The organism is Kitasatospora sp. NPDC101235 (genome assembly GCF_044767505.1).
In the GTDB taxonomy this organism is placed as follows: Bacteria; Actinomycetota; Actinomycetes; order Streptomycetales; family Streptomycetaceae; genus Kitasatospora.
On sequence record NZ_JBIWNZ010000013.1, the window covers coordinates 56,856 to 111,567 of the forward strand.

The following is a 54,712-nucleotide window of genomic DNA, read 5'->3' on the forward strand; positions in this document are numbered from 1 at the left end:
ACCCAGGAGATGCTGGACTTCTGCGCCGAGCACGACGTGGCCGCCGAGATCGAACTGATCCGCGCCGACCAGATCAACGACGCCTACGAGCGCGTCATCGCCGGCGACGTCCGCTACCGCTTCGTCATCGACACCGCCACCATCTGACACCGTACGGCCACGGTGGACCGCTCCGGTCGCGCCGTGGCCACGCGGTCGGTCACCCTTGTTCCGGGTCGTGGACACCCCGTGGAGGGCACTGTGCAATCGATTCTGGTGACCGGGGCCGCCGGCCGCGTGGGCGCGGTCGGACGGTCCGTAGTCGAGGACCTGCGGCGGCGAGGCCTCCCGGTCCGCGCCATGGTGCGCCGTGACGACGAGCGCGCCGAGGCGCTGCGCGCGACGGGTGCCGAGGTCGTCGTCGGGGACCTGACCGACGTCGAGGACGTGGCCGGGGCGCTGGCGGGCTGCCGGCGGGTGTACTTCGGCATGGGCGTCTCCGCCCAGTACCTGGAGGCCGCCCTCACGACGGCGATCGTGGCACGGGAGACGGGGCTGCTGGAGGTGTTCGTGAACATGTCGCAGCTGACCGTCTCCGAGCTGGGCCTGACCGGCTCGGGCGAGTCGCACCAGCACCGGCAGCAGTGGCTGGTCGAGCAGGCCCTCGCCTGGTCGGAGCTGCCCGTGGTCGAGATCAGGCCCACCGTGTTCCTGGAGAACCCGCTCTTCCGCATCGGGCTGTCCTCGATCGCGGTGGACGGCACCATCAGGCTGCCCCTCGGGCGGGCGCGGACCTCCCCCGTCGCCGCCGCGGACGTCGCCGCGGTCGTGGCGCAGGTCCTGGCCGAGCCGGGCCCGCACCTCGGCCGCATCTACGAGCTGACCGGCCCGCGCTCGCAGGACGGCGCCGCCATCGCCGCGGAGGTCTCCGCGGCCCTCGGCCGGCCGGTCGGCTACGCCGACGTGCCGTTGGAGGAGTGGATCGACCGTGACCTCAGGCCGCTGGAGCTGCCGGAACACGTCTTCCAGCACATCTCCACCATGGCCCGGCTCCACGCCGAGAACCGCTACGACCGCCAGGCCGACGGCGTCCGGCAGGTCACCGGGCGGCCCGCCACCGGAGTGGGCGAGTTCATCCGGCAGAATGCCGGCCGGTTCGCCGGCTGAAGGCGGGGCACACACGGGCCGGCCCGTCGTGATCCACCACGTGCGGCTGTACCCGCCGCCCCGGCACGGAGGTTCACCGTGAGCGTCCGGGCCGAGGCAGCACGGGTGGCCGGCGTGTGCGGTCAGCTGTGGTCGACGATGACGAAGATGCCCCAGCCGATCGCGGCGAGGACCACCGCGAAGCACACCGTGGCGACGGTGTGCCCGAGCGCCCCGGTGGTGCGGCGTGAGACCCCGGCCCTGCCGGCCCCGACCGGTGGGTAGAGGGCGCGCACACCGATGGCGAACAGCGCGGGCAGGCCCGCACCTGCGAGGAATCCCGTCGCGATGATCTTCCAGAGCGCGTCCGGGTCGATCCAGGGGTTCACCGGATCACCTCGTCGGCGGGAGGCTCCGGAACGAGCGAGCCGGTCCACGCGGCGTTGACGTTCTCCGGCGTGACGGCCGGGCGGCGGGATGCGACGAAGAAGGCGGTCGAGGCCAGCACCAGGACGGCGAAGACGACCACGACACCGGCGGTACCGCCGATCCCGTGGGCGGCCCAGTAGGCCAGCGCCCCGACCAGTGTCGCGGCCGGGAGGGTGAGCAGCCAGGCCGCCACCATGCGGTGGGCGATGTTCCACCGTACGACCGCACCCTTCTTGCCGACCCCCGATCCGAGGATCGACCCGGTGGCGACGTGGGTGGTGGAGAGCGAGTAGCCGAAGTCGGCGGAGCAGAGGATGACCGCGGCCGAGGCGGACTCGCTGGACATCCCCTGTGGCGGTTCGATCTCCACCAGTCCCTTGCCCAGCGCCCTGATGACCCGCCAGCCGCCGATGTAGGTGCCCAGGGCGATCGCCGTGGCGCAGGCGCTGATCACCCACGTCGGGGCCTTCGCCCCGGCGCTCAGCGTTCCGTTGGCGATCAGGGCCAGGGTGATGACGCCCATGGTCTTCTGCGCGTCGTTGGTGCCGTGGGCGAGCGAGACCATACAGGCCGAGCCGACCTGACCGCTCCGGAAGCCGCGCGTGCGCGAGCCTTCGGCGACGTCGCGGGTGAGGCGGTAGACGAGGTAGGTGCCGAGCGCGGCGACCGAGCCGGCGATGACCGGTGACAGGGCGGCCGGCACGATCACCTTGGCGACGAGGCCCTGCCACTTGACGGCGGAGGCGCCGGCCGCCGCCATGGTCGCCCCGACCACGCCGCCGATCAGCGCGTGCGAGGAACTCGAAGGGATCCCGACGTACCAGGTCGTCAGGTTCCACAGGATGCTGCCCGTCAGGCCCGCCATGACCACGGTCAGCGTCACGTCCCGGCTCTGCACCAGGCCGCCGGCGATCGTCGCGGCGACCGCGGTCGACAGGAACGCACCCACCAGGTTCAGCACTGCCGAGACGCCGACCGCGACACGCGGCGGGAGGGCACCGGTGACGATCGAGGTCGCCATGGCGTTGCCGGTGTCGTGGAACCCGTTGGTGAAGTCGAAGCCCAGCGCGGTGACCACCACCAGCACCAGAATCACGTCGTTGCCGGTCACGGGAACGAAGCTAGCCCGCCGACCGCCGTCCACCCGCTCCCCCACCACCCGGACCGGCCGGGAGCCGCAGGGCGTCATCCGACCGGACCAGCACGCCGTGGAGCCGGCGGGTCGCCCCCGTGTACGCCGAAGGGTGATCGCCGACTGTTACACAGCGGTGACGATCCGTCCACAACCCATCCACGGCACAAGGCGTCCCTACAGACGGCAGAGCCCGAACAGCGGCATCCACGCCTTCGGGCCGGACAACCACCTCCCCTCGAAAGGGGTGCACCGTGATCGTCTCCAAGCGGAACCACCTGCGCCTGGCCGCCGTGACCACCCTCAGCCTGCTCTCCCTCGGGCTGGCGGGCACCGCCATGGCGGCCGCCCCCGCCGCCCACCCCGCGTCCGCCGTGCGGCCGGCCATCACGCAGGCGGCCGCCGCGCACGCCGCCGTCACCGCCAAGCCGTCGGTCTCCTCCGTCCAGGCGTGGCAGCTGTTCCGTGTCACCGGCACGACCACCGGCCTCAAGGCGGGAAGCACGGTGACCCTGCAGCAGAAGCAGCACGGCAGGTGGGTCACGCTGCCCGCCTCCGTCCCCACGACCCGCAACGGCTCCTACTCGCTCGGCGTGAAGCTCGGCCTCAAGGGCCTGAACGAGCTGCGCATCATCAGCGGAGACACCGTCTCCCCCGTCTTCACCGTCACCGTGCGCTGACCCATGCCGCCTTCGCCCGTCGGTGGGCGGAGGACGTGAAGCAGGTTCGACGGGGAAGGGGGTGTCCGCCCGGCGCCCGGGCGGACACCCCCTTCCCCGGGGGTCGACGTCAGCCCGTCGCCGCACCGGAGGACCAGCAGGACCGGCTACTCGATCAATAATTAAGTGTCGCCGATCAGTTCGGGACTGCTACCGTCCCGGACGTGGCAAAGCTGAACCAGATCATCGCCGTTGAAAAGGGCGTCAAGTCCAAGTCCTTCCAGGAGCTGACGCAGGCCCACCAGGACCTGCAGAAGCCCGCGCTGCTGGCCGGGATCTCCCGTACCTACCAGCCCAAGGACGAGGAGGGCGAGCAGCTGCCGCCGGAGTCGACCCGTGTGCAGCTGAAGGCCGAGGACATCCTGCGGTCCACCGCGAACACCCTCACCCGGCTCTTCGACGTGACGGCCACCAAGGACTGGGCCAACATCAGCGCCCGCGCCGACGTGGTGGTGGACGGCCAGGTGCTCCTCGCCCAGGTGCCGGTGCCGTACCTGCTCTTCCTGGAGAAGCAGCTCACCGACCTGTTCACCTTCGTGAGGAAGCTCCCGGTGCTGGACGCCTCCGAGTCCTGGAACCTCGACCCGTCCACCGACTCCTGGAAGACCGAGCCGGTGCGCACCATCCGGACCAAGAAGGTGCCGCGCAACCACGTCAAGGCCGAGGCCACCGAGAAGCACCCGGCCCAGGTCGAGGTCTACTACGAGGACATCGCGGTCGGTTACTGGACCACGGTGAAGTTCTCCGGCGCGCTGCCGGCCCGCCGGGTGAACGAGCTCGCCGAGCGCGTGGAGAAGCTCCAGCAGGCAGTCAAGTTCGCCCGCGAGGAGGCCAACGCGGTCGAGGTCACCGACCAACGGGTCGGTGACGCCGTCTTCGGCTACCTGTTCCGGTAGCCGCGTGATCGCCCGCCCGGGGAGCCGGGCGGGTGCACCGAGCGCGCCAGGGACCTGTTCCGGGAAACCGGGCGGGTGCGCTGCGCGGTGCGAAAAGCTGACACTGATGTTGAAGCTGACCAGGGGTCACAGTGGAGGTTCGAGTCCTCCCCCCGGCACCACCGGCCGGGGTAGCCCAACCAGGCAGAGGCAGGCCCCCTGAATCTCAGACTCTCGCTCCAGTCTCAGCATTCGCCGCCGAACACCGGATCGACCGGGTGCGGACGAATGTCGACGAATGCAGGTTCAAGTCCTGTCTGTGCCGCTTCGTGGCACGGTAGTTCAAAGGCAGAACGCGCCGATTTCAATATGATCCGCAACCCTTAAACGTGCCGGTGTGCGCAATTGGGCGGCAAACAGGGGCCCGGGAGCAGGCTACGCTCCCGGGTCCTCTCGCGTTTCCGGTGCGGCCCTGCAACTGCTGCGCCGCTCCGGCACCGGCATCCGCTCCGGCACCGGTTCGGCCGCTACGGCTGCCCGGGTGGCGGTCCCACACACCGTGGAACCGTCATCCGGACTGTTCGGGCCGACCCCCATCAGGCGACTCCCGTTCCGGCATTCGGGTGAAATGGTGCGCAGTCGCCTGGCGCGAATGGAAGCCGGGTCCGACGCTGCCAGAATGCAATCTCCTTGAGGGCCACCTGCACAGGCGGTACCACCGGACAGCTGGAGCGGAACATGCGAATCATTCGACCACGCAGTAGCTCGGAAGGAGCGCCCGGCGCAGGTGCGGGACGTCTCCCGTGGACGCTCATGTATCACTCGGTGGCGTCAACGGTCGAGGATCCCTATCTGATTACCGTTGCCCCTGCACGGTTTCGCCGCCAGCTGCGCTGGTTGTCCGCTCGCGGGCTGCGCGGGGTGTCGGTGGGGGCCCTGATGCGTTCCCACCGGGACGGCACCGCTGCGGGCATGGTGGGGCTCAGCTTCGATGACGGATACCGCGACTTCGTGGAGGAGGCCATGCCCGCACTGACGGAGTACGGCTTCACCGCGACGGTCTACGTGGTGGCCGGCCGGCTGGGCGGATCCAACGACTGGGACGAACAGGGCCCGCGCAAGCCGCTGATGACGGCGGGCGAGGTCCGCGAAGCCGCTGACGCCGGGATGGAGATCGGCTCGCACGGGCTGACGCACCGGCGGCTGGCAGGCCTGGGCACGCAGGATCTGGCAGCCCAGGTCTCCGACAGCCGCCACGCGCTGGAGGACCTCACGGGCCGGGCGGTCGAGGGGTTCTGCTACCCCTACGGTTCGCTCGACGCCGCCGCGGTGGAGGCCGTGACGCAAGCCGGCTACGCGTACGCGTGCGCGGTCAGCCGCAGTGCTCACAGCGGGGTGTACGCGCTTCCCCGCTGCTACGTCGGTGACCGGGACGGGCCGCTGCACCTGACTGCGAAGCTGGTCCGCGACCGCTGGCGGCGCTGACGGCCGTTCAGCGGGGTGCGGCGGCGGGTTCCACGTGCAGCCAGGACGCGTGCCAGAGCAGCGCGCACCCGCGGTCGCAGCCGGTGGCGAGCGGTTCGCCGCCGCAGCGCAGGCCGTGGAGGATGAACCAGCGTCCTCCGGTGGGGTGTTGCCACCATGCGAGGGACCGGTGGCGCAGTTCGGTGGCACCGTGACGGGTGCCGGCGTGGCGCTCCATCCCCGCCTGGAAGGGGACGCCGTGCAGGCGGCCGTCGGGGCCGAGGGTCGCGTGGATCTCCGCGAGGCTGCGCACGGTTGCCCACAGGGTGACGGGCCGGGCGGCGGGCACCGGCTAGGGGGCGGGCTCCAGCCATTCGTCGCGGAACAGCAGTGCGCAGTCCAGTCCGCAGCCCTGGGTCCCGTCGGCGCCGTGGCAGGTGGCGCCGGCCAGGGCGACGGTGCCCGACAGGCGCCGCACACGGTAGTGGTCGTCGATCATGCGGCGCACGACGCGTTCGACCTGGTAGACGCCGCCGCAGTACGACCATTGGCTGCCGGTGAACCACAAACCGCGGTGGCGGTCCTTGGCGTCGAGGGTGGTGCGCACCGTGGCCTCGTCCTTCACCCGGACCCAGTCCCCCTCGGCGAAGCGGGAGGGCCGGCCGGGCGCCGGAACGTCGGCGCGGCGCTCACGCAGGCCTTCGCGGGCGATCCGGGCGCGGCGCACGACACCGAGCGGGGGAAGGTCGCGCAGGGGCAGGCTCTTGTACTGGCACCGGTTCGCGGCGCTTCCGCAGCGCAGCTCCGTAGTACGGGTGAACCGTGATTCCTCGACGGCCATGAATGAAATCCCATCAGGTCGGAGATATCGGCACAGGCTAACGCAACCTGACTTTTTCGCGCTGGCCCCCGGACCCTTCCGACGCCATGTCGAGAGAAATAACACTAAACACACTAAGGAACTTCCGGGGTGAAAAATCACCGCTCCCAGAGAATCCTGGTTCATGTGCGTGTAGTCTTTCCCACCGTTGTCGCGGTGGAGTGGCACGAGTGGCGAGGCGACTGCTTGCAGAGCCGTTCAGACGGGTTCGATTCCTGTCTCCACCTTTTCTCCTGTCCTTCGACGTGACAGACACAGGCAGACAGAAGCGGCCTGGAGCGCTCCCGGGTAGCCGTCGGGCCCGGCCGGGTCATCGCCAGTCGGGTCGTCAGGTTTCCCCTGCCGCATCGCGCGTTCGACTGTCGGGCACAGCCGCGACCACGTGCGGCGGAAATGCAGGTGTCGGTATCCGCTCTCCGGCACGGTCAGGTCGTGAGGATCCGGATCAGTCGGGCCGATTCCGCCCGGACGCGGCTGGGTGCGGTTGGTGCGGCCAGGGTGACGAGGGCGGGGAGGGTGGTGCGGATGCCTTCGGCTGCCGCGCACTCGGCGGCGAGTGCGAGGGCGTCCGCCAGTCCGCGCCTGCCGGGCTCGACGGTGAGGCCGGTGATCACGGCGGCGAGCACCGTCCATACCGCCCGGCCCGCGCCGCTGCGCGCGGCGTCGGCAAGGACGGGCAGGACCCGGTTCGGCTTGGCCGCGGACAGTCGCCAGAGCGCCGCGATCCATTCGCCGAGCGCCTCCGGCCGGAGCCGGCCGCGTGCGGTCAGCACCAGCAGCGCGTCCAGCGCGGCGGTGCGGTTCTCCGTGCGGGCGGCGGTCAGCCCGTACGCGAGCAGGAGGTGGCTCACCGGGCCGAACTCTCCCGGGAGTTCCGCGATCCGGGGCAGCAGGGGATTGGTTCCCCGGGAGCCGGAGGTCGTGTCCGCTTGGAGCACCACGGAGGGGAGGCCGTGTGCGGCGACGGTCTCGGGGTGCCAGGGCGCCAGCCAGGGCAACTGGACGAGTTCGGTCGGCGGCGTCGGCGGCGAGCCCGTGAACCGGCCGGTCTCGGTGGGGTCGGGGAGGGTGTGGAGCAGTCCGGTGACGCCCTCGGGTACGGGCGCGGCGGTGACGGCGAGCGGTGCGATGCGCGGGAGTGTGGGCGGGGCCCAGCCGTAGGTGCCGACCCGCTCGGGCAGGTCCGGGGTCTGGATGTGGAACCGGCCGGGTGCGGGTGGCGCCGTGTCGGGAGGCAGGGCGCAGCCGAGTCCGGCAGCGGCGGCGCGGACGGTCGGCAGCGCGTTCGGGGGTGTCCGGAGCAGCGACTGGGCCAGGTCCGCGGGCCAGGGGCCGGCGCCGGCGGTGCGGTACGCCGCGAGCCGCTCGGTGAGCACGGCCGGGTCGATCGTGCCGTCGTCGGCGGTGGGGGTGGCGAGCAGGAGCGGCACCGGCGCGTCGGTGATCCGGGAAGCCGCCTCGTGGACGCGCAGCGCGGGGATCACGGCGGGGGTGCGCATGTGGGCGGGGAGGTCGAGCAGCTCAGCCGCGTGCATGCCTGACTCGTGCGGTCGGCCGGTCAGGGCGTCGAGCAGGCAGCCGAGCGCTCCCCCGGCGCTGCGGGCTTCCCAGAACAGGACCGGGTGCTCGCCACGGCGTGCGGCGAGCGGGGCGAGAGCGATCCGCAGGGCGACCGCGTCGCGGTGGTGTTCCGCGACGAGGGCCGCGAACACCACCTCGAACTCACCGGGGTCGGGCACGCGGTCGGCCAGCACGGCCCCCAACCGCTCCGCGAGGTCGAGCGGGCCGGCGGGTGCGGCCGGGAGTGCGGCCTTCCCCACGTGCGCGGCGGCGATGGGTGCGTCGTGCTGCCGCTCGGCGGCCGGGGCCGGGATGGCGAGCAAGCGGTGGGCGTCGGGCTGGAGAGCGGGACCGAGGGCGGTGGCGGCGGCGCGCACGGCCTCGGCGGTGGCGGGGGTGGTGTGGGGCAGGTAGCGGGCGACGAGGCCCAGGGCGCGTTCCTGGACCGCGGGGGCCGGGTGGGTGAAGGCCGCAGCGACGGCCGGCAGCAGGCTGTCGGCTGCGGCCGGGGCGCGGCGCAGCGCGGCCTCGGCCCGGCTCAGCTGGGCTGTGGCGAGTGCCTTCTCCGGGCGCGCCAGCACCGCGGCCGTGAGGTCGGTGAACAACTCGGCGGGCAGCCGCGCGTCCACGGTTCGCAGCGCCGTCTGGGCGGCCTTGGCCACGCTCGGCGCGCCGTCGGCGGCCAGCCTGACGTGGTCGCGGGCGCGGGCGAGGACCTCCTCGGCGTCGGGTGCCAGCGCCGCGTACAGGTGGAGGAATCCGCGCAGGTTGCCGGGTCGGTCGCCGCGCAGGAGACGGCCGAGGCAGAGGTCGATCAGTTCGGCGCGGTCGAGCGGGCCCTCGGTCGCCAGGGCGGTGAGGACCGTGGGCCACGCGTTGTCCGGCCCGGACCGGGCGGCGTACGGGTCGGCGGACTTCAGCCGCTCCCCCGCTACGCCGAGTCGCTCACCGAGGACGGCGCCGGGGCACTGCCCGGCCCGCTCGGCACCACGGCCGCGAGGTGCGCCCGGTGATGGGGAGTTCGTCGGCCATCACAGCCAGCCCCCCGTCACCGTGACAGCAGGGTGTGAACCTGACGGGGCTTGACCTCGCGCTCGTCGAACGCGACCACAGCACCCGACTCGCGAGTCACGGCGGCGAACGCCGCCTGGAACGCCTGCGGGGACTCGAACTCGCCGGTGGTGACGACGGCGTCGCCCTCGGGAGTGACCCAGACCTCGGCACGCAGAAATCCCGACTGCGAGGTCAGCACCTCGCGGACCTGGCGGCAGCGGCCGATGAACTCCTCGACGTACTCGGGCTTCGGGTAGTGGAACGCGACGAAACCGAACGACATGACGGTACCCCCTGCGCGTTGTACGATTGCGTATAACGAGAGGCTAGACCCGTTGTACGGCTACGTACAACGGGTGTGATTGTGAGGCGAGTCACACCATGGGCGCGTTGCGCACACCGCGCGAGAAGTGGGTCGAGGAGGGTCTGCGGGCGCTGGCCTCAGGCGGCGTGGACGCCGTACGCGTCGAGGCCCTGGCCAAATCCCTGGGCGTGACCAAAGGCGGCTTCTACGGCTACTTCGCCGACCGCGACGCACTGCTGACGGAAATGCTGGACACCTGGGAGCGAGAGGCCACCGACGACGTCCTCGACCGGATCGAGCACGAGGGCGGAGACACCAGGGACAAGGCCCGCCTGGCCGGGAAGCTCACCTTCTCCGACCGCCTGCGCCCCATCGACCTGGCCATCCGCGACTGGGCCCGCCGCGACCAGGCCGTCGCCGAACGCCTGCGCCGCGTGGACAACACCCGCATGGACCTGCTGCGCACGGCCATCGGCACCATCTGCGCCGACCCCGACGAGATCGAGGCCCGCAGCCTGCTGGCCTTCTGCGTGGCCATCGGCAACCACTTCCTCGCCGCCGACCACCCCGGCCGCACCCGCGCCGAGGTCCTCGACCGCGCCGGCGACCTCATCCTCGCCCGCCCGCCCCGCAACCCCGCCCAGTGACCCCTCCCATCGGCCGGCCGCGATCCTGCGGACCCTCGAACGGGGGGCCACGTCGGGCCGTCGCCGGTCGACCGCGGTCGCCCCGGCTCCGAACACCACCTGATGGTCGACCGGCGCGGAACCCCACTGGCCGTGTCCGTGACAGCCGGAAACCGGGGAGGCGGGGAGGACGGAGCCGATGTCACCGCCCTGATGGACGCGCCGGGCTGAGCGGCCCCGGCCTCGTCACCGGCGCCCTCCGGGAGCTGCCGGCCCGGTAGCGCACCGGCCCGGCCGCTCCGCCGTCGGCGATCGGTGCCGCCGGCGGAACCGCACGGTAGATTCGCTCCCCCGCCACCGACCGAGGGAGTGCCCGTGCCCGACCGGCCCAGCCTGCTGTACGTGACCGACCTGGCCTACCCGGCGCGCGGACGGCGCTACGGCGACGAGGACGTCCTCCTCACCTCCCGGCTGCGGGAGTGGTTCGACCTGGCGCTGTGCCACCCGCTCGACGCCCGGGCCCTGATGGGGCGCTTCGACGCGGTCGTGGTGCGCAACAGCGGGCCGGTGCTGCACTACCGCGAGGAGTACGCCCGCTTCCGCGCCCGGGCGCTCGCCGACGGCGTGCGGGTCTACAACCCGCTGACCGGACGGGGCGACATGGCCGGGAAGCGGTACCTGCTGGAGCTGACCGAGGCGGGCCACCCGGTCATCCCCACCATCGACCGGCCGCAGGACCTCGACCGGCTGCCCGCCGCCGACCGCTACGCGGTCAAGCCCGTGGAGGGCGCCGACAGCATAGGCCTGCGCTTCCTCACCCTTGACGAGCTGGGCGGTCTCGAATGGGGCGAGGTGCTCGTCCAGCCGCGGATCGACTTCCGGTACGAGGTCTCGTTCTACTTCGTGGACGACGCCTTCCAGTACGCCCTCCACGCGCCCGACCCGGCCCGGCGCTGGGAGCTGGTGCCGTACGAGCCGAGCGCGGCCGACCTGGAGTTCGCGCGGGGCTTCGTCGACTGGAACACGCTCGACCACGGCATCCAGCGGGTGGACGCCTGCCGGGCGCCGGACGGGCGCCTGCTCCTGGTCGAGCTGGAGGACCTCAACCCCTATCTGTCCCTCGACCTCGTCGCCGACGAGGTCCGGGACGGCTTCGTCAAGGCCCTGTCGAATTCGCTGCGCCGCTTCCTGGGCTGACCCCACAGGTGCGCCACCGCCCCTGGAAGCTTCTCCCGGGGCGGCGGCGCACGCGGCGTCAGCAGATCCGCGGCAGCTGCTCGCCCATCGGCAGGTCGACCACCCGGGTGCCGCCGAAGCCGGTGCGGGCGACGACCATCCCCGGGTGCTCCTCGACGCACTCGCCGATCACCACCGCCTCCGCGCCGAGCGGGTGAGCGCGCATCGCGGCGAGCACCGCGTCCGCCGAAGCCCGCGGGACGAAGGCGACGAGCCTGCCCTCGTTGGCGATGTACATCGGGTCCAGGCCCAGCACCGCGCAGGCGTTGGCCACCGGCTCCGGCACGGGGACGGCGCGTTCGCTGAGCACGACGCCCACCCCGGCCGCGGCCGCGATCTCGTTGAGCGCCGCCGCCAGGCCGCCCCGGGTGGGGTCGCGCAGCACGTGCAGGTCGGCAGTGGCCGCGAGCATGGCCTCGACCAGGCCGCCGAGGGCCGCGCTGTCGCTGCACACCTCGACGCCGAACTCCAGGCCCTCCCGGACGCTCATGATCGCCACGCCGTGCAGGCCGATCGGTCCGCTGACGATCACCACGTCGCCGGGGCGGGCGCGCTGCGGCCGGATGTCGACCCCGGCCGGGACGAGCCCGATGCCGGCGGTGTTCAGGTAGACGCCGTCCCCGTGCCCGGCCTCGACCACCTTGGTGTCCCCGGTCGCGATCTCGACCCCGGCGGTGCGGGCGGCGGCGCCGAGCGCCCGGGCGACCCGGTCCACCACGGCCATCTCCACCCCCTCCTCCAGGATGAAGCCGCAGGACAGGTAGGCCGCCCGGGCCCCGCTCATGGCGAGGTCGTTGACCGTGCCGTTGACCGCGAGGTCGCCGATGCAGCCCCCGGGGAAGAACAGCGGCCTCACCACGTAGGAGTCGGTGGAGAAGGCGAGCCGGGCGCCGCCCAGCTCCAGCACCGCGGAGTCGCCGAGCCCGGCGAGCACCGGGCCGCCGAAGGCCGGCGCGAAGAGGTTCTGCACCAGTTCGGCGGACATCGCCCCGCCGCCGCCGTGGCCCATCACCACCCGGGGGTGGTCGCGCAACGGCAGCGGGCAGCTCCAGCCGGAGAAGTCGGGCCGCTCGGTGAGCAGTTCGGTGTCAGCCAACGCGACTCGCCTCCTGGGGAACGGCGGAGTTGCCCGGCACGCCCAGCCGCCGGTACAGGTAGTACGCCGCACAGGCCCCCTCGCTGGACACCATCGTGGCGCCGAGCGGCGTGCGCGGTGTGCAGACCGTGCCGAAGGCCTCGCACTGGTGGGGCTTCAGCAACCCCTGGAGCACCTCGCCGCTGCGGCACTCGGCGGGTTCGCGGGTGGTGATCCCCGCGACGTCGAAGCGGTGCTCGGCGTCGTGGTCCCGGTAGCGCGGCGAGAGCCGCCAGCCGCTGCGCGGGATCACGCCGATGCCCCGCCAGGGGCGGTCGGCCACCTCGAAGACGTCCTCCAGCATGGCCCGGGCCGCCGGGTTGCCCTCGGGGCGGACGGCCCGCGGGTAGGCGTTGTCGACGGTGTGCTCCCCGCGCTCCAGTTGCCGTACGGTGCGCCGGATGCCCTCCAGGATGTCCAGGGGTTCGAAGCCGGTGACGACGATCGGCACCCGGTGGCGCTCCGCCAGCGCCGGGTACTCGGCGGTGCCCATCACGCTGCACACGTGCCCGGCGGCGAGGAAGCCCTGGACCCGGCAGTCCGGTGAGTCCATGATCGCCTCGATCGCGGGCGGCACCCGGACGTGCGAGACCAGCATGCTGAAGTTGCGCAGCCCCTGCTTCCTGGCCAGGTGGACGGCCATGGCGTTCGGCGGGGCGGTGGTCTCGAAGCCGATGCCGAAGAAGACCACCTCCCGGTCCGGGTTCTCCCGGGCGATCCGCAGGGCGTCGAGCGGCGAGTACACCACCCGGACGTCGCCGCCCTCGCCGCGGACCCGGAACAGGTCGCGGTCGGTGCCGGGCACCCGCAGCATGTCCCCGAAGGAGCAGAAGACCACCCCCGGCCGGGCGGCGATCGCCAGTGCCCGGTCGATCACCTCCAGCGGGGTGACACACACCGGGCAACCCGGCCCGTGGATCAACTCGACGCCTTCCGGCAGGAGTTGGTCGATGGCGTGCCGGATGATGCTGTGCGTCTGGCCGCCGCAGACCTCCATCAGCGCCCACGGCCGGGTGACCGTGGTCCTGATGTCGGCGAGCAGCCCGGCCGCCAGCTCGGGGTTGCGGAACTCCTCCAGGTACTTCACCGTCCGGCCTCCTCGGTCTCGCCCACTGCCCCCGCCGCCTCCGCCGCCTCCCACGGGTCGCCGAACTCCTCCTGCAACAGCCCGAGTTCCTCGAAGAGGGCGAGGGTGCGGCGGGCCGACTCCTCGTCCAGGCGCTGCAGCGCGAAGCCCACGTGGACGATCGCGTACTCCCCCACCGCCAGGTCGGGCAGGTACTCCAGGCACACGTCCTTGACCACGCCGCCGAAGTCCATCACCGCCATCCTGGTCCCGTCCCGCTCCCCGATCTCCGTCACCCTGCCGGGCACCGCCAGGCACATCCGCTCTCACTCCTCCCGGGTGGCCGACGACCGGGCGGCCACCATCAGCTGGCCGAGCGCCAGCCCTCCGTCGTTGGGCGGCACCCGGCGGTGCCGCAGCACGGTGAAGCCGTCCTCCCCGAGGCCGCTCGCGCAGGCCGAGGAGAGCAGCACATTGGCGAAGACTCCGCCGCTGAGCGCCACGGTGGTGGTGCCGTACCGTTCCCGGACGGCCGCGCAGATCCGCCGGACCAGGTCGGCCACCGCACCGTGGAAGCGGGCGGCGACCAGCCCGGCGGGGGCGCCCGCGGTCACGTCGGCCACCACGGCGGCCAGCACCGGCCCGGGGTCGGCGATCCAGCCGTCCGCCCGCGCCGACAGGCCGAACCCGTAGCCGTCCGCCCGGCCGAACCCGCAGGCCGCCGCCTCCAGTTCGATCGCGGCCTGGGCCTCGTACCCGGCCCGGTGGCAGACCCCGGCGAGCGAGGACACGGCATCGAACAGCCGCCCCATGCCGGAGGTCGGCACACAGTTCAGCCTACGTTCCAACTGCCGGTCCAGTAGCCGCAGTTCCTCCGCGTCGGAAGCCAGGACCGATGGCAGTCCGGGCAGCCAGGCAAGCCCGGCCGCGCGCAGGTGGGCGAGCGCCGTCCGGTACGGGCGCTCGACGGCCGCGTCCCCGCCCGGCAGCGGCACGTACCGGAGGTGGGCCAGGCGGCGGAACCCGTCGTAGTCGGCCAGCAGCACCTCGCCGCCCCAGATCGCGCCGTCCTCGCCGTAGCCGGTGCCGTCGAAGGCCACGCCGAGCACCGGCCGGCCTCCGTCCAGCCCGTGTTCGGCCATCACCGCGGCGATGTGGGCGTGGTGGTGCTGCACCCGGCGCACCGGACGGCCCGCGGCGGTCCGCTCGGCGTGCCGGGCCGAGCGGTAGCCGGGGTGCCGGTCGGTGACCAGCAGTTCGGGCCGCACCCCGCTGACCGTGCCGAGCTGCTCCACCGCCCGGTCGAAGGCCCGCAGCGTGGCCAGGTCGTCCATGTCGCCGATGTGGCCGGACAGCCAGGCGTAGCCGTCCCGGGCCAGCGCGAAGGTGTTCTTCAGGTCGCCGCCGACCGCCAGCGCCGGGCGGACGGGCACCGGCAGCGGAATCGGCAGCGGCGCGTACCCGCGCGAGCGGCGCAGCGGCAGCTGTTCGCCGTCCACCACCCGCACCACCGAGTCCTCGCACGGGACGTGGATCGGCCGGTCGTGGGTGAGCCAGCCGTCGACCAGCGGGGCGAGGCGGTCCAGCGCCTCCCGGTCCTCGGTGACGATGGGCTCGCCGGAGAGGTTGGCGCTGGTCATCACCAGCAGGTCCGGCCCGGGGGCGGCGAGCAGCAGGTGGTGCAGCGGCGTGTACGGGAGCATCACCCCGAGGTCGGGGCTGCCCGGGGCCACCGCCTCGGGCATCGGGAGGCCCGTGCGGCGGAGCAGGACGATCGGCCGTACCGGCCCGGTGAGCAGTTCCCGCTCGACCGGGTCGACCGGCAGCAGGCCCTCGACGGTGGCGAGGTCGCGGGCCATCACGGCGAAGGGCTTGTCGCCGCGCCGCTTGCGCCGGCGCAGCAGGGCGACGGCCGAGGCGTCGCGCGCGTCGCAGGCGAGGTGGTAGCCGCCGATGCCCTTGACGGCGAGGACCGCGCCGTCGGCCAGCAGGCGCCGGGCCTCCGTCAGGGCCTGCTCCCCGCCGAGTTCGGGGCGCCCGGGCACGGTCAGCGCCAGCCTGGGCCCGCAGGCGTGGCAGGCGACGGGCTGGGCGTGGAACCGGCGGTCGGCGGGGTCCGTGTACTCCCGGGCGCAGTCCGGGCACATCGGGAAGCCGGCCATGGTGGTGTTGGCCCGGTCGTACGGCAGGCCGGTGACGATGGTGTGCCGGGGGCCGCAGTTGGTGCAGCTGATGAAGGGGTGCCGGTGGCGGCGGTCGGCCGGGTCGGCGAGTTCGGCCAGGCAGTCGGCGCAGACCGCGGTGTCGGGCGGGATCAGGGTGGTGCGGGGGCCGCCGGGGCGGGACGGGAGGATGCGGAAGCCGGGGGCGCCGGTGGCGGCGAGCGGCGCGTGCTCCACCGAGTCCACCTGGGCGAGCGGCGGCGCGTCGCCGGCCACCCGTCGGCAGAAGGCGTCCAGGGCGTCCCGGCTGCCCTCGACCTCGACCAGGACGCCCTCGCCGGTGTTGGTGACGGTGCCGGCCAGCCCGAGTTCACCGGCCAGCGTGTGGACGAACGGCCGGAAGCCGACCCCCTGCACCAGGCCGCGGACGGCGACCTGCCGCCGCTCGCGGTCGAGCCCCGGGTGACCGGCCGTCACGCGCTCTCCCCCACGGCGGAGTGCTCGTGCTCGTGCTCGTGGTCGTGGTCGTCCCCGTGGTCGTGGTCGTGGTCGTCCCCGTGGTCGTGGTCGTGCTCGTGCGGCACCGCCGCTGCCATCACCGGCCGATGGGGCTCCGCCCCGTCCAGCACGGCCAGCGCCCGGTCCAGCAGCGCCCCGACGCCCTCGCCCGTCCGGGCCGAGGTGTTCAGCACCTCCACCCCGGGGTTGACCCGCTGGACGTTGGCCAGGAACGCCGCCTCGTCGAACTCGGCCGCCGCGGCGAGGTCCGCCTTGGTCACCAGCACCAGGTTGGCCAGCCCGAAGGCCGTCGGGTACTTGAGCGGCTTGTCCTCGCCCTCGGTCACCGAGGCCAGCACCACCCGGAGCGTCTCGCCGAGGTCGTAGGAGGCCGGGCAGACCAGGTTGCCGACGTTCTCCACGAACAGCAGCCTGCAATCCGCCGGCAGCCACCCGTTCAGGTGCCCGGCGAGCATCCGCGCCTCCAGGTGGCAGAGCCCGTCGGTGAGCACCTGCTTCACCGGAGCGCCCGAGCGGGCCAGCCGGCGCGCGTCGTTCTCGGTGGCGAGGTCGGCGGTCAGCGCGGCGACCGCCACCCCGCGCCGCCGGGCCAGCCCCAACTCGGCTTCCAGCAGTGCGGTCTTTCCGCTGCCGGGGCTGGACAGCAGGTTCACCGCGACCGTCCCCCGCTCGGCCAGCGCCACCCGCAGCCGGCGGGCGCTGTCGTCGTTGCGGGCGAGGACCGCCTGACGGAGGTCGACCGTGCGGCACATCGGCATCAGCCTTTCTGTTCGGCCCGGACGTCCGGGCGCTCGGCCCACTCGACGTCGAGGATCTGAAGCTCACGCCCGGACAGCAGCTCCACGCCGCCACCTCCGGAGCAGCTCGGGCAGCCGAGGTCCGGCGGCATGCCGACCGCCCACTCGACCGCGCAAGGGGCGCAGCGGGCCCGGGCCGCGACGGACTCGGTGTCCAGCACCGCGCCCGCCACCAGCGTTCCGGCGCAGGCCAGTTCGAAGCAGAAGTCGAGGGCCTCGGGCACCACGCCGGCCAACTCGCCCACCCGCAGGCGGACCCGCGCCACCCCGGGGGCCCGGTGTTCGCGCGCGGCCGCGTCCACCTGCTCGACGACGGCTTCGGCGATCGACATCTCGTGCATGGGTCCCTTCCGGGCGCGGGCGGCAACGCGCCCCATTACAGGGCGGGGTGGCGGCGTCGGCCCGAAGCCGCGCCGCCACCGCCTGCGGGGCTGCACCGTTCGCAGCAATCCGCGCCTCACATCCGGGAGATGTGCAGGTACCGCTTGATGTCCGGCAGGCTCTGCCAGACCAGTGCGCCGATCCCTGCCAACAGGGCGACGCAGAACAGTTTCCTCAGCATGGTGTTGTCTCCTTCTCCGGCTGCGCGGCCTCGTCCACGGCGCGCAGGACCACTCGGACCGCCTCCTCCACGGCGGCGGCCACAGGCTCGCTCAGCCCGATGCCCTCCTCCAGCGAGGCCGGCTCGCAGCCGACCACCAGCACCCGGCCGGGCGGCTCTCCGCCGGTGCCGGCGGCGAGCGTGGCGAGCAGCGCCAGTACGGCGTCCGGCCCCATCCGGTGGCCGTCCAGGACCGGCACCTCCAGCGGCTGTCCGACGTCCGCCTCGATCAGGTAGACGGTGCCGGGTGCCCCGCCCCGGCAGGTGGCGTCCACCAGGACGGCGGTGCGGTAGCCGTCGAGCAGCCGGTACGCGAGGTCCACGCCGCGCACGCCGACGTCGACCACCTCGACGCCCGCCGGCAGCGGGTGGGCGGACAGCCTCCGGACGGTCTCGACCCCGAAGCCGTCGTCGCCGAGGAAGATGTTGCCCACCCCGGCAACCAGCACCGTCCGGTCCGTCATGACTCCTCCAGCGGCGTGACCTCGTCGGGCTGGAAGTACCGGAAGCGCCCCTGGGCCCGCCACAGGTCGGCGCCCGGGTCGTCCTCCACCGTGACGGCCAGGTGCACCGAACCGTCGAGGTCGTGCAGCACCGCCTCCACGACGCCGGTCCGCCCGTCCAGGAAGAGGTCCTGGGCGTCGGTGCGTCGCTGTCCGGGCCGCAGGACCACCCGGCTGCCGGCGCCGACCTCGCAGCCGTCGATCAGCACCCGGTCCCGCTCGGGGTCGACCTCCGGGTCGTCGCCCGGGTCCCACCAGGGCTGTTCCGGCCGGTCCGCGCCGCCCTCGGTGACCGCGCGCAGCCCGCGGATCGCCCCGTGCAGCCGCTCCAGCACCTCGGGCGGCATGGACTCGGCCAGGTCGATCACCGCGCCGGCCCGCTCGTCGGTGCCGCGGGCCTCCCGCTTCTCCTCCTCGGTCAGGGCCGCCGTCCGCAGCGCCAGGATCTCGTCGATCTCGGTGGCGTCGTACAGGGTGCCGAGGCTCTCCGGGGCGATCCGCGGGTGGTCCTCCAGGATGATCGGCGAGGACAGCACCACCCCGCGATCGCCGTCCGGACCGACCAGCACCGGCCAGGTGCGCTCGTTGCGGCACCGCTCGGCGGCGGGGCGGGCCCACTCGGGCGGGTCGGTGACGGACAGGAAGCGGCCGTGCTCCAGCCCGAGCAGCAGGTGGGCGGAGACCAGCGAGCGCGGCAGTGCCTGCTCGCGGGTGGCCTGCCGGGGCGGCGTCCAGGGGGAGGTGTTCTCCACCTCCACGATCAGCCGCTGCGCCCGGTACGGGCCCGGCACTTCCTCGGCCCGCAGCCAGACCAGGCCGTCGACCTGTTCGCGCCGCCGCACCAGCCGGCCGACGACGGTGCCGTCCTCGTGCACCAGCCCGGTCTCGCCGACGCCCGGCAACCGGAACGGCCGCTGCACCCCATCGCCTTCCAACTCCTCTACCGGAAGCAGGAGTTCGATCCGCTCCTCGACACCCTCGTCCCATTCGACGAGATCCCGGTCGGCGAGCTTCAGCCGCTCCACGGACGCGAAGCCGGCGGCGGTGGCCCGTTCGACGGTGCGCCGCTGGACCCGCAGGAAGCGCAGCTCGACCGCCAGCAGGTCCCCGCCGCGCGCCTCCATCAGGCACTCGGTGCGCTGGTGGGAGTGCTCGCCGCCCTCCACGGTGTAGTCGGGCGGCACCAGGACGCCGAACTGCCAGCGCAGCCGGTTCTTGGCCGCCGAGGCGCGGTACGGGTAGAGCACGTAGCCCTCCAGCAGCACCGCGTCGGCGATCTGCCGGGCGGCCGCGAAGCCGCGCTCGATCCGCTCCGGGAAGCCGCTCACCGGACCGTCTCCTCGATCGCCGCGGCCGCGAGCAGCTCGCGCACCGTCGCCTCCCAGGAGGGCAGGGCCCGCCGGGAACGGTAGGCGAGCAGCTCGTCCATGACCTCGTCCGGCAGCCGCAGCCAGCCGCTGCCGGGGAAGTGCCGGTCCATCGCCTCCCGCCAGACCCGCACCGGCATCCGCACCCGGGCCTCCCGGTCCCAGGGCACCGGGCTGACCTGGAAGCCGCCGGGGCCGGCGAAGGCGGTGCCGGAGAAGAGCAGCAGCAGCGGTACCTCGCCGCCGTCCAGCGCCCGGAAGTAACGGGCCGAGGCGACCTCCTGGTCGTAGGTGCACGGCACCACGAGGTCGATGTCGGTCGCCCCGGTGAAGCCGGGCACCAGCAGCGGCACGGTGGCGAACTGGATCGGGTTGAGCGTGGTCGCCCAGCGCTCCCGCCCGCCGAACAGGTCGGCCAGCCGCTCGCCCTCGCCGTCGCCGTACGGCCGGCGGCCCGGTTCGATGCGCAGCTGGCACTGGAGGGCCAGGGCGTGCACCCGGGTGTCGGCCGGGGCCGTGATCCGCAGCCGGAACACCAGGGTCGGCCCGGCCGCGTACGGGTCGGACCGCACGCCGGTGCAGGCGAAGCCGAGCGCCGTCACGCCGTCACCTCCGCGGGCAGCGGGCGGGTCCGGGTGGCCAGCCGCGCGAAGAACGCGTCGAGTTCGGCCCGTGCCTCGGCACCGCCGTCGAAGCCGTGCCAGCACCGCCGCAGTCGGCCGACCAGCTCGTAGCAGACGTCGATCGGCACCAGGAAGCACGTCACCCGCTCCTCGGTGCGGCGCAGCAGCAGTGCCTCCACGTCCGGCTCCAGGGCGTCGGCCAGCCGGCTGCCGCCGAGGGCGCGCTGCCAGGCCTGCTCGTCCAGCTCGCTCTCGGTGGCTCCGGCCGGGCCGGGGTAGAAGGCGAGCAGCTGGTCCAGCGCGGTGTTGCGGAACAGGAAGGCGGTGCCGACCGGGATGCCCAGCGCCGACCAGGCCCGCTGGTCCAACTCGCCCTCAGGGTCGGCGAGGTAGCGGTCCGGCACGGTGCGGTAGCGGCCGCCGGCCGCGGCCGGCTGCTGGAACAGCAGGCCGCAGGCGGTGCAGGTGCAGGCCAGGGCGCGCTCCTCGACGTCCACCAGGTGGCGGTGGCCGGCGGGCAGGTCCCGGCCGCAGAACGCGCACTGCTCGGGGCGCGGCGCCGCCGGTTCGCGCAGCCGGTGCAGCAGGGCCGTCCCGTCGCGGGAGATCCGGCGGGTGTTCATCGCGCCTCCGCGGCCGGCTGCGGGCGGGTGCCGATCTGGAGCAGTTGCAGGGCCCGTTCCATTTCCACGGCCGTCACCTCGGGCGCGTGGCAGGAGAGGGCGGCCGACACCTCCTGCTCGCCGCAGCCGCAGCCGGTGGCCGTCCGGCGCAGCCGCAGGGTGCCGGTGGCCGGGTCGAAGCCGACCACCTCGACCCGCTCGGGCAGGGCGGCCAGCGCCCGGTCGATCCGGGCGGGGAGGTCCTCGGGGTGCAGGTCGTGCAGGAGCAGCAGCCCGGCGACGGCCGGGTCGTCCAGCATCCGCTCCAGAGCGGGCGGGGGCAGTGCCGGGACCAGCCGGGCCAGGCCCTGCCCGTAGAACTCCATGAGTTCGCGGGCCAGTTGCTCGCCCGCCTGCTCGGCGCCGCTGCCGGCCAGGGCGTCCAGCGCCTGCTGGATCCGCAGCCCGGTCTGCTCGGCCGTCATGCGGTGAGCCCGCTCAGGCCGGTGGGGACGTGCATGGTCTGTACGGTGCGTCCGCCGCCGACGTACATGTGCACGCCGCAGGGCAGGCAGGGGTCGAAGCTGCGCACCGTGCGCATGATGTCGATGCCCTTGAAGGTCTCCGGGGGGTTCTCCTCGAAGATCGGGGTGTTCTGCACGGCGTCCTCGTACGGGCCGGGCGTGCCGTAGCTGTCCCGGACGCTGGCGTTCCACGGCGTCGGCGGGTACGGGTGGTAGTTGGCGATCTTCCCGTCGCGGATCACCATGTGGTGCGAGAGCACGCCGCGCACGGCCTCGGTGAAGCCGCAGCCGATCGACTCGTCCGGCACCTCGAAGCGCTCCCAGGTCTGGCTGCGCCCGGCGCGGACCTCGTCGAGCGCCTTCTCGGCGAAGTGCAGGGCGGCGGCGGCCGCGTAGGCCTGGAAGTAGGTGCGCGCGCGGTTGCGTTCGATGGCGTTGCTCCACTGCGGGATCTTCCACTCGAAGGTGACCTCGGGCTTGGTCATCGAGCGGGGCAGGTTGATCTGCACGCTGTGGCCGGTGGCCTTGACGTAGCCGATGTCGACCAGCCCGGACAGGGCGGTGGACCACAGGCGGGCGATCGGGCCGCCGCCGGTGTCGAGGGCGAGGTGCTCGGTGCCGTCGAACCAGCGCGGGGACATCACCCAGCTGTACTTGTCGTCGAAGTTGCGCTTCTGCGGGGCGGGGATGGTGTGCTGGTTCCACGGGTGCCGGGGGTCGATCGGGTTGCCCAGCGGGTCGTGGGTGACGAACAGTTCCTTGCCCTGCCAGTCCTCGTAGTAGGAGCTGCCGAGCAGGATGCGGATGCCGAGGTTGATCTGCGTCAGGTCGTTGGTGACGAGCTTTCCGTCCACCACGATGCCGGGGGTGACGAACATCCGTCGGCCCCAGTCCGTCATGTTGCGGTAGGTGAAGTCGCAGTGGTCGGGGTCGTTGAGGCTGCCCCAGCAGCCGAGCAGGACCCGTCGCCGGCCGACCTCCTCGTAGCCGGGCAGGGCCTGGTAGAAGAAGTCGAAGAGGTCGTCGTGCAGCGGCACGACCTTCTTCATGAACTCGACGTAGCGCATCAGCCGGGTCAGGTAGTCGGTGAACAGCTGCACCGTCGCGACCGTGCCGACACCGCCCGGGTAGAGCGTGGAGGGGTGCACGTGGCGGCCCTCCATCAGGCAGAACATCTCCCGGGTGTACCGGCTGACCTGGAGCGCCTCGCGGTAGAACTCGCCCTCGATCGGGTTGAGCGAGCGCATGATGTCGGCGATCGTCCTGTACCCGTGGTCGCCGGCGTGCGGGGCCTCGGTGCGCTCGGCCTGCTCCAGGACGCCGGGGTTGGTCTCCCGGACCATCTTCTCGCAGTAGTCGACCCCGACCAGGTTCTCCTGGAAGATGTTGTGGTCGAACATGTACTCGGCGGCCTCGCCGAGGTTGATGATCCACTCGCCCAGGTGCGGGGGCTTCACCCCGTACGCCATGTTCTGCGTGTAGACCGAACAGGTGGCGTGGTTGTCGCCGCAGATCCCGCAGATCCGGCTGGTGATGAAGTGGGCGTCGCGCGGGTCCTTGCCGCGCATGAAGACGCTGTAGCCACGGAAGACCGAGGAGGTGCTGTAGCACTCCGCGACCCTCTTCTGCTTGAAGTCGATCTTCGTGTGGATGCCCAGGCTGCCCACGATCCGGGTGATCGGGTCCCAGGACATCTCGGTCAGGCCGCTGCCGTCGCCGGCCGCCCTGGTGGTCGGTGTTGCCATCGTGTCTGTCGTGTCCTTGTCTCGGCGAGCGGGGTCGGTGCGCGGGGGCCGTGAGAACGGGTCCGCGAGCGGGCGGGGCCGGCGGCGGCCGCACACCGGGCGGTGTGCGGCCCTCCGACGTCACCAGGGCGGGCGGTAGCCCGTGGTCAGGTGGCGGCCGGTGTGACGCCACTTCGGTTCCTTGTCCAGGGTCTTCAGCGTGATCCCGCGCAGCCGGCGGATCAGCGAGCCGTACGCGCCGCTGGCGTTGGCGGAGACGCGCGAGCCGGGCGGCGGGTCCATGAAGGGCATGAACTTGTCCGGGAAGCCCGGCATGGTGCAGGCGATGCAGATGCCGCCGACGTTCGGGCAGCCGCCGATGCCGTTGGTCCAGCCGCGCTTGGCGACGTTGCACTTCACGACCGGGCCCCAGCAGCCGAGCCGCACCAGGCACTCGGGCGTGCCGTAGTCGGTGGCGAACTGCCCCTGCTCGTAGTAGCCGCCGCGGTCGCACCCCTCGTGCACGGTGGCGCCGAACAGCCAGGCGGGCCGCAGCTTGTCGTCCAGCGGGATCATCGGCGCCGAGCCGGCCAGCTGGTACAGCAGGTAGGTGAGCGTCTCGGCGAAGTTGTCGGGCTGGATCGGGCAGCCCGGCACGCAGACGATCGGCAGCCCGGCCTTGGACTTCCAGTCCCAGCCCAGGTAGTCCGGCACCCCCATCGCGCCGGTCGGATTGCCGGCCATCGCGTGGATGCCGCCGTACGTGGCGCAGGTGCCGATCGCCACCACGGCGGTCGCCTTGGGGGCGAGCCGGTCCAGCCACTCACTGGTGGTGACGGGCTGGCCGGTGGCGGGGTCGTCGCCGAAGCCGCACCAGTAGCCCTCCTCCTTGATCTTCTCGTTGGGGATCGACCCCTCGACGACCAGCACGAACGGCTCGATCTCGCCGCGGTCGGCCTTGAAGAACCACTCGACGAAGTTGTCCGCGCCCTGGGCCGGGCCGCACTCGAAGTCGATCAGCGGCCAGTGCACCGCGACCTTCGGCAGGCCGGGCAGGGCGCCGGTGACGATCTCCTCGATGCTCGGCTGCATCGCGGCGGTCAGCGAGACGGAGTCGCCGTCGCAGCTGAGGCCGGCGTTGATCCAGAGAATGTGCACCACGTCGGTGTCGGTTGTTTCGGCTGTTGCAGCTGTTGCAGCACCCATGAGGATGCCTCCTCGGGGATGGGAGCCGGACGGAATGGCTCGAAAGCCAGTCATAGCAACGGTCCGGGCGGGGCGCCGGTCCGCGCGGCGGGATCCGGCCCCCGGGGAGGCAAGCCCGGCAGGGCCGTTCGGGTCACGCTCGGGCCGCGGGGCCCGTCAGCACCGGGCGCTTGTGGACGAACGCGGAACGCAGCGCGTGGTACGGCGATTCGGGTGTGAAGAACTGCCGGTGCATCACCGCGAGCTCCTCCTCCCGGTACGCGTCGAGCGGCTTCGTCCGCTCGTCGGCCTCGCGCACCGCCTTCTTCGCCGCGATCCGCTGCTGGGTGGCGGGCGAGGCGGCGAGCAGCCCGGCCAGGCGGGCCGTGGACGGCCCGAACTCCTCCGGCCCGCAGGCGAGCACCCGGTCGACCAGGCCGATCCGCTCGGCGGTGGCGGCGGAGACCGGCACCGCCTGACGGGTCAGCCGCTCGGCCGCCGCCGCGCCGACCTTGCGCGGGAGGGTGTACGTCCAGTACTCCGACCCGTACAGCCCCATCAGCCGGTAGTGCGGGTTGAGGACGGAGCCGCCGCGGCACCACACCTCGTCCGCGGCCAGCGCCAGCATCACCCCGCCGGCCGCCGCGTTGCCCCCGACGGCGGCGACCACCAGCCGGTCGGTGGTGGTGAGCACCGCGTCGACCAGCTCGTCCATCGCGGTGATGTTGTCCCAGGACTCGACGGCCGGGTCCGCCGCGGCCTCGATCACGTTGAGGTGGATGCCGTTGGAGAAGAAGTCCCGGCCACCGCCGAGCACCAGCACCGAGGTGGGGCGGGCGACCGCGAAGCGGTAGGCCGCCAGCAGCCGGCGGCAGTGGCCGGTGGACATGGCGCCGCCCGGGAAGGAGAAGTGCAGGAAGCCCACCGGGCCGTCCTCGCGGTAGCGGATGTCCGACCAGACCGGGCCGTCCCCCTCCCTCGGCATCAGCGGCGCCGCCACCTCCGGCAGGGCCGGCAGCAGGCCCCCGAGCGCCGTCGCCGCCGGGAGCTTGACGCCCGCGGGGCCGCCGGGGGTACGGCGGCGGAGTTCGGGGATCCACACCGCACCGTCCGAGGTGGCCCGGCACACGGCACCCGCCCGGGTGGCGAGCAGCTCGCCGGGGCGGCCGCGCAGCACCGGCTCGCGGTGCCCGCCGTGCAGGTACCAGGAGCCGCCGCACAGCTCGTCGAGCACCCCGGGCCGGGAGTCCGCCGCGCGGAGCCTGCGCAGCACCGCCTCGGTGGGGTCGGCCGCCCAGTCGATCCGGCGCTCCTCCTGGCGCAGGACGGGCCGGGTGCGCACGGTGGCGCGCCAGTCGGGCCCGGACCGCGGCTGCGGCTGCGGCTGCGGCTGCGGTGCGTACGTGCCCGAGGCGAAACGCTCCACGGCGAGCAGCGCGGCCGCCGACGCCGCGTCGCCGACCTCGTTGCGGTACAGGTCGCTCTTGCCGTACTCCGGCAGCCGGCAGGGCGCCCAGGCCCAGACCGGCCCGGCGTCCATTTCCGCCTCGGCCTGGAGCACCGTGACGCCCCACTCGGTGCAGCCCTCCTGGATCGCCCGGTCGAGGGAGGACGGGCCGCGGTCGCCCGGCGGGCCGGGGTGGACGATCAGGCAGGTGAGCCGCGACCAGACCTCCCGCGGGATCGCCGTGCGCAGTATCGGCGCGAGCACCAGGTCGGGCCGCAGGCGGCGCACGGCATCGAGCAACTCCTCGTCGTCACCGGCCAGTTGGAGGTCCACGGTGTGGCGCCGGTCGCGCAGTTCAGCGTGCAGCCGCTGGCTGAGACTGTTGTACGCGCTGGCGAGGAGAAGAATCCGCATGTCCGCCTCCGACGGGGTGATGCTCCGGGAACCCGGCGATCATCACCTCCGCCCTCACGGCCTCCCGCCCCGTCCGGCATGTCGCGCCGCGCGTTCACCCGAGCAGCCGGGGCCGGGATGCGGACCCGAGCGGACGCAGCCATGGGTAGTATGTAAGACATGCTTCCGACCAGTGGCCCTTACGAAATCTGCCCCGGCGTGCCCACCGTCGAGGTCTTCCGCCGTCTGCGCACCGACGCCGGCCTCTCCGACAAGGCCCCCGAGGCGGTCGCACTCGCCCTCCCCAACACCTGGTACGGCGTGGTCCTCCACCATGAGGGCGAGCCCATCGGCATGGGCCGGATCATCGGCGACGGCGGCACCGCGTTCCAGATCACCGACATCTGCGTCCACCCCGCGCACCAGGGCCACGGCCTCGGCAAGCGCATCATGGCCGCCCTCACCGAGGAGCTGGAGCGCCGGGCGCCCGCCACCGCGTACGTCTCGCTGATCGCGGACGGCCCCGCGCGGTTCCTCTACGAGAAGTTCGGCTTCGCGGACACCGCCACCCACGACTCGATCGGCATGTACCGCCTGATGGGCGGCCGGTGACGGCCCCACGGCTCGGCGGGCACTGCTCCGGCGCCCACGTCGCCCCGACCGCCGCCGGCCACGTCGTCGCCTACCGGCTGTGGCCCGTCCCGCCGGCCTGACCGGTACCGGGGGCTTCCACCGGCGGCGTCCGGACCGCGAGCAGGGCGGTGTCGTCCGTCAGCCGGCCACCGGTGTGCCGGACGACCTCGGCGGCCACCTCGTCGACCAGGCGCCCGGGGTCGACGGCCCCGGGGAGACCGGCCAGCCGCTCCAGGTGGGCGTCCAGGGGGAAGAAGGCACCCGCCCGGTCGCGGGCCTCGGTCACCCCGTCCGAGACGATCAGGACCGTCTCGCCCTCGCCCAGGCGCAGCCGCCGGACCTCCGGCAGCCCGCCGGCCAGCTGGGCCAGCCCGATCGGGGCCCCGTTGCCCGGCGGCAGCCGGCGCACGCCCGCGGGGCCGAGGACGTGGGGACTGTCGTGGCCGAAGTTGACCACCTCCACCTCCCCCGGCGCGTCGGCGGGGAACCAGACGACCACCGCCGTGGCGAACCGCTCCTCCCGTTCCCCCAGCTGCTCCGCCAGGAGGTTCTGCCGGTGCAGCCGCTCCTCCAGCCAGGACGCGACGGTGGCCAGGTCTCCCTCGTGGAAGGCGGCCTCCCGGAAGCAGCTCACCAGGGCCGCCGCCGTGGCGACCGCCGGCAGCCCCTTGCCCTGGACGTCGCCGAGGATGACCCGCGCCCCGAACGGGGTGGCCAGCACGTCGTAGAAGTCGCCGCCCACCCGGGCCTCGACGTCCGCGGCCAGGTAGCGCGCCGCCGAGTCCACCCCGCCCCACCCCGGCGGCACCGGGCGCAGCACCACCTGCCGGGTGGTCTCGGCGGCGCCCTGGAGGTGGCGGACGTAGGAGGCGGCCCGGGCACGGAAGATGCTGATCGGCACCGAGAGGACGGCCCCGGCGATCACCAGCAGGAAGTCCTCCGTCCCCTGGGACTTGCCCCAGATGCTGTCCAGGGCGGGGTAGGCGGCGATGGCGGTGAGGGAGAACAGCACGGTGACCGTCGGCCCGCAGAGCCCGGCGGCGACCACCGGGACCATGGCCAGCCAGCTGACGGACGCGAACGAGACGGGCGTGGCCGCGTCCACACCCACCACCAGCGCGAGCACCGCCAGGGGCACCAGCCAGGATCGGTGGCCGTACCGGATCAGCATCGGCAGCCGCTGCCCCGGCTCCTCCACGGAACGCGCCCGCAAGCCGTCCCTCCCCTTCTCGCGACGTCCCCGGCGTTCCGGGTCCTCCGCATGGGGCGAGGCCGCCGGGCGGAGGTTGCGCCCAAGGTAAGACGCCCGGTCCCGGCGAGGGCGGCGCAGCGGCGTGGTGGCCCCGGCGGTCGCACGTTCGGCCCAGTCGGACCGCCGCTCCCGGCGCTACGGCCCGGCCCGGCGCGGGCCCACCGCATGCGGCTTTCCGGGTGAGGGCGCAGGGTGGTGTCGTACGGACCTGCCCGGACCGGTCGGCGCACCCGGCGACCCGGCCGCCGACCGAAGGAGGCGCCATGCGCACCCGGAAGACCCCTCGTCGGACCCTGGCACTGGCCGCGGCCCTCGCCGCCCTGCCCGCGACCGTGCTCACCGCCCCGGCCCAGGCGGCGGCCGGCACCCCGCCGGTCGACTTCGTGGAACTGCCCGCCTCCCCTCTGCCGCCCGGCCACGCGACGCGGGCGATCACCGTCACGTACCTCAACAGCTCCTCGGCGGACCGGACGGTGGCCCCGCAGATCCTCATCGAGTCCCCCGAGAACGGCCCCTTCCTCGATCCGGCGAGCGTCCGGCTCGACGTGCTCTCCCCGGACGGCCGCTGGTGCACCGTGCCGCTCGCCAGCCAGACCGGCACGCTGTACACCCAGCTCATCCCGGCCAAGCTCGTCCTGCACGGCAACCACACGCTCACCGAGCACTACCGGGTCACGGTCGTCGGGTCGGCCCCGCTGCAGGGGACGGTCGAGCCCCGGGTGGCGCTCTACTGAGCCGGCCCGCTACGGGAGCTGCACCGGAGTGAAGGTTCCGGCCGGGGTGTCGGCCAGGGCGCCGTCCATGGCGTCACGCCAGATCGGGCCGGCCAGGGTGCCGCCGAAGGCCTGGTCGACCACCCGGCCGCCGATCCGCTGGCCGTCCAGCGGCTTGGGGTTGTCGGTGTCGCTGACCACGGTCGCGCCCGCCATCTCCGGGGTGTAGCCGACGAACCAGACCTGACGGCTGTCGTTGGTGGTGCCGGTCTTGCCCGCGCTGTCCCGGCCGGTGAGGCCGGCCGTCCGGCCGGTGCCGTCCTCCACGACGCCCTTGAGCATCGCGCTGACCGTGTCGGCGGTGGTGGACGACATCGCCGCCGAGCAGTTCGCCTGCGGCACCGCGAGCTGCCCGCCGTCGGGGCCGGTCACCGAGGCGATGGCGGTCGGTGCGCAGTAGGTGCCGTGGGCGGCGAAGGCCGCGTAGACGGCCGCCATCCCCAGCGGGGTCAGGTCGTTGCTGCCGAGCGTCATCGAGGGCACCACCTGGAGCTTCTCTCCGCCCGCCTGCTGGGTGATGCCGAGCTTGTCGGTCATCCGCGCCACGTTGCACAGGCCGGTGTCGGCCTCCAGCTTCGCGAAGTAGGTGTTGACGGACTGCGCCATGGCCGTCTTCATGTCGAACCCGCCGGTGAGGCTCTGGCTGTCGTTGTGCACCTGCCCGGCGGAGGGGAACCGGCCGCCCGAGCAGTCCGTCATGGCCGGCCACGGGATGCTGTAGTCGGTGGTGTAGCTCTGGTCGGCCGGGATGCCGCTCTCCAGGGCCGCCGCCGCGACGACCGGCTTGAAGGTCGAACCGGTCGGGAACCCGAGGCCGCCGCCCATGGCCTTGCCGACGTTGTAGTTGATCTGGGTCTGGTGCTGCTTGGCGTCGACGCCGTACGGGCGGCTCTGGCCCATCGCCAGGATCTTCCCGGTGCCCGGCTGGACGATGCTCATCGCGGTCGCCGCCTGGTCGCCGGCGTCGACGTGGCCGGTGACCGAGGCCTGGAGCGCCGCCTGGGCCTTGGGGTCGAGCGTGGTGTGGATCTGCAGCCCGCCGCGCTTCCAGACCGCCTGGCGCTCGGCCGCCGACTTCCCGAAGGCCGGGTCGGTGAGCACCACGGTGCGCACGTAGTCGCAGAAGAACCCCTCGCCCTGCTTGGCCAGGATGCAGCCCTGCTGCGGCGCCCGGACGTTCAGCCCGAGCGGGGAGGCGATGGCCTGCCGGGCCTCCTCCTGGGTGATGTGACCGTACTCGGCCATCTTGCGCAGCACGGTGTCCCGCCGGTCCTTCGCCGCCGTCGGGTTGACCGTCGGGTCGTAGCCGGTCGGCGACTGCACCAGGCCCGCCAGCAGCGCGGCCTGCGGCAGGGTGAGGTCCGCGGCGTGCACGCCGAAGTAGCGCCGGGAGGCCGCCTCGATGCCGTAGGCCTGCTCGCCGAAGAAGGTGATGTTCAGGTAGTTGGTGAGGATCTGGTCCTTGCTCAGGGTCTCCTCGACCTTGATCGCGTACTTCAGCTCCTGGATCTTGCGGCCGACGGTCTGCCGCTGCGCCTCCGCGACCTTCTGCGGGTCGTTGCCCGCCTCCTCGACGAAGACGTTCTTCACGTACTGCTGGGTCAGGGTGGACGCGCCCTGGGCGGTGGTGCCCGAGGAGGCGTTCTTGTCCAGGGCACGCAGCACGCCCTTGAGGTCGATCGCGCCGTGCTCGTAGAAGCGGTTGTCCTCGATGTCCACCAGTGCGGTCTTCACCAGCGGGGAGATCCGGTCCGCCGGGACCACCGTGCGGTCGCGCTCGTACACGGTGGCGATCGTGCCGCCCTGCGCGTCGAGGATGGTCGAGGCCTGGGACAGCGGCGGAGTCCTGAAGTCGTCGGGCAGGTTCTGGAAGTCGTCCGCCGCCGACTGCGCGCCGAGCCCGACCGCCGCCACCGCGGGCAGCACCATCCCCGCCGCCACCACCCCGGCGATCACGCTCACCGCGACCAGCCGCGTCCCGTGCCCCAGCTTCCGCATGCCCGCCACCACCCGCTGTTCCGCCATGACGGGTGACCGTACGCGGCACAGATGAGGAACTCCTTGGAAGCCGCTCCGTCACGGCGCCGGCGGGACGGACGACGCGGTCGGGACCATCGGTTCCCTCCGGTGGCGGGCGGCGGGGTCAGGTGCGCTTGAAGAACTCCACCTCCGCGAGCGCGATGGCCCGGCCGGGGCCGGTTCCGGCGGCCTCCCGGACGGTGAGCCTCACCTGCGTCACGTCGCTGATCCCGGTCGGCACGGTCTGCGGGCCCGGCTGGTCGTTGAGCGAGATCTGCTGGGTGTGGACCTCGCCGTCCTTGGCCGTGACCTCCAGGGAGAGGACGGTGGGACGCCCCTGCTGCCGGAAGTGCTCCGGGTCCACCGAGTCGCCGGTGTGGATGATCAGGTCCACCAGCCGGAACGGGGTGCGGAAGGAGAAGGTGACGGAGTCCCCGATCGCGGGTGCTCCCCAGTAGGTGTTGCTGAGGCCGTCGTCGGCCGCGGTGGCCGGATGGCCCTCGACGGCGGCGCTCGCCGAGGTGGCGGCGGGGGTGATCGGCGCGGTGCTGCGGAGCTTGTCCAGCACGCCCTGGAAGCCGTCCTTGCCGGCCGGGTAGAGCAGGATCCCGGCGACGATCACCGCGATGAGGACGAGCAGCGCGATGGTGCGGCGCAGCGCGTTGCCCGAGCCGCCGATCCGCACCCGGCGCCGGAACGGCCAGCGGGTGCGCCACCAGGGCAGCTCGGGAGCGGCCGCGGTGGCCGTCAGTGGCGCGGCGCAGCGGCGGCAGAACTTCCGCTCGGGCAGGTTGGGCGTGCCGCACCGGGGGCAGGGCGGGCCGTCCTGGGTCTCGGCGGCCTCCGTCGGCCGGCTGACGGGGCGGGGTGCGACGGGCTTGGCGGGCCGGACGGCCACCGGGTCGGCCTGCGGGGCGGGGACGGGAGCAGGGGCCTGCGCGGGAGCGGGCCGTACGGGGGCGGTGCTCGGGCGCGAGGGCTCGGCGGCGGGCGGGGCCGCGGGCTCGGTCGCCGGGGGCTCGGCTGCCGGGGGCTCGACAGCCGGGACGGGCTGCTGCTCCGGCTTGGCGGCCTCCGTGGTCTCCGCCCTGGCCCGCGCGGTGCGCCGCGATGCGCTCCGCCGGGTGGATTCGACGGGTGCGGGTGCGGACTCTGACGCCGGCTCGGGCGCCGGCTTGGGCACAGGCGTCGGTTCGGGCTCGGCGGGCGCCGGCCGGGGCGCGGCCGGCGCGGGCGCGGGCACCGCCGCGGGCGCGGCCGGCGTCGCCGTCGGCGCGGCAGCGGTGCCGTGCGACCAGCCGAGGTAGGCGCCGCAGTTGCCGCAGAAGTCGTCCCCCTCCCCGTTGGCCGTTCCGCATTCGGGGCACACCGGCATCCGTCAGTCCTCCACTCGCCCGGGTGGGCCGGGCAGGATCTCCACCCGGCAGGTCAGATGGACCGGACAGCCCGCCCTGACGACGGACCGCACCTGGTCCTCGTCCGGTTCCGGACCGCTCAGCGGCCAGACCCGGACCAGCACCTCGCCGCTCGGTGCGGGCGGCAGCTCGGCGTCCGGGTCGGTGGACCAGGAGACGCCGCCGCCGTCCACGATCTCGGCTCCGGCGCCGAGCACCAGCCGCAGCCGTTCGGTGAGGCCGCGCCGGGTGCCGCGCCAGCGGTGCAGCTCCACCGCGCGCTCGACCACCGCGCGGCGCACCTCCACCGGCCAGGCCGGGTCGACCTCCACCGCGACCCAGGAGGCCAGCCAGTCGAGGAAGTCGGCCGGCGCGAGGCCGGGCCGGAAGTAGGCGGGCAGGTTGTCCAGGGTCGCGAAGACCGGGGCGAGGACGGTGTCCAGGCCGGCCGTGAACCGCTGGGCGAGGTCGTCGTCGGCGAAGAGCGCGGGCAGCAGTTCGCCGATCGGGTGCGGGCTGGGCAGTCCCGGGACCGCGGCCCGGGTCATGACGGCCCGTCCTCGGTGACCGCGGTGACCACGACCTGGTGCTGGTGGGAGAAGACCAGGGCGTCCGGCGGGACCTCGACCCGCTCGGCGGGTGCACCCCGGCGTCCGGTGATCGGGTCGGCCGGGAACAGCCGCAGCTCCTCGACCCCCGCGACGGCGGCCACCCGCTGGAGCACCGCGAACACCTCCCCGTACTGCACCGCCCGGCCGAACGGCCAGCCCTCGCCGGCGGCGCCGCCGCGCAGCGGGTTGAGGTACCGGTACAGCGCGGCGAGCACCTCCTCGCGGACCCGGTCGGGGTCGGCGGAGCGGGTGGTGAGCCGGGCCACCACCGTCACGCCCTGGTAGGCGGGCGGCTGCACGACCAGCCGGGTGCCGATCAGCCGCCGCTCGTCGAGGGCCGTCGCCACGGCGGCCAACACCTGCTCGTCGGGGATCAGCTGCTCGAAGCGCAGCCGGTCGCCCTCGTCCGCGACGGCGTCGGGGACGACCAGCACCCGCACCGCCCCGGCCTCCCCGCCGGCGGCGGGCACGCAGCTGATCCGGGCGGCGGACGGAGCGGCCTGCCGGGCGATCAGCTCGAAGTCCCCGGCGGTGACGGCACGTTCCTGCAGGCGCAGCTGGTGCGGGGCGCGGGCCTTGGCGTTCTCCACCGTCTCGCCGTCGACCCCGCCCCGGGCCGCCTCCCGGTTGTCGACCCGGGCGATGTACGGGACGGAGCTGCGCAGCACCGTGATGGTGCCGCGGGCGACGTTTCCCGCGATCCCGCCGCCGGTGCGGTAGCGCGGGACGCGCAGCCGGGCGCCCTTGGGCGGCACCGCCCCGAAGGCGCGCAGGCTGCCGTCGGGTTCCCGGACCGCGGGAGGGAAGAGGAACTCGCCGGTGGTCGCGTCCAGCACCACGTGCCGGTCGGCGGGCGAGGATTCGCCGAAGTGCTCGACGACCGTCCACCGTTCCCAGCCGTCGCCGGCCGCGACCTCGACCACCGGGGGCTCGCCGTCGAGCAGCACCGGCGGCCGGGCGAGCCGGAAGCGCTGGCCCGCGACGCCCTCCGAGGCGCCGAGCGGCGCGTCGGTGACGGTCCGGGCGTGGACGGCGGTCGCGGTGCCACCGACCGTGAACACCTCGGCCCGCCGGACGGTGGGCGACTCGGAGTAGAAGGGCTGGCCCGGCTGCGGCTCGGTGACCCGGCAACGCAGCCAGCCGGCCCGCCGGCCGGCGACCACCGAGGCGGTGTGCCCGGCGGGCACGAAGACGACCACCTCGCCGGGCCGGTTGAGGCCGCCGGTGGTGTCGCTGCCGGTCTCGCAGGCGATCCAGCGCGCGCCGTCCCACACCTCCCAGGCCAGCGGCGGTTGCCGCGGGTCGACACCGACGCCCTCCACCCGGCTGTCCAGCCGGACGATCAGGATGCAGCGCGGCACCACGGCCGGCAGGGCGAAGAGCATGGCGTCCCCGGCCGCCGGGCGCGGCTGGAAGCACGGCACGTCCGCGCCGTCGGCCAGCCTGGCCGTGCCGTCGGACTGCTCGCCGGAAGCGGAGACGGTGACCAGCCGCTCCAGCGAGCTGGGGACGATCGGCAGGTCCTCGGCGGTGGAGAAGACCACCGCGTCGTCGGTCTCGGTGCGCAGCGTGGAGACCTCGGTGCCGGCCCGCAGCAGGACCGTCTCGGGCTGCGGGGCGGAGAGCCAGAAGTCGACCTCGGCCCGGGCCGCGGCGGGCGGGAAGAGCCGGATGCCGAGCAGGTCGAGGAAGGCGGCGTAGTTCTTCTCCGGCACCCGGTTCAGCCGGTAGAGCAGCTGGTCCACGAGGTAGGCGAAGGTCTCGATCAGGGTGACGCCCGGGTCGGAGACGTTGTGGTCGGTCCACTCCGGGGCGCGCTGCTGGACGTACCGCTTGGCCTCGTCGACGAGCTGCTGGAAGCGGCGGTCGTCCAGGTTCGGGGAGGGCAGTGCCATCAGCGCGCACCCCCGTCCGCCGTGTCGAGGGAGTCCGCGCCCGGGTGCTCCGGGATGGTGTAGAAGGGGAAGACCAGGTTGCGGCGGTCGTTGGTGGCGCGCACGGTGTAGTGGACGTCGATGTAGAGCGTGCCCTCCTCGACGCTGTCGAAGGCGATCACCACGTCGTCGACCTCGATCCGCGGCTCCCAGCGCTCCAGCGCGATGCGCACCTCGCGGGCGATCCGCCCGGCGGTGGTGCTGTCGCCCGGGGCGAAGACGTACTCGTGGATGCCGCAGCCGAATTCGGGGCGCATGGGCCGCTCGCCGGGGGCGGTGCCGAGGATCAGCCGGATCGCCTCCGCGAGCTCCCGGTCCCGGTCCACCATGCCGATGCCGCCGGTGGCGTTCACCCGCAGCGGGAAGGCCCAGCCGCGGCCGATGAAGCTGCTCGTCATATGCCGCCCCCGATCAGGACGTTGAACGCACCCGTGGTGATGGTCGCGCCGCAGGTCGTCTTGTCGCCCATGCGGGCCGCGGGCAGGCCGCCGATCAGCACCACTCCCCCGGTGACCGCGCCCGGGGAGGGCATGACGAGGTTGCCGGGGCCCAGAGCCAGGTGCGGGGGGACGACGCAGGCGTGCACGGTGCCGACGACGGCGGCGGGGCGGCCGCCTATCAGCACGGTCGCCACCTTGAGGGCGCCCGGCGGCGGGGTCGTGAGGGCGCCGCCGTGGTCGGTGAGGTCGCCGGTCCGGGCTGCGGGGGGCATGTACGGTCTCCGTTTCCGATAATGGTGTCTGCTGGTAGGCGTGATGTGACGTTCCGTCAGTTGATCCGGACGAAGGCCCCCTTGAGCACCGCCTCGGCGCCGCCGTCCACGGTGACGGAGGTCGTCCCCCGGACGGTGACGGATCCGCCGCGCACGTCCACCGTTCCGGTGCCCGCGTCCAGGGTGATGCCGGAGGAGGAGAGCCGCACCGTGCTGCCGGCCGCGCCGCCGAGGCCGTGGACGGTCAGCACGATCTCGCCGCGCTGCTGGTCCAGGCTGACCTCCAGCTTCCCGTCCCCGCTCGCCAGCCGGACGCCGGACTTTCCGCCGGGCACGTCCAGCAGCTCCATCCGGTGGCCCGAACGGGACACCACGGAGCGGCGGTTGACCTTGCCGGCGGCCGCGTCGACCAGCGGCACGTCGTGCGGGGAGGGCCGGTCCACGCCGTTGTAGAGCCCGCCCAGCACGTACGGGCTGTCCAGGTCGCCCTGCTCGAAGCCGACCAGCACCTCGTCGTTGACCTCGGGGCTGACCACGCCGCCGCCCCCGGCGCCGCCCCACTGCACGGTGCGCACCCAGTCCGAGACGTAGGCGTCGTCCAGCCAGGGGAACTTCAGCTTCACCCAGCCGCGTTGCCCGCCGCCCGGCTCCCGGACGTCGGTGACCACGGCGACGGCCAGGCCCGGCATCCGCGGCCCGCGCGGCGGCGCGTTGCCGCCGCTGGTCAGACCGGCCAGCGAGCGGTCGGGGGCCGCGCTGACCACCACGGTGGTGCGGTAGCCGCGGAACGGTTCGAGCAGGTGGCGCACCCCGGTGGCGGTGTAGCGGCCGGAGAAGGCGGCGCCGACGTTGCCCAGGGCGACCGCGGTGCCCGCCCGCAGCCGCGGGTTGCCCTCGGCGACCACCTCCAGCTCGCCGAAGCCGGCCGCCACCGAGGCGGCCAGCGACCGGGCCACCGAGGCGGTCTCCGCCTGGGTGCGGTACGGGGTGTCGGCGACGGTCAGCCGGGCCTGGCCGGGGAAGGCGGAGCTCACCGCCGAGGGGCTCATCCCCGGCTGCACGGTCCGGGAGGTCACCGCGGGCTCGGTGGCGACCAGGGCGCTCTTGGTGGTGACGTTCCAGCCGCGCGCCTCGACCGTGTCCGCTCCTGCGGCGCCGGTCAGCACGCCGCGCAGCTCCAGCAGGTTGCGGCCGTACTCCAGCACCAGCGGGTTCTGCGGCGCAGGGGTGGAGGGGGCCGGTGCGCCGGAGGCGGGCTCGGGCCGGACGAACTCCAGCTTCCCGTCGTCGTCCACCCGTACCTGGGCGCCGCTCTCCTGGGCCAGGAACTGGAGGAACTCCCAGTCCGGGACGTTCGCCTGGGAGAGCTGCTGGTGGACGACCGGGAACGAGTCGACCTTCCCGCAGGTCAGGCCCGCCCCCGCGGCGACCTCGCGGACGATGTCGGCGGTCGTCATGTTCCGGAACGCCTTCACCCGGCGCCCGCGCATCAGCCGGTGGGTGACCGCGGAGGCCCGCACCACGGTGTACGAGCCCGTGGTGTCCACCTCCAGCTCCAGCGCGGTCACCTCGCCGGTGAACAGCCGTGCCCGGGTGTTCCCCTGGACGGTGACCACCGACACCCGCAGCGGGGTGCCGATGGTGATCCCGGTGGCGGCGAGGAAGGTGTGGTTGGCGTCCCGGAAGGACAGCACCGCGGTGTCGGGCAGGCCGACGCTCTCCTCGATGTCGCAGGAGACCAGCTGGGTCGCCCAGATCGGCGGCAGCGGGCCCGGCGCCTCGACGACGGGATCCGCGGCGAAGGACCGGCCGCCGCGGGCCTCGGGAGTGGTCATGGCCGTCCGCCCTGGGTGAGTTCGTCGATCCCCGGCACGATCAGCTCCGCGCCGGGGACCAGCGCCAGCGGATCGTCGATGTCGTTGGCCTCCGCGATGGTGCGCCAGGCGGTGGCGTCCCCGTACGCGCGCCAGGCGAGCAGCGGCAGGCTGTCGCCGGCGATCACCCGGTGGGTGCTGCGGGCCTCCGGCGAGCCGGAGGTCGGGTTCTGGCCGGCCGGGTCGACGCTGGCCTCGTCGATGCTGAGCGAGCAGACCGCCCGCAGCGGCTTCCCGTCGACGTCGAAGAGCGAGTAGGTGACCGACAGGCCGGTCAGCACCCCGTTGAACGACGTGGTCTTCAGGGTGCCCCAGTCCAGCCGGATCCACGGGCTGGCCGGCGTCTTGCGCGCCAGGCTGGTCGGGGTGGGCACGCAGGCCGTCATCAGCTGCTCCACCGCCCGCTCCACCGAGTTGTCGTGGGTCGCGGTGGAGTCCAGGAACACGTCGAGGGAGAGCGAGCGCGGGCCGCTGCCGACGAACTCGGGCAGCGCGGACTCGCCCGCCATCCGGGACGGGGTGCGCCGCCACTCGGTGGTCTTGCGCAGCACCAGGGTCGCCGGGTTGAACTGGAGCCGGAGCTGCGCGAGCGTGCCGCCGGGCTGGGCGCCGACCGTGGACGGTGGCTCCATGATGGTCAGTTGGGCCCGGGTGACGCTCGCGGGGACCGCTGGGGACATCCTGGTGCTCCTTCCGTGGGCCGGGCGGCGGGGGGCTGGGGGTGCGGGGTGGGGTCAGGACGGGCGCAGGCCGGCGTGGGCGATCTCCAGGGTCTCCATCGCGGCCTGGGAGTTGGCCGGGTCGAACGACGGGCCCTCCCAGCGCACCGGGACGATCCCGAGCACCTGCCAGCCGACGATCCGGCTCAGGTCCGGCCGCAGCGCCACGATCTCGCCGTCCTTCGGCTCGACCTTCCGGACGATCTCGGCCAGCCAGCGGGCGATCTTGGTGGTGTCCGCGGTGACCGCGCGGGTCAGCGTGATGTTCGACCAGGTGATGCGGCCCGGCAACTGCCAGGCGAAGCCGTTGTTGCCGCCCTCCGCGTACTGCTCGATCTCGACCTGGGCGCCGAGCCCCGAGCAGGTGGTGAACTCGCCCAGGTCGTTGCCGCCGATGGTCAGGCTGAAGAACACACTGGACGCGAAGATGTTGTCGGTCATCGGTTCCGCTCCCTGCTTCCGGTCACGTCGCTGCGGCCCCCTGCCGGCCGTCCGCCTGGTCCACGCTCTGGTTCGCGTTCTGATCCGCGTTCCGGTCCATGCTCAGCGGCGCATGTCGTACGGTTTGCCGCTGCGCTCCCGGCCCCTGCGCAGTTCGGTGCGCAGCAGCCGGCCGACCGGTTCGACCAGCCGCCGGGCCAGTTCGTCGAGGTCTGCGGGGTCCGCGGGCGGCTCGGCGGGTGGTCCGCCGGGGGCCTTCCCAGGGGGTTCCACGGCACGCTGCACCGTGGTGGGGGTGCGTGCGGGCACGGCGGTCAGCGGAATCCCGGTCAGGCCGTTCTGCTCGGCCACCCTCTGCAGCACGCGTGCCGTACCGGGCGCGGACGGCGAGGTCGGTGCCAGTGGTGTGGGCGGTGCGGACCGTACGGCGGGCGCGTTCGTGGCGTGCCCGGTCGGCAGGGGCCATGGCACGACGGGCGCGGACGCGGTGGCGGGCTGCGGGCCCGCCGACCAGCCCGTGCCCGACGCAGACGCGAGGACGGGCGGCTGGGCCGGGGCCGGCTGCGGAGGCCGGGACGTGGCCGGAAGGCGCTGGATCGGCGGGGCCGTCACCGGCCTGAGCCGGACGACCGGCGGGTGCGGGGCGCTCGCCGCACCGGACGGCGAACCGGGGGCGCCGGGGCTCGGGCGCCCTGCGGACGTCCTCGGCGTGGCGGCGCGCCGCGGGGCCGGGTGGCCCGCGCTCGTGGCGCCGGGCTGCGGCTGCGACTGCGACTGCGCTGCCCACGGCAGTGCCGGGACGCTCACGTCCGGTACTGCGGCACGGGGTTGAGCAGGCAGGACGCGTGGCGGGGCCGCGGGTGCGACAGCGATCGCAGTGGCGGTGGGTGCCGTCGGACCTCCGTGGGCCGTCGGGTGACCGGCCGTCGGGCCGGCTGGCGGCTCCGACGAACGCCGGGAGAACGCACGTTGCACGGCGGCAACCACTCCGCGCGGCGCAGCCGCATCCGGGGGGCGGAGCCGTACCGGGCTCGCCTGCACGGCCGACTCTCCGGCGGCGGTGCCGCTGCCTCCGGCGCCGGACGAGCGCCGGGGGTGTGACCGTGGACGCGAGCGTTGCGCGGTGGTCGCGGTCTCGGCGCCGGCTGCGGCTGCGGCCGGCTCGGCCGCCGGTTCGCCGTCCGGACGGGACGCGAGCGCGTGGGGCCAGACGGCCGGGACCACGGGCCGGGCGGCCGCCGCCGTGCCCCCGCCGACGGGCGCGCCGGCGCCGGGCCCTGGCGTCGCCGACGGGACGGCGAGGGCAACGCTCATCGGGCGCTCGCCGAGCAGCCCCCGCCTCTGGCGGGTGAGTCGGACGGCGCGCTGCACGCCCAGGCCGCCGGAGGCCGGACCCGCGGGAACCGCCAGGGGAACCACCGGTCCGCCACCGGTTCCGAGCGGGCCGGCGACCCGCTCCCCTGCTCCGGCAGGGCGGGTCCGGCCCGCCGGGACGACCGGCTGCGCAACGGTTCCGGGGCGCCGCTCCGGGCTGCTGCCGGACGGCCGCGCGGCGGGGGCAGGTGCCGCCCCCGGCAAGGCGTTCGGGACCACTGTGTGCCCGGCCGCCGGGCCGCTCCTGCCGTGCTCCGCACGCGGGTGCGCGGGTCGGCCACCAACGGCCGGGGTGGTCGGACCCGCCGGGCTCCCGCCAACACCCAGAGGTGATACGGCAGTTGAATCCATCTGGCCGTCGGCGGAGCGCGTGGTGGCACGCTGAACGGGCAGCCCTTCACCGGCCACCGGCGAGGCGACAGCAGGTGCGGCGTCGCCCACCGCCGGGGCCGGAATCCGCCGGACCGGGCGGCGCCCACCGAGCAGCGGTGCGACGGCCCCCGCCACGGCCGCCGTCGGCGGCAGCGCGTCGAGCGGCGCGCCCAGGCCCCCACGCGTACGGGCGGAGGTCGGTCCGGGCGGGACCGGTACGGTGCATTCGGGGGTTCGTACGGCACGTTCGGGGGTCGGTGCGGACGGTGCGGGCGAGGAGGGAACGGCCCCGGACGGCGTGCGCTGCACGGGTGCGCCCTCGACCGGCCCGCGCTCTGGACGGGCCGGTGCCGGGCTCCCCGGCTCGGCGGCCGTACGGGTGCGGCGAGCAGGGGCGGTGGCGTCACGGACGCCGCCGCCGGACGGCCGAACGCCGCCGTCGGTCCCGGCCGCCTCGGGAGCGGCGGACCCCGCGTCGGCGGGGACCACGGGCATGGCCGGCGTACCCGAGGCGGCGTCAGGGGTCCGAGGGCCGCTGGTGGCCAGGGGTGAGGCGCTCGCGGGCAGCGCGGTCAGGGGCGCGCCGAGGACCGGACGGGTGGCTGCGCCACCGCTCGGCACGGCGGCGCGCTGGACCGCCCCTCCGCTCTGCGCACCCCGCGCGGGCGCCGCGGTGGCGCCCGTACCCGGCAGCGTCCGGACGGCCGCTTCGGCGCTCACGGACGGGCGCGTACCGTCGGCGGGCGCTTCCGTCACCGCTGCGGGCGGCAGCGGCGCGTCCGTGGCCCCGCTCGGCGGCTCGGCGATGGCGTCCGGCTTCCTGACCGGCCCCGGGACGGCCGTCACCGGGCGTGCGGGCAGGGACCGGGGGCGCCGCGCGACGATCAGCGGTTCGCTGACGGCGCGCGGCCGCACCGGCCGGTGGGCCCGGACGGCCGCCTCGCTCCGACTCGGGGAGGCGGTGGCCGCATCGGGCGACGACACGACAGGCATCGGCGCACCCGGCACGACCGCTCCGGGCACCGCAGGGGCCTGCGCCGGCGAAGCAGGCGTCGGTGTAGCAGGCGCCGGCGTGCCAGGCTTCGCCGCAGGGGGCTTCGGCGCAGCCGGCTTGGATGCGGCAGGCGTCGGCACACCAGGCGCCGGGGTAGCGGGCTTCGCCGCACCAGGCGTCGGCGCGCCGCCGTCGGCGCCGTCCCGCGCCACCTGCCGGTCGGCCCCGCTCGGGCGCGGCGCGCGCGGCCCGGACCGCACCGGAAGCCGCCGGACCCCGACGGACCGTTGGACCGGCCGGGCCTGCCGCGCCGGCCTCGATGCCGCCGACGGCCCGGCCTCCGCCGGCTCCTGGGCCCCGGCCTCCCCCGGGCCGACCGGCACGACGAGCTCGTCCCCGCCGGTGAGCACGGGCGCCGCAGAGCCCGGCCCCGCAACCGCCCGCAGGATGCCGGCCGGGGCGGTCGGGAGGACCGCGTGGCCGAGCGGGCCGCAGAGCGAGGGGTCCTGCCATGCGGTGAGCCGGGACCGGAACCTCAGGCCGTCGCTGACGCCGCCGGCCGGTCCGGCCACGGTCGGGACCAGCGGCGCCACCGCGCGCCATCCCCCGTCCCCCGCCGCCGGGCGCCGCCGGGCGGCCTCGCCCGGGCCGGCGCCCCCGCCGGCATCACCGGAAGCACCGCCGGAACCACCGGCGCCACCGGCGCCACCGGGCTCGCCGCCCCTGCGGCGGCCGATCCAGTCCCGAAGCCCCACCCCGCTCACCCGCCTTCGCTGATGCGGGTGTTGAGACGAGCGATCTCCCTGACCCACTGCCCGCGTTCGCGGTGGGTCAGGTCGAGGATGTCCTCCCGCTGCCAGTGGAAGTGGTAGGCGATGTACGCGATCTCCTCGTACAGCCGAGCAGGCGCGTACGTCACGATTCCCCCAGGCGCCCACCGGCGAGGTCGACCTCGAAGGCGCCGTCGCAGTGCGGGCAGGTCACCGCGGCGCGCGTGTGGCCTTCGCTGTTGATCCGCTGGTAGAGGTCCTGGAGGAAGGCCACGTCGGTGGCGTACATCCGCTCGACGACCCCGGCGTGCACGTCGGTGATGTCGCCCAGCCTGGTGATCACGTGGCTGAGCAGCACCACGCTGAGGTAGGCCGGGTTCTCCTTGACCCGCAGGTCGATCTGCGGCATCAGTTCGTCCCGGGCGGTGGCGAGGCGCATGGCCCCGTGCCGGTGCACGGTGCCCTCGTCGTCGACGTAGCCGAGTGGCAGCTCGAACTCGAACTCGGTGTGCGGCACCCGCCCCCGGGGCTGCGCCGCTGCCGCTGCCGCCGGGGCCTGCTGCTGCGGCGCGGTGTTCTGCGGGGCCGGAGCCCGTTCCAGCAGCTCCTCCAGGCCGATCTTCCGCCTCACTCGACCGAGATCTCCTCGAACACGATGGTCACGGTCTCGGTCGCGGCGCTGGACTCGCCGGCGCTGAGGGTGGGGCCCTCCCAGCGGCTCGCCCAGGCGTTGATCAGCTGGATGCGCCGCAGGGTGGCACCGGTGGTGTCCTTGACCTCGATGGTGAGGTTCTGCCGCGCGGTGTTGATCGCCCCGTTGTTCAGGGTCTCCTTGATCCAGTCCGTGAACGCGCCGCTCTTGTCCAGGCCGCGGGTGATGGTCACCTCGCCGGGCAGCCGGGCGCCGGGCTGCTTGCGGACGATCAGTTTGCCCTCTTGGGTCACCTGCTTGTACTCGACGACGTCCTGTTCGACCGTCAGATTGCTGATCTCCTTGACGGACTCGACGTTGTAGCCGCCGAGTTGGACGCCGAAGATATGTGTGGAGAGCGGATCGCCTTCAGCCATGGGTTTGTGTCACCTTCCGATGCGAGGGGTGCCGAGGGGTGGTGCCGACCGGGCCGGTCACTCGTTGACGAGGCTCGTGCTGTCGGAGAACTGGGACAGCCGGAACACCACGAACTCCGCGGGCTTCACCGGGGCGACGCCGATCTCACAGACCACCTGGCCGAGGTCTATGGACTCCGGCGGGTTGTTGTCGCGGTCGCACTTGACGTAGAAGGCCTCGGCCGCGGTCTGGCCGAACAGCGCCCCGCGCCGCCACTCCTCGGTGAGGAACGCGGTGATGTTCCGGCGGATGCTGGACCACAGCCGGTCGTCGTTGGGTTCGAAGACCACCCACTGGGTCCCCAGGAGGATGGACTCCTCCAGGTAGTTGAAGAGCCGGCGCACGTTCAGGTAGCGCCACGCGGGGTCGGAGGAGAGGGTGCGCGCGCCCCAGATCCGGATGCCACGCCCGGGGAAGGCCCGTACGCAGTTGACGCCGATCGGGTTCAGCAGGTCCTGCTCGCCCTTGCTGAGGCGTATCTCCAGGTCCACCGCGCCGCGGATGACCTCGTTGGCGGGCGCCTTGTGCACGCCGCGCTCGGCGTCGCTGCGCGCCCACACCCCGGCGACGTGCCCGCTCGGCGGGACCAGCACGTTGCGGCCGCTCGCCGGGTCGAACACCTTGATCCACGGGTAGTAGAGCGCGGCGTAGCGGGAGTCGAAGCCCGCCTCGTCGTTCCGCCAGGTGCGCATCCGCTGGGCGTTGAGGCCGGGCGGAGGATCCAGGACGGCGATCCGGTCGCCCATCTGCTCGCAGTGCGACATCACCGCCAGCTGGACGGTGCGCAGGCCCTCGTCGTCGAGGTCACCGCGCTGGTAGGCGCTCATCACGTCGGGCACCGCGACCATGGTGATCTCGTCGATCGCCTCCAGGCCGCCGAAGCCGGTCCTGGCGGCGGCGTCGCCGACGTACTCGGCGGGGTCGAGCCGGCCGGCCGGGGCCGCGGCCGGCGCGGGCGCGGGCGCCAGGGCGTGGGTGCGGCGCTCGGGGCGGCTCGGCGCGGTGCCGGGCTGTTCGGCGACGGCGACCAGCTTCGACTCCCGCAGCTGGGTGACGACGTAGCCCTTGGTGCTCTTGCGGGTCGAGACGTCGTAGGTCTCCACGACCTCGGCGCCCCGGCGCACCAGCAGCCGGAACCGGTCGTCGGGGACGTTCTCCCCCTCCGGGTCGGCGACCTCGACGGACACGTCGGCGCCCGCGCCCGGCAGGGCGGAGAAGAGGAAGCCCGCGATCTCGACGGGCGGGGCCGCGGTGACGGCGGGGGCGGCGCCGGGCGCCTGCCGGGCCGGGTCGCCGACCCGCACGACGTAGGCGGAGCCGCCGCCGTTGGCGAAGAAGCCGTACACCGCGTGCGCCAGGTAGGTGCCCTCGGTGAAGCCGCCGAACCGCTGGACGTACTGGTCCCAGTTGGTCACCAGTGTGGGCTCGTGGAACGGGCCGGTCTCGGCGAAGCCGACGAACGCGGCGACGGCCGTGCCGACACCCTCGATCGGCCGGGCACCGGACTGGACCTCCTCCACGTACACGCCCGGGGTGAGGTACGACGGCATACGCGCTCCTTCGGCTGGCCAACCATTTCGCCGGTCATTCGCCCCCGAGTCTGCTGCCCGGGCACCACCCGGAAACATGTCCGCAGGTCCCGTACCGGGGGCAGGAACCGCTGCCCCCGCGGACACCGCCGGTGGTCCCCACAGGCGCCCCGGCCGCCCCGTCGCCCCGGGGGCGCTCAGCCGTGCGCGGTGTCCCCGAGGACGCCCAGCCACGGCCCGAACTCGCTCGCCAGCACCAGCCGGCCGAGCTTGCGGTACTCGCCGACCACCGCGGAGACCAGCTGCGCCATGCCCAGCGGGGTGCCCGTCCCGGCGGCCCGGTAGGCCGCGGAGACCGCACAGGCCCGGATGGAGCCGCCGGTGAGCTCGAAGTGCCGGGCGCAGAAGTCCAGGTCGAGGTCGTCGCCGCGGGGCACCAACGGCCCCAGGCAGCGGTCCCACAGCAGGCGCCGCTGCGCCTCGTCCGGCAGCGGGAACTCCGCGATGACGTCCAGCCGCCGGGTGAACGCCTCGTCGAGGTTGGCCCGCAGGTTGGACGTCAGCACCGCGATCCCGTCGAAGGACTCCATCCGCTGGAGCAGGTACGCCGTCTCCACGTTGGCGTGCCGGTCGCGGGCGTCCTTGACCTCCGAACGCTTCCCGAACAGCGCGTCCGCCTCGTCGAACAGCAGGACGCCGTTCACCTGCGCGGCCTCGGTGAAGATGCGTTCCAGGTTCTTCTCGGTCTCGCCGATGTACTTGTCCACCACGGTGGCCAGGTCCACCACGTACAGCTCCATGCCGAGCTCGGCGGCGACCACCTCGGCCGACATCGTCTTGCCGGTGCCGGACTCCCCGGCGAACAGGGCGATCACCCCGTTCCCCCGGCCGCCGCCCGGGCGCATCCGCCAGCGTCCGAGCACCTGGTCGCGGTGCCGGGCCCGCAGCACGAGTTCACGCAACCGGCCCGCGGTGGGGGCGGGCAGCACCAGGTCGGCCCAGCCGACCGCGGGTTCGATCCGGCGGGCGAGCCGGGCCAGGCCCGCGGCGTTCTGCGCCCGCACCGCCGTCCGCAGGTCCTCGGCCCGCACCGGGCGCCGCTCGGCGGCCGCCGTCCGGGCCGCCACCGAGGCGGCCCGTGCCAGCTGTTCCCGGTCCAGCCGGTAGGCGGCCACCGCCTCGGCCAGCTCCTCGCTCAACTCCCCGCTCGACGCCTCGTCCAGCGCGCGGGCCCACTGCTCGGCCCGCTCGGGCGGGTCCGGCGGCGGGACGGTGACCACCACCGGGCTCTGCGCCGCCCAGGCCGGGTCCCAGACCTGCGGGCCGTGCACGACCAGCGGGACACCGGCGAGTTCCGCACACAGCTCGCGCAACAGCGCGGCCCGCTCGGGCCGTTCGGGTTCGAGCCGGTCCAGCGGTCCGAGCACCACACCGCCCCCGGCCAGCCGCGCCTCGCGGGCGAGCACCCGTACGGTTCCCTCCGGCGGGCGGGCGGCGAGCGCGGCGGCGTCGACCACCAGGGGCGGCGGGCCGTCGGCCGCGAGGGCGGCCACCGCGATCGGGGCGGCGTGTCCGCTCCGGTCCAGCAGGTGGACGAACCCGCCGTTCGCGGCCAGCGCCCGCAGCCGCTCGTCGGGCTGCCGGAAGCAGAGCTCGGCGCGGCGGGCCAGCCCGCCGAGCGCGCCGTCCGGCTCGTCGTCGCCGAGCAGATGGGCCGTCACCCGGTCCGGGACGCGCAGGGTGCGGGAGAGCAGCGGGCGGTCCGGCTCAGTGATCTCCAGCAGGCCGCCGGCGATCAGCGGGGCCCGGGTGGAGAAGCGGAATCGGCCGGCACCGGCCCCGGGCAGTCCGCACAGTTCGAGGGCCAGGCCGATGGTCGCCCGGCGGCGGGTCAGGTCGTCGTTGAGGTAGCCGTAGAGCTGCTCGAAGCGGGAGTCGAGGTCGGGGGCGAGCGCCACCAGCAGCAGGTCGAGGTCCACCGGGAGCAGCCCGAAGGCGGCGCTGAGCCGCCCGAGCCGGGAGCCGGGCGGCGGCGCGGGCCCGTCGGCGGGGCCTTCGGTGACCAGGCCCGCCGTGGCGGAGGCCGCGAGGATGCGCTCCACCGCCTCGGGGCCGAGGTACTGGCCGCGGTACGGGTCGTCCGGGTCCGGGTCGTCGGCCCGGCGCTCGCGCACCGCGGTACGGACCCGCTGTTCGATCCGGTGCAGCCGCTCCCAGAGGTGGTCGGGCTTCGGCGGTGCGCCGTTCACCACCTGGTCGAGGCCGAGGCTCATCGCGCCCTGCCCCGGGGCCGGCGGCCGGGCGGCAGCCCGCGCTCCCGGGGCGCGGCGAAGCCGTCCGGCCCGGGGTCCGCGGCGCCCTGGTAGCGCAGTCGGCGGCCCGGGCCGTCGGCGGGCGGCGGCCCGGCCGGGGTGGTGTCGCCGGCGTGCAGCACCAACCCCTCGGTGACCGGCGGCCCGGCCGGGCTGCGCTCGCCGGGCAGCGGGGCGAGCACCCGCAGGTCGACCGAAGGCCGCAGTTCCCCGCCGAGCGAGGACCAGACGTCGGAGACCGACGGCAGGCCGGTGTCGCGCCCCGCGATGTCCAGCCCGACGGTCAGTCCGAGCTCGGCGAGCGTGCCGGTGAGCAGCCGGGCAGGCAGCGTGTCGGCGGCGGTCAGGCACTGCAACACCTCGGCCAGCAGCCGGTGTTCGTCCTGCGGCCGGTTGGTCCAGGCGGTGACCAGGTAGGCCAGCTCGAACCAGCGGGGGGCGGGGCGATGGCCAGTCACCAGGCCGTCCGCGTCGTACTCCGCGACGGTGCCGGCCTGCCGGCGGCCGGTGTCCTCGCGGAGCGCGTAGAGGAAGACGCTGACCGTGGGCGCGTTGCGCCGGGCCGCGAAGTCCCGGGTGGGCGCGTCGAAGACCACCTCGATCCCGCGCTCGGGCAGACCGGTCTCGGCGAGCAGCTGCCGCAGCGCCTCGTCGACCTCGTGGATCACCGCCGCTCCACCTCCCCCGGCGGGCCGATGCTGCCCTCCACCACGAGGAAGGGGCAGGTCACCGGGGAGAACCCGGGGCCTTCGGCGGTGATGGTGCGCGGGCCCGTCTCGTCCTTGGGGAGGATGAGCAGCTGGCCGGCGAAGGTCCCGTCGGCCTTCGGGCGGGTGGGCGCCGCCGCGGCGGTGATGCCGGGCTGCCAGGTGAACCGGACCGGCGCGCCGGGCGGGAAGTCCACGCCGCGCACCGAGGTCACGAAGCCGGGCTTGCCGATCGGCGGCACCGCGACGATGCGGGGCTGGAGGATGCGCAGCGGGGTGCTCGCCCGGTGCGGTCCCGGGGTGGCGTCGGTGCCGGTGGTGGTCAGCTCCGCGGTGATGGTGGTGTCCAGCGCCGCCACGGGCGAGAGCACCACGCGGACCACCGCGCTGCGGCCCGGCGCCAGGTCGCTCACCGTGCAGCTGCCGCCCCGGCAGCCGGGGGGCAGGGCCTCGGTGGGCACCCCCGCGGGCAGGCCGAGCGTCAGCCGCAGGCCGGTCGCGAGGGCCTGGCCGCTGTTGCGCACCGTGTAGCTGACGGTCACGTGGCCGCCGACGTAGCCGGGGTTCGGCTGGGCGTCGACCGCGACTCCGGGGCCGGCCTGGGGCGGCGGCGCGGGGGCCGGGGGCGGGGGCGGTGCGGGGGTGGGCGTGACGGTCGGGGTGGGTGTGGGTGTCGGGGTCGGGGTCGGGGTCGGCGAGGCGGACGGTGACGGGGTGGCAGTCGGCGAGGGGGTCGGTGGTTCCAGCACCGGCAGGAAGGTCCGGGCGGAGTCGTCGTCGGGGTACGGGTCGACGACCGTCCCGGTGACGCTCCAGCCGAAGTCCGGGTTGCCGGGCCTGGTGCCGATCAGGGTGGCCGTGATCCGGATCACCGCGCGCGGTGCCATGGTGCCGAGTTCGCAGCGCAGCGCCGCGACGTCGCACGATCCGGTCGGGGTGGTCAGCTTGCCGAGGCGGGCGCCGGTCGGCACCGAGACGGTGAGGGCGGTGCCGGGCGAGGGCGCGGGGCCCTTGTTGGTGACGGTGACCGTCACGTCGGTGCTGCCGTCGACGGGGACGGCCGGGGTCCGCTCGGGCACGCTGACCGCCAGGTCGACGGACTGCTGGACGGCCGGCTCCTTCTGGCGGCCCGGCAACCGCCAGTCGAGTTCGGTGAGCTTGGCGGTCGCGAAGTCGTAGACCTTGAGGCCCTCCGGTGAGCTCGGCGGCGCGGCACGGCGGGAGGTCATCAGCAGCTGAGCGCTGTCCGCCGTCCAGGCGACGTCGCGGGGCTGGAACGGCCCGGTGGTGGGGCGTTCCGGCAGCGGCCGGGTGCAGGCGCCCTGGCCGAGCCCGGCGGGCACGATCACCGTGCAGTCGGCGCCGGTCGGTGTGGTGACCACCACCCCGTCCTGTTGGTTGTTCCCGCCGTCACCGGCCTTGCGGTTGAAGGCGATCCGTCGGCCGTCGGGGGCGAACGCGGGGCTGTCGTCGATGACGTTGCAGCTGCCCGGGCAGGCCGTGCGGCTCAGGTCGGTCTGCCGGGCGAGGTCGTCCGCGGCGACGGTCCAGACGTGCAGGTTGCCGGCGTTGCCGTTGACCACGGCGGTGCGGGAGAAGGCGATCAGCTTGCCGTCGGGGGACCAGAACGGCTGGCCGTCGGAGGCGCCCGGCTGGCCGGCCGGCGGCTCGACGGTGCCGACGATCTTCCCGGTGGACACCTCGGCTATCAGGACCCGCCCGGGCCGGGCCGGCTGCTGGCCGGTGGCCGGAGTGCTGCGGCTGAACACGATCAGCTTGCCGTCCGGCGAGATGGACGGGTCGGTGTCCCGGTCGTTCGGGCCGCGCCCGGCGAGGTTCATCGGCTGCGGGTTCGCCCCGTCGCCGTCGGCGAGCCAGATCCGCTGGATCCGCCCGGCGGGCCCGTCCTCGTAGCGGGTCACCACGATCTGGCGGCCGTCGGGGGTGTAGGTCTGGCGCTCGTACCAGGGGTCGAAACCGGGGCGGGGGTGGAAGAGCGGGTCGGCGGCCGGGTCGGTGCTGGTGTTGGTGTCGGCGGCCGGGTCCTCGCGGAGCACGCTGATGCCGAGGTCGCGCGGGTCGGACCCGTCGGGGCGCACGTCCTCCACATCGGCGACGTTGGAGCCCGAGGCGCTGGTCTGCTCGACGACGGGGCCACCGCCCTGCTGCGGGCCCAGCCAGGTCGGCGAGGAGATCAACCGGTCGGCCCGGTAGAGCAGTTCGGGCGCCTTGCAGTTGCAGGTCAGCGCGGTGTAGAGGTTCACCACGGGCGGCCGGGTCGGGTCGGGCTGCGGACTCGGGTTGTTGGGGTCGAGCAGGTCCGCGCTGAGGAAGACGACTCCTGTGCCGTCGGCCGTCCAGGCGGCGGAGCCGGTCTTCCAGGTGGAGCCGGTGCCAGGGAAGAACGCCTTGTCGCCGCCGGTGGGCGAGGTGAGCATCAGGGTCCGGCCCTGGGCGCCCTGGTCCCAGGTGTAGACGATCTCGTTGCGGTGGGCGTCGTCGTTCACCGGGTTCCAGGTCGGGTCGATCGCGTCCCCGTTGGTCACGCTGGAGACCTTGACGGGCGCGCCGCCGGTGAACGGCCGCAGGTAGATCTGACGGTGCGATGGTTCGCCGTCGCAGGAGTAGGCGATCCACTTCCCGTCGGGCGAGACGGTCGGATGGGTCTCGTCGGCCGCGCCGTCGGTGATCCGGCGCAGCCCGCTGCCGTCCCGGTTGACGGCCCACAGGACGTGCTGGGGCTTGCTGTCGCCGCCGCGGTCCTCCAGCGCCTCGAAGACGACGCCCTTGCCGTCCGGGGCCGGCGCGGGGTGGGCGGTGTCCATGCCGGTGGTGAGCCGGTGCACCGCGCCGGCCGCGTCGCGCAGGTACACCTGGGGCAGCGGGCCGTCACGCAGGCTGGTGAAGACCAGTTCGTCCCCGCGGGCCGAGGGGTCGCGGTCGAAGTGGATCGGGCCGGGCCCGAACAGCGGGGTGCTCGACTCGGCGCCGGTCACCTTGCCGAGGCCGCGATGGTTGGTGCCGGCGAAGACGATCCGCCCGGCCGCCGGGTCGACCGCGGCCACCGGGGCCGCGGCGGCACCCTGCCCGCCGGGGGCGGCGACGGTGCCCAGGGTCACCAGGGCCGTCGCGAGCGCGAGCAGCACCGCGACGACGGCCCGGGCCGGCCGCCGGATGGTGCGGGGAGTGCCGGTGGCGCCGATCACGCTCGACCTCACAGGTTGCAGGGGCGGTCTCCCCCGCAGTTTCCTCGGCCCTGGCGTGAGGCGGGAGAGCCCGGGCACCCGAGCCGGGGGAAACAACCGGTGTCCCCGAAGGGCAGGCTGCCCGTACCTCGCATGAGAAGTCGGCCGGGCCGACTTCCCGTGTGTGCCTCCGCCGCCCGGGCTCAGTCGAACCGGATGTGCTTGACCCCTGTCCACGCCCGGCGGACGCGCCCCCGGAGTGCGCTGTCGGTGTTCGGAGCGAGAGTCAGTCCCGAAGAGGCGGCGATGTGGTCGGCGACCTGCGGGATCGTCAGCCGATCGGTCCACACGTGCTGGGCGAACTCCTCCTCGCGCAAACGCTCCAGACACAGGTCGAGCTTCGACACGGCGAAGCTCTCCCGACGCAGCGGGGCGTCCTTCCCGGCCACGAACTGCACGACATGCCCGAACCCGCGCTCGCGCAGCCGTTGCAGTACGGCCGCGCGCTCGGCCAACAACGTGAAGTGCCGGACGTCATGGCCTCGCTCTCGCAGCCGGCCGACGGTCTCGCGGAAGTACACCGGCTCCACGACCGTCATCGGCGCGATCACCACACCGTCGTGATCGGTGAGAACACGGTCCAGCACTTCGAAGACACCCTGTCGCCAGGCGGGGAGATCCTGGAAGTCCCCGCGCAGCGGCGGCGGCATCATCCGGTGCAGGCCGAAACCCACGTGCTCGGGGTCGCAGATGACGCTGCCGGCGAGACGCCACTGGATCTCGTGCGCGGTCTGAGTCTTGCCGGCCCCGAACGGGCCGTTGATCCACAGGAGCATGCAACGACCCTACTGCGCCCGACCGGGCACGGAGCCCGGTCCGCTCGGGCCGGCGTACACGTGGATGGCGCTCGACCACGCGGTCAGTAGCTGCCGAGGAGCCGCTCCCACAGCAGCCCGTCCCGCCAGCGCCCGTCGAGAAAGATCGCGGAGTGCGCGACGCCGTACGGGCTGAACCCGTTGCGACGCAGCACCCGCTGCGACGGCAGATTCTCCAGATTGGTGGACGCCTCGGCGCGGTGCAACCCGAGCTCGTCGGTCATCACTTGGAGTACGAGCCCGACGGCGCGCCCGGCGTGGCCTTGGTTCTGGGCGACACTGGCGATCCAGTACCCGACGGAGCCGCGGCGCAGGTGCGGCTGCGGCAGGATGCCTCCGACGGTGACCTGCCCGATCACCTGGTCGTCGGCAAGTACCACGCCCGGCCAGACCGTGCCGGCCCGGTATCCGGCCAGCAGCCTGTCGATCCGCTCCGCCTGGCCATCCGCGGTGAAGAAGTCGTCCGGCTGGACCGGTTCCCATGGCCGAAAGGCCTCGACGTCCCGCAGCCGATGCGCTGCGATCGGGGCAGCGTCCATGGGCTCGATCAGACGGATCCTGGTGCTGCTGCGCATGGGCTGACCTCGTCTCGGTGCGTCCGATGAGACGGCCAGCCTATGCAACGGTCCTCGTGCGGCCGCGCCCTACGCCCGCCGGCCGGTATCCAGGTCGGTCGTCGGGCTGCATGCCCGGCTGTCCCACCGTTACTGGCAGGTCTGCATGCGGCGTGTGCTGCATGGGAAGTCGGCGGGGCCGACTTCCTGCGCGCGCCTCCGCCGCCCGGCGGGTCCGGCCGGGCGGCATGGGCGGGGTGGGGCTTCAGGCCACGGGTTGGCGGTCGCGGTCTCGGTCGGGGACGGTGGTCGCGATGGAGTCCGGGCGGTGGGGCATCCGCAGGACGGCGACCGCACCGAGGCCGACGACGACGATGGCGACGAGCAGGAGGAGGGGAAGGGCGAGGTTGATCAGGAGTCGCACGGGGCCTCGACCTTCCCGTAGTGACGGAGGATCGCGAGGAGGTTGAGGACGGTACTGGCCGGGGCGACGCCGAAGCGGACCAGGACGCGACCGTCGACCACCTGGTCCGTGGCCAGGGCGGGCCAGATCAGGCCGAACTTGCGGCCGCGGTCGCGGAGTTCTTCGAGCAGGGAGGCGACCTCCGGCTCGGTGTAGGTGCGCATGATCGGGTCGGCCGGCCCGGTCGGGCGGCGGTGGTCGGCGGTCACGCGGCGGCGTCCAGCTCGAACCAGCAGGATTTCCCGGACTTCCGGGGCTCCGTGCCGGAGCGGTGGGTGAGCGAGCGAACCAGGTGCAGGCCCCGGCCGGAGACGGCGTAGGGGTCGGGGTCGTCGCACTGGATCGGCAGGGTCGGGCTCCCGTCGCTGACGGAGACTCGGAGGACCCGGTCCAGCAGCGCGATGACGACGAGCGGCGCCGCGCTGCCACCGTGCCGCCAGGCGTTGACGAACAGTTCGAGGAGCGCGACCTCGGCATCGGCGACCAGGTCGGGCTTCCACCCGGCGCGCGCCGTGGCCTCGCGCAACTCCTCGCGCGCAGCCGACCAGTCAGGGGGGATTTCGCGGGGGAACACGATGAAACCTCCGTGGGGCTTCAGATATGACCATCGATCGATCAAACGCGCGATCGAAGCGATGGCATGACGGAAAAGCGCAGCCGCATCGCAGCGATAGTCACGCAGAGCATGCGATCAGCTACACTCAGCATGACGTGAGGGTCATTACATGCGCAAGCCGACTCAACTAATCTGCAAAATCTCATATCGAACCCGAATTCGGTGACGCTCTCTGCCAGTTGTCGGTAGCGCCCACGCAACCAGCAAGGGCAGACTGGTCCACCGATAGGTCAGGAGGGGCATCGCATGGCGGTATCAACCGTTCGCCGTCGTCGGCTGGGCGAGGAGCTGCGAAAGCTCCGGGAGCAAGCGATGATCGCCGCAGACACGGCAGCCGACGCCACCGGCATGAGCCTGGCCAAGCTGAACCGGATCGAGAACGCCCGCACGGCGGCCAAGATCGAGGACGTCAACAAGCTCCTCGACCACTACGGTTGCGACGACGAAGAGTTCCGAGCCGGCCTGATCGCCATCACGAAAGACGGCAGCAAGCGCGGCTGGTGGCTGAGCTACCGTGACGTGATCAACGTGTCCGCAACCGACCTGATCATGCTCGAAACCGAGGCTTCGACCTTCAAGACCTACGAACCCGCCTTCATTCCGGGGCTCTTCCAGACTGCCGAATACGCTCGGCTGGTCATCGACCGACTCCGAACCACGAAGACCGGCACGGTTGACGACCTCGTACAGGTCCGCATGGCCCGGCAGTCCATCCTCACCCGCCCGAACCCCGTTGAGGTCTGGGCGGTCATCCATGAAGCCGCGCTCCGAGCCATCGCGAATCGCCCCGACATCATGGGCCCGCAACTCGACAAGCTGCTCACTCTGAGCCGGCTGGCGAACGTCAACATCCAGGTGATGCCAGCGGGTGCGGCGATCCACCCGGGCATGAGCGGCGCGTTCGCCCTGCTCGGATTCCCTCAGCGGAAGGACCTCGACGTCGTCTTCGTCGAAGGCATGCTCGCCGGTTTCTGGATCGAGGACCCGACCGACGTCGAGCTGTACCGGGCGAAGTTCCAGGAGATCACGGCTGAAGCCCTTTCTGTCGACTCCTCGCTCGAGTTCATCACCGCACAGAGAGAACTGATCAAGTGACCCACTACCCCGACGCCGAGGCGACTGGCTTCACCTTCCGGAAGTCGAGCTACAGCGGCGGCAACGAGAACTGTGTCGAATACGCGCTCCTCCCCGGGACCGTAGCAGTCCGAGACAGCAAGGACCCTTCTGGCCCCGCCCTGGCCTTCGACCGCGCGGCCCACGAGGCCTTCATCGCCGCCGTCGCCACCGGGGAGTTCGACTTCGGGCTCCTCTGAGCACTCCCCCGCCCCAAGCGGTGGGGGGGGCCCCCCGGGGGGGGGGCCCCCCGCCCCCCCCCCCCGGGCGCCTGAACCCCCCCCCCCCCCCCCCCCCCCCCCCCCCCCGCCCGGGCGGGGCGGCCCC

The 54,712-nt window shown here is 73.8% G+C and carries 55 protein-coding genes, 1 tRNA gene and 1 pseudogene (1 of these 57 running past the window's edge); 13 read left to right on the plus strand and 44 right to left on the minus strand.

Annotation, left to right across the window (positions count from 1 at the left end; translation table 11 throughout):
* Together ACIRRH_RS22185 and ACIRRH_RS22190 are read left to right on the plus strand one after the other, a co-directional pair.
* Positions 1 to 147 carry the end of an NAD(P)-dependent alcohol dehydrogenase gene (locus ACIRRH_RS22185; protein ID WP_403070009.1) on the plus strand. The gene continues 897 nt to the left of window position 1, outside the view, so 147 of the gene's 1,044 nt are visible here — the last part of the coding sequence; the start codon falls outside the window, past its left edge; it ends in the stop codon at positions 145 to 147.
* A gap of 93 nt (positions 148 to 240) precedes the next feature.
* A complete protein-coding gene (locus ACIRRH_RS22190; RefSeq protein WP_403070011.1) occupies positions 241 to 1,146 on the plus strand; it encodes an NAD(P)H-binding protein in 906 nt (301 codons plus the stop codon).
* A gap of 122 nt (positions 1,147 to 1,268) precedes the next feature.
* Here the strand turns inward: ACIRRH_RS22190 and ACIRRH_RS22195 are convergent, their stop codons facing one another.
* Positions 1,269 to 1,514 (minus strand): hypothetical protein, encoded by a 246-nt coding sequence (locus ACIRRH_RS22195; RefSeq protein WP_403070014.1) that lies wholly within the window; start codon positions 1,512 to 1,514, stop codon positions 1,269 to 1,271.
* Positions 1,511 to 2,665 (minus strand): anion permease, encoded by a 1,155-nt coding sequence (locus ACIRRH_RS22200; protein ID WP_403070016.1) that lies wholly within the window; start codon positions 2,663 to 2,665, stop codon positions 1,511 to 1,513. The genes ACIRRH_RS22195 and ACIRRH_RS22200 overlap by 4 nt, the downstream gene beginning before the upstream one ends.
* A gap of 275 nt (positions 2,666 to 2,940) precedes the next feature.
* Between ACIRRH_RS22200 and ACIRRH_RS22205 the strand changes: the two genes are divergently transcribed.
* From ACIRRH_RS22205 to ACIRRH_RS22215, 3 genes are all read left to right on the plus strand, one after another.
* Positions 2,941 to 3,366 (plus strand): hypothetical protein, encoded by a 426-nt coding sequence (locus ACIRRH_RS22205; RefSeq protein ID WP_403070019.1) that lies wholly within the window; start codon positions 2,941 to 2,943, stop codon positions 3,364 to 3,366.
* A gap of 203 nt (positions 3,367 to 3,569) precedes the next feature.
* Positions 3,570 to 4,301, plus strand: a complete 732-nt coding sequence (locus tag ACIRRH_RS22210; protein ID WP_224278109.1) for a hypothetical protein — start codon at positions 3,570 to 3,572, stop codon at positions 4,299 to 4,301.
* A 918-nt stretch (positions 4,302 to 5,219) separates the two neighbouring features.
* Positions 5,220 to 5,765 (plus strand): polysaccharide deacetylase family protein, encoded by a 546-nt coding sequence (locus ACIRRH_RS22215; RefSeq protein WP_403070022.1) that lies wholly within the window; start codon positions 5,220 to 5,222, stop codon positions 5,763 to 5,765.
* A gap of 7 nt (positions 5,766 to 5,772) precedes the next feature.
* Here ACIRRH_RS22215 and ACIRRH_RS22220 read toward each other — a convergent pair whose 3' ends face one another.
* Together ACIRRH_RS22220 and ACIRRH_RS22225 are read right to left on the minus strand one after the other, a co-directional pair.
* Positions 5,773 to 6,057: a hypothetical protein gene (locus ACIRRH_RS22220; protein ID WP_403070024.1), complete on the minus strand. Its 285-nt coding sequence runs from the start codon at positions 6,055 to 6,057 to the stop codon at positions 5,773 to 5,775.
* Positions 6,058 to 6,096: 39 nt separating this feature from the next.
* Positions 6,097 to 6,585: a hypothetical protein gene (locus ACIRRH_RS22225; protein WP_403070027.1), complete on the minus strand. Its 489-nt coding sequence runs from the start codon at positions 6,583 to 6,585 to the stop codon at positions 6,097 to 6,099.
* Between the two features lie 194 nt (positions 6,586 to 6,779).
* Between ACIRRH_RS22225 and ACIRRH_RS22230 the strand changes: the two genes are divergently transcribed.
* Positions 6,780 to 6,851: transfer RNA gene (locus ACIRRH_RS22230), tRNA-Cys, on the plus strand.
* 198 nt (positions 6,852 to 7,049) lie between these two features.
* Here ACIRRH_RS22230 and ACIRRH_RS22235 read toward each other — a convergent pair.
* Complete coding sequence (locus tag ACIRRH_RS22235; protein WP_403070465.1) at positions 7,050 to 9,104, minus strand: DUF6493 family protein; 2,055 nt, start codon at positions 9,102 to 9,104, stop codon at positions 7,050 to 7,052.
* A gap of 128 nt (positions 9,105 to 9,232) precedes the next feature.
* Complete coding sequence (locus ACIRRH_RS22240) at positions 9,233 to 9,520, minus strand: antibiotic biosynthesis monooxygenase (protein ID WP_403070029.1); 288 nt, start codon at positions 9,518 to 9,520, stop codon at positions 9,233 to 9,235.
* A gap of 98 nt (positions 9,521 to 9,618) precedes the next feature.
* Between ACIRRH_RS22240 and ACIRRH_RS22245 the strand changes: the two genes are divergently transcribed.
* The 3 genes and pseudogenes from ACIRRH_RS22245 (at position 9,619) to ACIRRH_RS22255 (ending at position 11,364) form a co-directional block, all read left to right on the plus strand.
* Positions 9,619 to 10,188 (plus strand): TetR/AcrR family transcriptional regulator, encoded by a 570-nt coding sequence (locus ACIRRH_RS22245; RefSeq protein WP_403070032.1) that lies wholly within the window; start codon positions 9,619 to 9,621, stop codon positions 10,186 to 10,188.
* Between the two features lie 42 nt (positions 10,189 to 10,230).
* A pseudogene (locus ACIRRH_RS22250) lies at positions 10,231 to 10,389 on the plus strand (IS5/IS1182 family transposase); the annotation flags it as partial.
* A 153-nt stretch (positions 10,390 to 10,542) separates the two neighbouring features.
* A complete protein-coding gene (locus ACIRRH_RS22255) occupies positions 10,543 to 11,364 on the plus strand; it encodes a hypothetical protein (protein WP_403070035.1) in 822 nt (273 codons plus the stop codon).
* Between the two features lie 58 nt (positions 11,365 to 11,422).
* Here ACIRRH_RS22255 and hypE read toward each other — a convergent pair whose 3' ends face one another.
* The 15 genes from hypE to ACIRRH_RS22330 form a co-directional block, all read right to left on the minus strand.
* Positions 11,423 to 12,499: a hydrogenase expression/formation protein HypE gene (gene hypE / locus ACIRRH_RS22260; RefSeq protein ID WP_403070038.1), complete on the minus strand. Its 1,077-nt coding sequence runs from the start codon at positions 12,497 to 12,499 to the stop codon at positions 11,423 to 11,425.
* Positions 12,492 to 13,625 (minus strand): hydrogenase formation protein HypD, encoded by a 1,134-nt coding sequence (gene hypD / locus ACIRRH_RS22265; protein WP_403070040.1) that lies wholly within the window; start codon positions 13,623 to 13,625, stop codon positions 12,492 to 12,494. Before hypD ends, hypE begins: the two co-directional genes overlap by 8 nt.
* The gene (locus ACIRRH_RS22270) at positions 13,622 to 13,924 is read right to left on the minus strand and encodes a HypC/HybG/HupF family hydrogenase formation chaperone (RefSeq protein WP_403070043.1); all 303 of its coding nucleotides are present in this window, start codon (positions 13,922 to 13,924) and stop codon (positions 13,622 to 13,624) included. Before ACIRRH_RS22270 ends, hypD begins: the two co-directional genes overlap by 4 nt.
* A 6-nt stretch (positions 13,925 to 13,930) precedes the next feature.
* Positions 13,931 to 16,243, minus strand: coding sequence for a carbamoyltransferase HypF (gene hypF / locus ACIRRH_RS22275; protein WP_403070045.1), 2,313 nt, complete (start codon positions 16,241 to 16,243; stop codon positions 13,931 to 13,933).
* On the minus strand, positions 16,240 to 17,037 hold the full coding sequence (hypB, locus tag ACIRRH_RS22280; protein ID WP_403070048.1) for a hydrogenase nickel incorporation protein HypB: 798 nt from the start codon (positions 17,035 to 17,037) through the stop codon (positions 16,240 to 16,242). The genes hypF and hypB overlap by 4 nt, the downstream gene beginning before the upstream one ends.
* A 5-nt stretch (positions 17,038 to 17,042) precedes the next feature.
* On the minus strand, positions 17,043 to 17,423 hold the full coding sequence (gene hypA / locus ACIRRH_RS22285; RefSeq protein ID WP_403070051.1) for a hydrogenase maturation nickel metallochaperone HypA: 381 nt from the start codon (positions 17,421 to 17,423) through the stop codon (positions 17,043 to 17,045).
* Between the two features lie 116 nt (positions 17,424 to 17,539).
* Positions 17,540 to 17,644: a DUF6893 family small protein gene (locus ACIRRH_RS22290; protein WP_380354177.1), complete on the minus strand. Its 105-nt coding sequence runs from the start codon at positions 17,642 to 17,644 to the stop codon at positions 17,540 to 17,542.
* On the minus strand, positions 17,638 to 18,147 hold the full coding sequence (locus ACIRRH_RS22295; RefSeq protein WP_403070054.1) for a hydrogenase maturation protease: 510 nt from the start codon (positions 18,145 to 18,147) through the stop codon (positions 17,638 to 17,640). The genes ACIRRH_RS22290 and ACIRRH_RS22295 overlap by 7 nt, the downstream gene beginning before the upstream one ends.
* Positions 18,144 to 19,514 carry a hypothetical protein gene (locus ACIRRH_RS22300; RefSeq protein ID WP_403070056.1) on the minus strand — a complete coding sequence of 457 codons (1,371 nt, stop codon included), beginning with the start codon at positions 19,512 to 19,514 and terminating at the stop codon, positions 18,144 to 18,146. The genes ACIRRH_RS22295 and ACIRRH_RS22300 overlap by 4 nt, the downstream gene beginning before the upstream one ends.
* Positions 19,511 to 20,155 carry a DUF6084 family protein gene (locus ACIRRH_RS22305; protein WP_403070059.1) on the minus strand — a complete coding sequence of 215 codons (645 nt, stop codon included), beginning with the start codon at positions 20,153 to 20,155 and terminating at the stop codon, positions 19,511 to 19,513. The genes ACIRRH_RS22300 and ACIRRH_RS22305 overlap by 4 nt, the downstream gene beginning before the upstream one ends.
* The gene (locus ACIRRH_RS22310; RefSeq protein WP_403070062.1) at positions 20,152 to 20,799 is read right to left on the minus strand and encodes a DUF5947 family protein; all 648 of its coding nucleotides are present in this window, start codon (positions 20,797 to 20,799) and stop codon (positions 20,152 to 20,154) included. The genes ACIRRH_RS22305 and ACIRRH_RS22310 overlap by 4 nt, the downstream gene beginning before the upstream one ends.
* A complete protein-coding gene (locus tag ACIRRH_RS22315; protein WP_403070064.1) occupies positions 20,796 to 21,263 on the minus strand; it encodes a thioredoxin in 468 nt (155 codons plus the stop codon). Before ACIRRH_RS22315 ends, ACIRRH_RS22310 begins: the two co-directional genes overlap by 4 nt.
* A complete protein-coding gene (locus ACIRRH_RS22320; protein WP_403070067.1) occupies positions 21,260 to 23,047 on the minus strand; it encodes a nickel-dependent hydrogenase large subunit in 1,788 nt (595 codons plus the stop codon). The genes ACIRRH_RS22315 and ACIRRH_RS22320 overlap by 4 nt, the downstream gene beginning before the upstream one ends.
* A gap of 120 nt (positions 23,048 to 23,167) precedes the next feature.
* Positions 23,168 to 24,232, minus strand: a complete 1,065-nt coding sequence (locus ACIRRH_RS22325; RefSeq protein WP_403070070.1) for a hydrogenase expression protein HypE — start codon at positions 24,230 to 24,232, stop codon at positions 23,168 to 23,170.
* 133 nt (positions 24,233 to 24,365) lie between these two features.
* Complete coding sequence (locus tag ACIRRH_RS22330; RefSeq protein ID WP_403070075.1) at positions 24,366 to 26,072, minus strand: enoyl-CoA hydratase-related protein; 1,707 nt, start codon at positions 26,070 to 26,072, stop codon at positions 24,366 to 24,368.
* A gap of 159 nt (positions 26,073 to 26,231) precedes the next feature.
* Between ACIRRH_RS22330 and ACIRRH_RS22335 the strand changes: the two genes are divergently transcribed.
* Entirely contained in the window at positions 26,232 to 26,663 is a 432-nt protein-coding gene (locus tag ACIRRH_RS22335) for a GNAT family N-acetyltransferase (protein ID WP_403070078.1), read from the plus strand.
* A 70-nt stretch (positions 26,664 to 26,733) separates the two neighbouring features.
* On the opposite strand, the gene ACIRRH_RS22340 is transcribed toward ACIRRH_RS22335, so the two are convergent.
* Complete coding sequence (locus tag ACIRRH_RS22340; RefSeq protein ID WP_403070081.1) at positions 26,734 to 27,897, minus strand: PP2C family protein-serine/threonine phosphatase; 1,164 nt, start codon at positions 27,895 to 27,897, stop codon at positions 26,734 to 26,736.
* A 302-nt stretch (positions 27,898 to 28,199) separates the two neighbouring features.
* On the opposite strand from ACIRRH_RS22340, the gene ACIRRH_RS22345 reads away from it, so the two are divergent.
* A complete protein-coding gene (locus tag ACIRRH_RS22345) occupies positions 28,200 to 28,670 on the plus strand; it encodes a signal peptide protein (RefSeq protein ID WP_403070084.1) in 471 nt (156 codons plus the stop codon).
* Positions 28,671 to 28,679: 9 nt separating this feature from the next.
* Here ACIRRH_RS22345 and ACIRRH_RS22350 read toward each other — a convergent pair whose 3' ends face one another.
* The 22 genes from ACIRRH_RS22350 to ACIRRH_RS22455 all read right to left on the minus strand — a co-directional run bounded on the left by ACIRRH_RS22350 (position 28,680) and on the right by ACIRRH_RS22455 (position 53,230).
* Positions 28,680 to 30,734, minus strand: coding sequence for a transglycosylase domain-containing protein (locus ACIRRH_RS22350; RefSeq protein WP_403070086.1), 2,055 nt, complete (start codon positions 30,732 to 30,734; stop codon positions 28,680 to 28,682).
* Positions 30,735 to 30,852: 118 nt separating this feature from the next.
* Positions 30,853 to 32,103 carry a zinc ribbon domain-containing protein gene (locus ACIRRH_RS22355; RefSeq protein ID WP_403070089.1) on the minus strand — a complete coding sequence of 417 codons (1,251 nt, stop codon included), beginning with the start codon at positions 32,101 to 32,103 and terminating at the stop codon, positions 30,853 to 30,855.
* A gap of 3 nt (positions 32,104 to 32,106) precedes the next feature.
* Positions 32,107 to 32,670, minus strand: a complete 564-nt coding sequence (locus ACIRRH_RS22360) for a phage tail protein (protein WP_403070092.1) — start codon at positions 32,668 to 32,670, stop codon at positions 32,107 to 32,109.
* Positions 32,667 to 34,628 (minus strand): putative baseplate assembly protein, encoded by a 1,962-nt coding sequence (locus ACIRRH_RS22365; RefSeq protein ID WP_403070095.1) that lies wholly within the window; start codon positions 34,626 to 34,628, stop codon positions 32,667 to 32,669. The genes ACIRRH_RS22360 and ACIRRH_RS22365 overlap by 4 nt, the downstream gene beginning before the upstream one ends.
* Positions 34,628 to 35,065: a GPW/gp25 family protein gene (locus tag ACIRRH_RS22370; protein WP_403070098.1), complete on the minus strand. Its 438-nt coding sequence runs from the start codon at positions 35,063 to 35,065 to the stop codon at positions 34,628 to 34,630. The genes ACIRRH_RS22365 and ACIRRH_RS22370 overlap by 1 nt, the downstream gene beginning before the upstream one ends.
* Positions 35,062 to 35,379, minus strand: coding sequence for a PAAR domain-containing protein (locus tag ACIRRH_RS22375; protein ID WP_403070100.1), 318 nt, complete (start codon positions 35,377 to 35,379; stop codon positions 35,062 to 35,064). Before ACIRRH_RS22375 ends, ACIRRH_RS22370 begins: the two co-directional genes overlap by 4 nt.
* A gap of 56 nt (positions 35,380 to 35,435) precedes the next feature.
* Positions 35,436 to 37,214, minus strand: a complete 1,779-nt coding sequence (locus ACIRRH_RS22380; protein ID WP_403070103.1) for a VgrG-related protein — start codon at positions 37,212 to 37,214, stop codon at positions 35,436 to 35,438.
* Complete coding sequence (locus tag ACIRRH_RS22385) at positions 37,211 to 37,933, minus strand: LysM peptidoglycan-binding domain-containing protein (protein WP_224283542.1); 723 nt, start codon at positions 37,931 to 37,933, stop codon at positions 37,211 to 37,213. Before ACIRRH_RS22385 ends, ACIRRH_RS22380 begins: the two co-directional genes overlap by 4 nt.
* 54 nt (positions 37,934 to 37,987) lie before the next feature.
* Positions 37,988 to 38,413 (minus strand): phage tail protein, encoded by a 426-nt coding sequence (locus ACIRRH_RS22390; protein WP_224283543.1) that lies wholly within the window; start codon positions 38,411 to 38,413, stop codon positions 37,988 to 37,990.
* A gap of 102 nt (positions 38,414 to 38,515) precedes the next feature.
* Positions 38,516 to 38,776: a hypothetical protein gene (locus ACIRRH_RS22395; protein WP_403070107.1), complete on the minus strand. Its 261-nt coding sequence runs from the start codon at positions 38,774 to 38,776 to the stop codon at positions 38,516 to 38,518.
* Between the two features lie 3,137 nt (positions 38,777 to 41,913).
* Positions 41,914 to 42,072, minus strand: a complete 159-nt coding sequence (locus ACIRRH_RS22400) for a DUF6760 family protein (protein ID WP_181970396.1) — start codon at positions 42,070 to 42,072, stop codon at positions 41,914 to 41,916.
* The gene (locus ACIRRH_RS22405; protein ID WP_403070109.1) at positions 42,069 to 42,554 is read right to left on the minus strand and encodes a hypothetical protein; all 486 of its coding nucleotides are present in this window, start codon (positions 42,552 to 42,554) and stop codon (positions 42,069 to 42,071) included. The genes ACIRRH_RS22400 and ACIRRH_RS22405 overlap by 4 nt, the downstream gene beginning before the upstream one ends.
* The gene (locus ACIRRH_RS22410) at positions 42,551 to 42,991 is read right to left on the minus strand and encodes a phage tail protein (protein ID WP_218203532.1); all 441 of its coding nucleotides are present in this window, start codon (positions 42,989 to 42,991) and stop codon (positions 42,551 to 42,553) included. Before ACIRRH_RS22410 ends, ACIRRH_RS22405 begins: the two co-directional genes overlap by 4 nt.
* A gap of 57 nt (positions 42,992 to 43,048) precedes the next feature.
* Positions 43,049 to 44,581 carry a phage tail sheath family protein gene (locus ACIRRH_RS22415; RefSeq protein ID WP_403070112.1) on the minus strand — a complete coding sequence of 511 codons (1,533 nt, stop codon included), beginning with the start codon at positions 44,579 to 44,581 and terminating at the stop codon, positions 43,049 to 43,051.
* A gap of 176 nt (positions 44,582 to 44,757) precedes the next feature.
* Positions 44,758 to 46,833: an ATP-binding protein gene (locus ACIRRH_RS22420; RefSeq protein WP_403070115.1), complete on the minus strand. Its 2,076-nt coding sequence runs from the start codon at positions 46,831 to 46,833 to the stop codon at positions 44,758 to 44,760.
* Positions 46,830 to 47,540 carry a DUF4255 domain-containing protein gene (locus tag ACIRRH_RS22425; RefSeq protein ID WP_403070117.1) on the minus strand — a complete coding sequence of 237 codons (711 nt, stop codon included), beginning with the start codon at positions 47,538 to 47,540 and terminating at the stop codon, positions 46,830 to 46,832. Before ACIRRH_RS22425 ends, ACIRRH_RS22420 begins: the two co-directional genes overlap by 4 nt.
* On the minus strand, positions 47,537 to 50,785 hold the full coding sequence (locus ACIRRH_RS22430) for a hypothetical protein (RefSeq protein WP_403070120.1): 3,249 nt from the start codon (positions 50,783 to 50,785) through the stop codon (positions 47,537 to 47,539). Before ACIRRH_RS22430 ends, ACIRRH_RS22425 begins: the two co-directional genes overlap by 4 nt.
* A 182-nt stretch (positions 50,786 to 50,967) precedes the next feature.
* The gene (locus ACIRRH_RS22435; RefSeq protein WP_403070122.1) at positions 50,968 to 51,600 is read right to left on the minus strand and encodes an AAA family ATPase; all 633 of its coding nucleotides are present in this window, start codon (positions 51,598 to 51,600) and stop codon (positions 50,968 to 50,970) included.
* 83 nt (positions 51,601 to 51,683) lie between these two features.
* On the minus strand, positions 51,684 to 52,214 hold the full coding sequence (locus ACIRRH_RS22440; RefSeq protein WP_403070125.1) for a GNAT family N-acetyltransferase: 531 nt from the start codon (positions 52,212 to 52,214) through the stop codon (positions 51,684 to 51,686).
* A 244-nt stretch (positions 52,215 to 52,458) separates the two neighbouring features.
* Complete coding sequence (locus tag ACIRRH_RS22445) at positions 52,459 to 52,617, minus strand: hypothetical protein (RefSeq protein WP_403070128.1); 159 nt, start codon at positions 52,615 to 52,617, stop codon at positions 52,459 to 52,461.
* Positions 52,605 to 52,865 (minus strand): hypothetical protein, encoded by a 261-nt coding sequence (locus tag ACIRRH_RS22450; RefSeq protein WP_403070131.1) that lies wholly within the window; start codon positions 52,863 to 52,865, stop codon positions 52,605 to 52,607. Before ACIRRH_RS22450 ends, ACIRRH_RS22445 begins: the two co-directional genes overlap by 13 nt.
* Positions 52,862 to 53,230: an ATP-binding protein gene (locus ACIRRH_RS22455; protein ID WP_403070134.1), complete on the minus strand. Its 369-nt coding sequence runs from the start codon at positions 53,228 to 53,230 to the stop codon at positions 52,862 to 52,864. Before ACIRRH_RS22455 ends, ACIRRH_RS22450 begins: the two co-directional genes overlap by 4 nt.
* A 288-nt stretch (positions 53,231 to 53,518) precedes the next feature.
* Between ACIRRH_RS22455 and ACIRRH_RS22460 the strand changes: the two genes are divergently transcribed.
* Positions 53,519 to 54,367 carry a helix-turn-helix transcriptional regulator gene (locus ACIRRH_RS22460; RefSeq protein ID WP_403070137.1) on the plus strand — a complete coding sequence of 283 codons (849 nt, stop codon included), beginning with the start codon at positions 53,519 to 53,521 and terminating at the stop codon, positions 54,365 to 54,367.
* Entirely contained in the window at positions 54,364 to 54,585 is a 222-nt protein-coding gene (locus tag ACIRRH_RS22465) for a DUF397 domain-containing protein (protein ID WP_403070139.1), read from the plus strand. Before ACIRRH_RS22460 ends, ACIRRH_RS22465 begins: the two co-directional genes overlap by 4 nt.
* The last annotated feature ends 127 nt before the right edge of the window (positions 54,586 to 54,712 follow it).

Coding starts and splice junctions, on each gene's coding strand:
- ACIRRH_RS22215 (WP_403070022.1), top strand. CDS start 5,220: ATGCGTTCCCACCGGGACGGCACCGCTGCGGGCATGGTGGGGCTCAGC.
- ACIRRH_RS22225 (WP_403070027.1), bottom strand. CDS start 6,585: ATGGCCGTCGAGGAATCACGGTTCACCCGTACTACGGAGCTGCGCTGC.
- ACIRRH_RS22240 (WP_403070029.1), bottom strand. CDS start 9,520: ATGTCGTTCGGTTTCGTCGCGTTCCACTACCCGAAGCCCGAGTACGTC.
- ACIRRH_RS22245 (WP_403070032.1), top strand. CDS start 9,619: ATGGGCGCGTTGCGCACACCGCGCGAGAAGTGGGTCGAGGAGGGTCTG.
- ACIRRH_RS22270 (WP_403070043.1), bottom strand. CDS start 13,924: ATGTGCCTGGCGGTGCCCGGCAGGGTGACGGAGATCGGGGAGCGGGAC.
- hypB (WP_403070048.1), bottom strand. CDS start 17,037: ATGTGCCGCACGGTCGACCTCCGTCAGGCGGTCCTCGCCCGCAACGAC.
- hypA (WP_403070051.1), bottom strand. CDS start 17,423: ATGCACGAGATGTCGATCGCCGAAGCCGTCGTCGAGCAGGTGGACGCG.
- ACIRRH_RS22290 (WP_380354177.1), bottom strand. CDS start 17,644: ATGCTGAGGAAACTGTTCTGCGTCGCCCTGTTGGCAGGGATCGGCGCA.
- ACIRRH_RS22295 (WP_403070054.1), bottom strand. CDS start 18,147: ATGACGGACCGGACGGTGCTGGTTGCCGGGGTGGGCAACATCTTCCTC.
- ACIRRH_RS22310 (WP_403070062.1), bottom strand. CDS start 20,799: ATGAACACCCGCCGGATCTCCCGCGACGGGACGGCCCTGCTGCACCGG.
- ACIRRH_RS22315 (WP_403070064.1), bottom strand. CDS start 21,263: ATGACGGCCGAGCAGACCGGGCTGCGGATCCAGCAGGCGCTGGACGCC.
- ACIRRH_RS22320 (WP_403070067.1), bottom strand. CDS start 23,047: ATGGCAACACCGACCACCAGGGCGGCCGGCGACGGCAGCGGCCTGACC.
- ACIRRH_RS22325 (WP_403070070.1), bottom strand. CDS start 24,232: ATGGGTGCTGCAACAGCTGCAACAGCCGAAACAACCGACACCGACGTG.
- ACIRRH_RS22330 (WP_403070075.1), bottom strand. CDS start 26,072: ATGCGGATTCTTCTCCTCGCCAGCGCGTACAACAGTCTCAGCCAGCGG.
- ACIRRH_RS22335 (WP_403070078.1), top strand. CDS start 26,232: ATGCTTCCGACCAGTGGCCCTTACGAAATCTGCCCCGGCGTGCCCACC.
- ACIRRH_RS22345 (WP_403070084.1), top strand. CDS start 28,200: ATGCGCACCCGGAAGACCCCTCGTCGGACCCTGGCACTGGCCGCGGCC.
- ACIRRH_RS22350 (WP_403070086.1), bottom strand. CDS start 30,734: ATGGCGGAACAGCGGGTGGTGGCGGGCATGCGGAAGCTGGGGCACGGG.
- ACIRRH_RS22355 (WP_403070089.1), bottom strand. CDS start 32,103: ATGCCGGTGTGCCCCGAATGCGGAACGGCCAACGGGGAGGGGGACGAC.
- ACIRRH_RS22360 (WP_403070092.1), bottom strand. CDS start 32,670: ATGACCCGGGCCGCGGTCCCGGGACTGCCCAGCCCGCACCCGATCGGC.
- ACIRRH_RS22365 (WP_403070095.1), bottom strand. CDS start 34,628: ATGGCACTGCCCTCCCCGAACCTGGACGACCGCCGCTTCCAGCAGCTC.
- ACIRRH_RS22370 (WP_403070098.1), bottom strand. CDS start 35,065: ATGACGAGCAGCTTCATCGGCCGCGGCTGGGCCTTCCCGCTGCGGGTG.
- ACIRRH_RS22375 (WP_403070100.1), bottom strand. CDS start 35,379: ATGCCCCCCGCAGCCCGGACCGGCGACCTCACCGACCACGGCGGCGCC.
- ACIRRH_RS22380 (WP_403070103.1), bottom strand. CDS start 37,214: ATGACCACTCCCGAGGCCCGCGGCGGCCGGTCCTTCGCCGCGGATCCC.
- ACIRRH_RS22385 (WP_224283542.1), bottom strand. CDS start 37,933: ATGTCCCCAGCGGTCCCCGCGAGCGTCACCCGGGCCCAACTGACCATC.
- ACIRRH_RS22390 (WP_224283543.1), bottom strand. CDS start 38,413: ATGACCGACAACATCTTCGCGTCCAGTGTGTTCTTCAGCCTGACCATC.
- ACIRRH_RS22410 (WP_218203532.1), bottom strand. CDS start 42,991: ATGGCTGAAGGCGATCCGCTCTCCACACATATCTTCGGCGTCCAACTC.
- ACIRRH_RS22415 (WP_403070112.1), bottom strand. CDS start 44,581: ATGCCGTCGTACCTCACCCCGGGCGTGTACGTGGAGGAGGTCCAGTCC.
- ACIRRH_RS22420 (WP_403070115.1), bottom strand. CDS start 46,833: ATGAGCCTCGGCCTCGACCAGGTGGTGAACGGCGCACCGCCGAAGCCC.
- ACIRRH_RS22435 (WP_403070122.1), bottom strand. CDS start 51,600: ATGCTCCTGTGGATCAACGGCCCGTTCGGGGCCGGCAAGACTCAGACC.
- ACIRRH_RS22440 (WP_403070125.1), bottom strand. CDS start 52,214: ATGCGCAGCAGCACCAGGATCCGTCTGATCGAGCCCATGGACGCTGCC.
- ACIRRH_RS22460 (WP_403070137.1), top strand. CDS start 53,519: ATGGCGGTATCAACCGTTCGCCGTCGTCGGCTGGGCGAGGAGCTGCGA.